The organism is Candidatus Binatia bacterium, from assembly GCA_036493895.1.
GTDB lineage: Bacteria > Desulfobacterota > Binatia > UBA1149 > CAITLU01 > DATNBU01.
This window is the reverse complement of the sequence record DASXOZ010000022.1, coordinates 57672-107500: the sequence shown is the minus strand read 5'-3', so window position 1 is coordinate 107500 and position 49829 is coordinate 57672. Positions and strand designations below refer to the sequence as shown.

The following is a 49829-nucleotide window of genomic DNA, read 5'->3' as shown; positions in this document are numbered from 1 at the left end:
TTCCTGCCCGTTCTTGCCCGTCCTTGCCCGCGCGTCAGCCGCCGCCGTTGCGCGCCTCTTCGTCGGTCACCACCGAGCTCATCGCAACGTCGTGCGCGGCGCTCGGGACCTCTTCGACCATCTGGCACCGGTACGCGACTCCGATCGTGCGCAGCGCCTGCGCGCCGCCGAGCATGCGATCATAAAATCCGGCGCCGCGCCCGAGCCGCCTGCCGCGAAGGTCGAATGCGCGGCCCGGAACGATCACCACTGCACCGGCCGGGATTCCGCCTTCCCCGGGCCGCTGGCGCGGTGCGAGGAAGCGTCCCTTCTCGCGCACCATCTGCGTCCGCGGCGTCCATCGTGCCCACGCAGCGGTGCTGCCGGCGAGCCGCGGAAGCAGGACCTCGAGTCCTGAAGCGACCATCGAGGCCAGAAATGCATCGATGCACACCTCGTCCGGCAGCGCGACATAGCCGAGGACGGCGACCGCCCCAAGCCTGGATACCGCGGCCGAGAGGCGATCGGCAATTGCATCGTCGGCGCGCCGTCGCTCGCTGCGCGACAGCGCTGCGATGCGATCGCGAATCGTCATGCGAAGCTCGGCCTTGGCGCGACGCAGCCCGTCGTCGCCGGTCTGCAGGCTCATGGCTGGGCTCGCCGCGGCAACGAGGGCTGCGGCCGGATCGTTCGTTGCGGGCGCAAGGCCCCGGTCTCAGCGCGGGGTGTCGAGGCAGGCTTCGACGGCCTCCGCGAGGCTCTCGAGCGCCGCGTCGACGTTCTTCCGGGTCCCGAGAAGCTTGTGGTAGTCGTCGGCGATCCGCAGCGCAGCCAGCAGCGCGATGGTCAGCGACGCGATGCCGCGCTGCTGCCCCTTTCCGACCAGCCGCATCTGCTCGTCGATGAAGGTCGCCAGCCCGCGCATGTAGGCCTCGTCCTCGTCGGTGCGGACGTGCAGGCGCTGCCCTGCGATCTCCAGGTCAATCTCCCGCATCCTCGCCCTGCCCGTTCGCCGTTTCGGCGAGGTGATCGACGCGCCGGATGATGGCGTCGAGCTTCTTCCTGGTTTCCATTCTCTCGCTTCGGAAGCGGAAGTTCTGGGACTTCAGCTTCTCGATCTCGTCGCGGCTCTTGGCCAGTGCGGCGGCGAGCTGGGACGTGCGCGTCGAGGAGTGCCCCTGCTGGGCGATGAGCCGGCGCACCGAGTCTTCGAGTCGCCGTAAAGCCTTATCTTCCATATGGTTAGGCCCAAGTTGTCAGACGCAACTTGGAGTCCGGAGTTTAGGTAGCACGCGCCACCGTAGTCAAGTGCTCCGCGTCCGCCCGTGCGTCATGCAGCCTGGGACAGGTCCACCGAAACCATCTTGGAGACGCCGGGCTCCGGCATCGTGACGCCATAGAGCGTATCGCAGATCTCCATCGTCCTCTTGTTGTGGGTGATCAACAGGAACTGCGAGCGGTCGCACATCTCGGCGATGATCCGCGTGAAGCGCCCGATGTTGGCCTCGTCCAGCGGTGCGTCCACCTCGTCGAGCACGCAGAACGGGCTCGGCTTGTGCAGGAACAGCGCGAAGATCAGCGCGATCGCCGTCATCGCCTTCTCGCCGCCCGACAGAAGGTCGAGGTTGCCGAGGCGCTTGCCCGGTGGCTGCACGACGATCTCGACGCCGGTCTCGAGCAGGTTCTCCGGATCGGTGAGCGAGAGCGACGCCTTACCGCCCTGGAACAGCTTGGGGAACGTCGTCTGGAAGATCCGGTTCACTTCGTCGAAGGTCTCGTGGAAGCGCTGGCGCGACAGGCGATTGAGCCTGGCGATCGTCGAGCGCAGGTCTTCGATCGAGTGTTCGAGGTCGTCTCTCTGCTTGCACAGCTCGGCAAGACGCGACTCGATCTCCTCGAGCTCGGCGACGGCACCGAGGTTGACGGTGCCGAGGCGGCGGATCTTCGCGCGCACCTGCTCCAGCTCGGCCGCGAGCGACGCAGGGTCAGCTTCGGCGGGCACTTCGGTGGCGGCAAGGTCTTCCGCCGATACGCCGAGGCGCTCGGCAATGCCCTCGAGCAGCGTCGTCCTTTCGAGATCGTACTGCTTGCGGCGCAGCTCGCAGCGGCCGAATTCCGCGCGGGTCTCGTCGAGGCGCGCCGCCAGCGAATCGAGGTCGCGATCGAGGTGCTCGATCGCTGCGCGTGCCGTCTGGTTCTCGCCGTCGGCCTCGGCCAGGCTCGCTTCGGCCTGCGTGCACGAAGCCTGCAGCCGCTCGACGTCGAGCGTCGGATCGGTGAGCCGCGCCGAAAGGCTCGCGATCTCCAGCCGTGATCTTTCCAGGCGAGCCAGCAGCGCTTCGCGGCGGCCGCAAGCTTCGTCGGCCGCAATCGCGATCGACGAGATCTGCGTGGCCAGCGCCTCGATGCGCTGCCTCGCCTCGGCCTCCGAAACGCGAGCCTGCTCGAGCTCGCCGAGCGCGCCGCGCCTTGCGGCCTCCAGCTCCTTGCCCTGGCCTTCGAGCAACGAGCGTTCCTGCTCGAGACGGGCCACTTCGGCCTCGGTTCGTGCCAATGCCTGTTCGCACTCGCGCTGGCGCACCGCCGCGGCGCTGCGCTCGCGCTGCACGCTCTCGAGCTCGGAAGCCACCGCGCGCTGCCTCTCCCCGGTGCGCACCGAGTTCTGCTCGTGCAGCCTCTTCTCGCCGCTGGCACGCACGCGCTCGACCGCCAGGTGATGTAGCTCACGATCGAGATCGGCCAGCCGGCCATCGACTGCGCTGGAAGCCTCGGCGGCTTCCTTCAGTGCATTCTGGGCCTGGTGCGATCTCGAAAGCGCCGCGTCGAGGCTCTCGCGGATGCGGCGGATCTCCGAGCTTCTCAGCAGCAGGCCTTCGTCGACCGGATTTTCGCTGCCGCCGGTCACGATGCCGCGCAGGCCGACCAGCTCTCCGTCCATCGTCACGTACGAACGATGCGGGTCGCTGTCGTGGCGACGCTGCGCCTCGCCGAGGTCGGCGACGACGACGCATCCGGCCAGGAACGGCGCGATCGCGGCTTCGTAGCCGTCGTGAATCCGGACGTGGCGTGCGAGCGAATCTGCGCCGGCCGAAGCACCGCCCTCGCCGGCGCCGAGAGCGGCCGGCACGAACGTCGCGCGGCCTGCCGAATGCTCGCGCAGGTAAGCGGCTCCGTCGATTCCCGCCGCGGTGTCCGGAACGATGATGTACTGCAGCGCTTCGCCGAGCACGGCGGCCACGGCGCGTTCGAACCCGCTTTCGATCTCGATGACGTCGGCCACGACGGCGCGGGCGCCCGTGCGCTCCTTGCCGCCGTTCGACATGAACGCGCGCACTCCGTCGCCGTATCCTGAAAATCCGCGATGCAGCTCCTCGAGCGACTCGAGGCGCGAGCGCAAGAGCGCGCACTCGTCGCGCCAGCGCTCGGACTCGACTTGCGCAAGCGCGCGGCGCGTCTGCGCGGCGTCGAGCTCGTCGGCCGCGCTGCGCTTGCTGCCTTCGACGACGTCGAGCGTGCGCGCAAGCTCGGCGAGCTTCTCGTCGGCTGCCTCGAGGTCCTCGTGCAGGCGCGATCGTACGGTCGCCAGTGCTTCGTCTTCGGAGACGAGCCGGCTCTCGCGCGCAGAGGCCGCTTCGAGCTGCCTGGCTACCGATGCGCATTCGTTGCGCAGCGCAGCGCTCGCTCCGAGAGCTTCGATCAGTCGCGTGCGCATCGCGTCGGCGTCGCTCGACCACGCGAAGTAGCGCTCGTCGCAGTCGCGAACTCGCGCGGCGACGGTCTCGCAGGTGGCTCGCGCCTCTTCGTAGCGGAGCGCAAGCTCGGTGCGCCGCCGCTCCGCCTCACCCGCTTCGCCTCCGAGCGTGGCAATGCGCTGCTCGAGGCTTCCGAGGTCGGTGCCGGACTCGGCCACCAGCCCTTCGAGCTCGCCGCGCCGCTCGGCGAGGTGGCGCCGTTCCTGCTCGGTCTGGGAAAGCGCGGAACGCGCGGAAAAAACCGCCTGGCGCGCGCTTTCGCGGGTAACCTCGACGCTGCGGCCGCGCTCGCGCAGGCCTTCGCGCTCTTCGTGGGCGCGCGCGATCTCCAGGCGCAGCGCGTGCTCGCGCCCGCTCTGCTCCGCGGCCTGCGATGCGGCTTCGCGCTGCAGCTCCTCGACGCCGCGCAGTCGCACGATGGTCCACGCGCGGTCGAGCGAGTCCTCCTGCGTGCGAAGCTCCTGGTACTGCACGGCACCGCGCGCCTGGCGACGCAGCGAGTTCGCCTGGCGCTCGAGCTCGCGCACGATGTCGCTGACGCGAAGGAGATTGTCGCGCGTGCGCTCGATCTTCCGTTCGGCCGCGACCTTGCGGCTTCGGTACAGCGTCGTGCCCGCCGCTTCCTCGATGAACAGGCGAAGCTCCTCGGGCTTGGCGCCGACGATCTGGCCGACGCGTCCCTGCTCGACGATCGAATACGCCTTCGTCCCGACGCCGGTGCCGAGGAACAACTCGGTGATGTCGCGAAGGCGGCAGGTGCGGTCGTTGATCAGGTATTCGGATTCACCGGAGCGATAGAGGCGGCGCGTGACGCGAAGCTCGGGAGCCTTGCGCAGCGCGCGAACGATCTCGTTGTCTTCTTCGGAGCCCTCGCCCGCGGTTTCCATTCCGCCTTCGTTGTCGAGCAGGATGCTGACTTCGGCCATTCCGAGGGGACCGTAGGTCTGGTTCCCGACGAAGATGACGTCTTCCATGCTCTTGCCGCGAAGGTGGCGCGCGCTCTGCTCGCCGAGCACCCAGCGAAGCGCGTCGACAATGTTCGACTTGCCGCAGCCGTTGGGGCCGACGATCCCCGTGATTCCCTCGGGGAAATCGAGGACGGTCCTGTCCTTGGATGACTTGAAGCCGACGAGCTCGAGCCGCTTGATCCTCACCGACGTCCTCTCCTCATCATCATCCTAGTCAAACGGCCTTGCGGCCTGGGTCAAACGGCCTTGCGGCCTATGCTCAAACGGCCTTGCGGCCTCGGCCCGACCGGCCTTGCGGCCTTGCCGTCGGCTGCCCGATCCGGCCCCCGAGCCCCCGGGGCCGGTGCGACTCCCGTGCCCGGAAATCAGCGCCCCCCGGCGACCGGTCCGGAAAGTATCCCACGCGAACGAAAAGTGAGTCAACTCGCCGGGCGATACGCACAGGTATTCATGGAGAACATCACTCCATGATTGCCACCGCCGCCGGGCGGCTGGGCGATCAGTCGGGATCGAGCTCGACGTTCCAGTAGGCGGTATCGACCGCCCGCAGGAAGGGAACCCATTCGCGGTAGCCGCTCGCGCCGAACTGCTTCTGGACGAACGGGCTCCAGGCCGGCCGCTGGGGACAGCGGATCAGCTTCATCCCGGCCGCCATCGGGTCGCCGCCGCCTTTGCGACGATTGCACTCGATACACGAGCACACGACGTTTTCCCACGTCGTGCGGCCTCCGCGGCAGCGCGGGACGACGTGGTCGAGGTTCAGCTCGCTGCGGGCAAATCGCCTGGCGCAGTACTGGCAGGTGTTCGCGTCGCGCACGAAGATGTTGTGGCGGCTGAAGCGCACGCGGCGCTGGGGAACGCGGTCGAAGGCGACCAGAAGCACCACGCGCGGAATGCGCACGACGCCTTCGACGAGCCCGACGGCGTCGCAGCCGCCGATCGAAAGCTCGGACCAGGACTCGAAATCGAAGGTGCGATACTCGCCGTCGACGGCCTTGGCGACGCCGCGGTAGAGCAACGAGAGGGCCCGCCGGACCGTAGTGACGTGGATCGGCAGAAATGCCCTGTTCAGGACGAGGCTCCTGCCTTGAAGAGGCGGCGCCGAGAGGGCCGCAGCAGCCATCCATCGGAGGCTAGCATCGACGTCCCGGCAGTCAAGGTGAAAGCCCTGCGTTCCCGCATTGATACGAAGGACGTCCGTGGTAGGGTGCCGAACTTTTTCGGTGCTCCCGGCTGCGGAACGGACGTTATTGCGCGTCCGCCGCGGTCCGGATCCGGCGCCTCCGCAGCGCGGCCGCTCATTCTTCGGCCGCCTCGGAAATGAGGAACCGCAAAATTGCGCAAGCAAATCATCATCAACTCGAACCCCAACGAGGTCCGGGTCGCGCTGCTGGAGAACGGCATTCTTGCCGAAGTCCACATCGAGCGCGCGTCCGAGGAAGCCGCGGCGGGCAATATCTACAAGGGCCGGGTGCTGCGCGTGCTACCGGGCATGCAGGCGGCCTTCGTCGACATCGGCCTGGAAAAGGCGGCCTTCCTGCACGCCTCCGACGTCGTGACCGACTCTCCGGCCGCCGTCGGCGACGATGCAGCCGACGACCCGGAGTTCGAGCCGTCCCGCGGCGGCCGCAGCCACGCTCCGATCGAGGAAAAGCTGTCGCGCGGTGACGAGATCATCGTGCAGATCGCCAAGGAGCCTATGGGCACCAAGGGGGCGCGCATCACGATGCACGTCTCGCTGCCGGGCAAGTACCTCGTCTACATGCCGTTCGGCGACCTGATCGGCGTCTCCAAGCGCATCGGCGACGACCGCGAGAGGCGCCGCCTGCGCGACATCATCTCGAGCGCCAAGCCGGCCTCCGGCGGAATCATCGCGCGCACCGCGTGCCAGAACCTCAGCAAGAAGGACGTCGTCGACGATATCCGCAGCCTCGAGCAGATCTGGACGGCGGTCCAGTCCAAGGCCCCGAAAACGGCCCCTCCGGCGCTACTGCACGCCGACCTCGACCTGGTGCTGCGCAGCGTGCGAGACATGCTGTCGCCCGACGTCGACCAGATCGTCGTCGACACCGAGGCCGACTTTCACCGCACCCGAGACTATGTCGGCTCTTTCCTGCCCACGCTGGCCGAGCGCGTCGAGTACTACGACCGGGGCGAGCCGATCCTGGACCGCTTCGGCGTCGAGGAGCAGATCTCGCGGGCGATCGAGCCGAAGGTCTGGCTCAAGTCGGGCGGCTACCTCGTCATCGACCAGGGCGAAGCGCTGACGATGATCGACGTCAACACCGGGCGTTTCGTCGGAAAGCGCAGCCAGGAAGAGACCGTGCTCAAGACGAACCTCGAAGCCGTCGAGGAGATCGTCAGCCAGCTTCGCCTGCGCAACATCGGCGGCATCATCATCCTCGACCTGATCGACATGGAGGATCCGGGCAACCGAAAGCTCGTCTCCGATACGCTCGAAACCGCGCTGGCCCGCGACAAGGCCCGCACGAGCATCCTGCGCATCTCCGAGCTCGGGCTGATCCAGATGACGCGCAAGCGCACGCGCGAGAACCTCGAGCGCCTGCTGTCGTCCCCTTGCCCGTACTGCGACGGGCGCGGCCGCGTCAAATCGGTGCCGACCGTGGCTTCCGAGATCCTGCGCGCGATCCAGCGCGAAGCCGCGCGCTCGCCGTCGTCGCGAACCCGGATGATGGTTCGCGCCAACCGCGACGTGATCACCTACCTGTTCAACGACGAGGAGGATGCGATCCGCGGCCTCCAGGACCGTCTCGGGCGTGGGGTCGTACTGAAGGTTGCCGAGACCTACCACCAGGAACAGTACGACGTCGTCGCCGCGTGAGGACCCGTTTCCTTCCCGCGCCGTCCCTGACGGCTGCGGCTGCCGCCGCAGCGGCCCTGCTGCTACTTGCGGCCTGCCCGCCGGTCCTTGCCGGTACCATCGGCTTTCGCACCGATGCGGAGGTCAAGGCCGGCCCCGGCGTCGATGCCAAGATCACGCTGACCCACACCGGAGACGAGGCCGCCTCGGAGGTCTCGGTGCACGCCGAGCTGGACCGGACGCAGGTCGACGGCGAGACGGTCTCGCAGATCATGCCGAACGAGAGCCACGTCTGGAATATTCATCTTACAGATGCGATTCCTAACGGTATCTACGTAATAACGCTGCGTGTTCGGTACACGGATTCCAATGGCTATCCGTTCGAGATCGTAAGCATTGCCAATGCGAACGTCGGAGTTGCGCCCGCGCCGCGAATCTTCGGCAACATCGACCTTCCGGGTCTCACGACCAGCGGCGAAGCCGTCGCCAAGCTGACGGCCAAGAAGCCGCCCGGCCGCACCGGCAAAGTCGACGTGCGGCTGGTCGCGCCTGCAGGCATCGAGGTGCGTCCGGGGCAGGTCTCGCTCGAGTTCGACGCCGGCGGCAAGGCCGAGGCGATCTTCCACGTGCGCAACCTGAAGCTGCTGGCCGGGACCTCGGTCAACGTGTTCGGCTACGTCACGGCAAGCGACGCCGGCTTCCCGCAGACCGACGTAATTCACGGCGCCGTGAAAATCGGGACGGCGATCCCCAAGATCAAGGCTCCGACGTTCTACGAGCTGGGCGGCGTCCTGATGGCGCTGCTCGCCGTGCTCGAGGCCGTCGTGTGGTTCCGGTCGCGGTCGCGTGCGGAGGAACAGGCGACGTGAAAGCGCGCCGCACCATTCCCGCCGGCATCGAGCTGCTGCTCGTCGTCGCCGCCTCCGCCTTCCTCTGCTGGATCTGGCCGTGGCAGTACGTGCTCGACAAGTCGGTCACGGCCGGCGGCGACACGGCGTCCCACTTCTACCCTGCCCAGATCATGCACGACGTGCTGATCCCCAACCTGCAGTGGACGGGTTGGACGATGGGGAACTACGCCGGCTACCCGATCTTCCACTTCTACTCCACGCTGCCGTTCTTCCTGATCGGCCTGCTCGGCTACGTGATGCCGCTGCAGATCTCGTTCAAGCTCGTCACGCTGCTCGGGCCGACGACACTGCCCCTGGCGGCCGCCTACCTGTTCTGGGCCCTCGGCTACCGCCGCAGCGGACCGGTGCTGGCTGCGGGCTCGGTGCTGCCGTTCCTGTTCCAGCAGGGCAACTCGATGTGGGGCGGCAACATCCCGAGCGTGCTGGCCGGAGAGTTCTGCCATTCGATCGGATTCTCGCTCTCGCTCGTGTTCCTCGGTTACCTGCACCGGCTTTCCAGGGGCATGGGTTCGTGGGTGGTCTGCGGGCTGCTGCTGGCGGCAGTCGCGCTCAGCCATGCCTTCGCGTTCATCGGCGCGCTCTGGCTCGCGCTCTGGTACATCCGGCCGCGCACCGACAGTCCCCTGGCCCTGCCGCGCATCGCCCCGGCTTTCGTGCTGGCAGGGCTGCTGGTCGCGTTCTGGGGCTTCCCGCTGGTTCCGCGCGTCAAGTTCACCACCGAGTGGACGATGATCTGGACGATCAACGACTGGAAGGAGGTCGTGCCCGAGCTGCTGTGGCCGGCATCGATCCTGACCGGCGTCAACGTGCTGCTGATGCTCGCGGGCCTGAAGCGGTATGAGAGCGACCGCCAGGGACTGATGCTGTTCGCGCTGTTCGGCAGTGTCGTGCTGTACGGCGTTTCGCCGATGACCGGCTTCCCCGACATCCGCTTCGTGCCGATCGGCCAGCTCGCCGTGGGGCTGCTGGCCGCCGACCTGCTCGTCTGGCTCGGCACTCGCCTGAATTTCCCGCTCGTCTACGCGGCGGCAGGCCTGAGCATCTGCATGGGCTGGACCTACGCGCACCTCGGTTACCTGCCGTCGTGGCTGGACTGGAACTACTCGGGATACGAGGGCAAGCCGTCGTGGGACCTGTTCCACGCGATCAACGAGCACGTGCACGGCGACATCAATTCGCCGCGCATGGTGTTCGAGCATTCGCAGGGCCACAACCGGTTCGGAAGCTCGCGCGCGTTCGAGAACCTCCCGCTGTTCGCGGGACGCTCGACGCTCGAGGGCGTGTTCCACCAGGTCTCGCCGAACTCTCCGTTCGTCTTCTACATCCAGTCCGAAGTCGGTGAGAAAGCCTCCGGCCCTTTCCACCAGTATTCCTACGCGCGGCTCGACCCCCAGGCCGCCCTTCCCCACCTTCGCGTCTACAACGTCGGCACCATCGTCGCGACGACCGACAAGGCGCGCGCCGCCTACGACGCGAATCCTTCGTTCCACCGCACGTTCAACCAGGGCGGTTACGCGGTCTATGACGTTCCAAGCGGCGTGACCGGCTACGTCGTACCCGCTGCGAACCAGCCGGTGCTGTACACCGGCCCCGACTACCGGACGGCGTTCTATCGCTGGTTCAAGCATCCCGAGCTGCTCGACGTGCCGCTGGTGCCGGCCGAGGTCGCGGGACCTCAGGGCGCGTCGCGCTTCCCGCTGCAGACGGCGTCGGTGCGCGACATTCCGCGGACGCCGCTCGGCGATGACTGCAAGGTGACGAGTCACCTCGAGCAGGAAAGCATCACCTTCGACACGACGTGCCCCGGCCGGCCCCACATCGTCAAGGTCTCGTACTTTCCGCGCTGGAAGACCGTCGACGGCTCGCCGATCGACCTCGTCTCCCCGGGTTTCATGCTGGTGACGCCGCACTCGACGCATTTCGAGATGGTGTACTCGCAGATGCCGCTCGACTGGCTCGCGCTGGCAACCACTTGGCTCGGCCTCCTGTGGGCCGCCGCCGCGGCGCTGAGCGGCCGCGCGCGGCGCGCCACTTCGCTGGTGTTCGTTCGCCTGCTGCGCCCGGTTGGAGCATGGATGACGCCTGCCCGCGTTCGCATCCCGCTGTGCATCGCCCTCGTCGTGGGCTCGGCGCTGGCGGCAGGCGCCGTGCGTTATCGCATCCGCGACGACGATGCGGCGTTCCGTGAGGGGAGCCTCGCCTACCAGCAGCGCCGTTTCGACGACGTGATCCGCATCCTCGGCGAAGAGGTACGCTCGGACAGCGACCGTCCGCGCATCGCAACCGCGCTCATCCAGCTCGGCGATGCGTACGCCGAAACCGGCAAGTCGGAGCTCGCGATCCAGGCGCTCGAGCGGCTGCGTTTCGATTTCCCGAATATCGACTACGGCGCGCAGTCGGGTTTCCACCTGGCCAAGTCTTACGCGGCGATCAAGAGCCTCGACCGCGCCCGCGAATATGCGGCGCAGCTCGAGCGCCAGTACGCGGACTCTTCGTGGACCAAGAGACTGAAGAAGGAGAACCCGGAGCTGTTCCCGGCGGTCGCCACGCCGGACCAGGCCACTGCGCCCGCTGCGCAAGCACCGGCTTCAGTGCCGCCGCCTCCTGCGAAGGCTGCCGCCTCAGTGGCCGGCGGTCACGGCCCCGGGAACTGATTCGAGGTTCTCGGCCGTCCACGTCCTGTCGGGAGCCTTGACGGGCGCCGCGGACGCAGGCCTCGCCACCGACGGGCGAATCACAAGAGCTGCGGGCAATCCCTGCGGGAGCAGGCTTTTCTCATCGGGCGTCAGCACGACGCCGCAGACGTAACGAACCAGCACCTGGGCCTTCTCCATGCTCGTCGTCGACGGCGACCCCAGCGCGGGTCCGATGAGCGACGAATACAGCGAGATCCACGCAGGTCCGCCGCCGCTGCGTCCCGCTGCCGGTCCTCCGACGACGAGAACGGTGCCATCGCTGCCAGCTGCGTCGCGCAGCGACGCGATTTCGGCTTCGACCTGGCTTCGCACCTGCTCGAGCGTCGCGGCAGGAACAGAGTCGGGTGCGAAAATCTCCCCGACGTCCTCGCTCACCGGATCGAAGACGACGACCGGACGGTGCTCGTCGGACGCGAACAGCGCAGCCGATCCGGCCAGGCGCCGTTTTGCCAGCGCCAGCGCGTGAGCGGCAGCGATCGGCCTCAGCTCGCGATCCAGGCCGCGAAGCAATGGCGTGCCGACGAGGTCGTCCCTTCCCGTCACGTACGCCGGCGAGAAGAAGTACGACGTGTCGTTGAAGCGCGCGAACTGGAACTCGGCCTTGGGTGGGTGCGATTTTGCATCCGCATCGGCAGGAGGCTCAACGGGAATCCATTCGCTCCACTGCTCGCGGCGAAGCCCGGCCGCAGCGGAGGAGACCGCATCGGCAGCTCGGTCATACGGCGGGGGAAGCCGGCCCGTCGTGATGTCGGCCGCATCGACGATGGCGCCTCCGCTCGTTCCGACGAAACGATCCGCGTCTCCGGTCTTGCCGGCAAAGGAATCGAAAAGACGCGCTGGAACCGCCAGCGTGCGGACGGGGGGGCTCGGCGCGCTCCACAGCGCGGAAAGGGACGACGAATCGGCGTCGTCCGCATCGAGCGTGAACAGCCGGCGCCAGAACGTGGCGCCGCTCGGCTGCTTGCCCGTGACCGCTGCGGTCGCCGACGATGCGTGGCCACCTGCCTGCAAGTCGGCCTGGCCCAGCCCCGGCAGAGCGAGCACGATCACGTGCGCCGGCGGCGCGGGAGGACGCGCCAGCCACAGCGCGACGGCCACCAGGACCACCGCGAGAATCTTCGACAGTCGCGCGAACGTCACCGAGCAAAGCCCACGAAGCGGCGGGAAGAACGATTCGACATGCGGACCCCTGCTCTCTACACTACGACGACTTGCGCCGCCACCCGGCGCTCGGCCAGCCGATGAGCCTGTCGCGAGAGAATCGACGAAGCGAGCGGCCCCTGCTCTCGATCGTCGTTCCGTGTTTCAACGAGGAAGGGTGCGTCGACGAGATGGCGCGCCGCCTGCACGCCGTGCTCGATCCCCTCGACTGCGACTGGGAAGCCGTGTTCGTCGACGACGGCAGCAGCGACGCCACCGCCGCGCGACTGGAATCACTTGCGGAGGCCGACCCGAGAGTGGGCTACCTTTCGTTCTCGCGCAATTTCGGCCACCAGCTGGCGCTCCTGGCCGGCCTCGCCCGCGCCCGCGGCGATGCCGTCGTGTCCCTCGACGGCGACCTGCAGCATCCTCCCGAGCTGATCCCTACCCTCGTCGAGCACTGGCGCGACGGCTACGACGTCGTCTTCACCGTGCGCGAGGGCAACGAGGGGCACGCGCTCAAGGAATATTTCTCTGCGCGTTTCTACAAGCTGCTGCGACGCCTGACCGGTGTCGACATCCCTACCGGCGGCGCCGACTTCCGCCTGCTCGACCGCGTCGTCACCGATTCGCTGCTGGCCTGCGAGGAACACTTCGTCTTCGTGCGCGGCCTGGTGCCGTGGCTCGGGTTTCGCCGCAAGGCCGTGCCGTACACGGCCGAGGAGCGTTTTGCCGGCGATACCAAGTACGTCGTCACGCGCATGCTGCGTTTCGCGCTGGACGGGGTCTTTTCCTTCTCGACGGTCCCTTTGCGGCTGATCTCGTTCCTCGGCATGGGCACCGTCGCACTCGGCATCCTCTACGGCTTCTACTCGATCGGCGTGTGGCTGTTCACGAATTCGGCGGTGTCGGGCTGGACTTCGCTCGTCGTGCTCGTACTGGTGTTCAGCGGCACCCAGCTTCTCAGCCTCGGCATTCTCAGCGAGTACGTCGGCCGCATCTACGAGGAAGTGAAACGCAGGCCGCGTTACATCGTCGCAGCTTCCCGCGAAGCCCGGCAGGTGCGCGAGAAAGCCCACCTTCATTCCGTATCGGTAAAGGACCACGCATGAGCCCAGCCCGTATATTCTCCGTCCTGCCGGCCCTCGTTGCGGTCGCCGTGGCGGCCGTCGTCGGCTTTTACGGCTGCGGAAGCGGTACGATCTGCCTGACCTGCGGCAACGGCGGCGGCAACAACAACGCCAAGGTCACGGTGACGGGCAACACCGATACCGTCACCGAGAACCCGGTGACCACCGGCGATATCGACGTGTTCGTCTACTCGGTCGACAAGGCCGATTACCAGTGCCCGTGCCCGTTGTTCATCCTGAACCTCTGCCAGGGTGGCACCAAGGACGGCCAGGCCTGTGCCGGCAACACCGACTGCCCCACCGACGGTGTCTGCGCGAACAGCACCTGCCAGAGCGGTGCCAGCAGCGGCGAATCCTGCTCGAGCAATGCCGACTGCCCCGTGGAGGGCGTCTGCGGCGTCAACAGCTCGAACGGCAAGGTTGCGGTCATTTCGAACGGCTCAACGCAGTTTTCGGTCTCGGGGCTGGATCCGGGCCCTCTTCTCATCGTGTTCCTGCAGGACAAGACCGGCAACAACGCCGACGGCACGATCAACGAAGGTGATCCGATCGCCGTGCTCGACGATCCGAACTGCGAGCTCGACAGCGTCGACGGCAACATCACGGTCACGCTGACCGACGTCGATATTGATTTCTCGAATCTCGCCGGTGGCGAGTCCGAAACCGATTGCACCGGTGTATCGAGTCCGCCTGCTCCTGGCCGCGCCCGCGCGCGCCTGATCACCCAGAAGACGTCGCCGAGCACGACGACGACGCTTCCCTGATCCCAGGCCTCATCGCATGTCTTGCATGCCTTGCATGCCTCACATGCCTCACATGCCTCACATGTAGGAACCGCCGGTCACGAGAACGACGTGGCCGGTGACGTAGTCCGCAAGAGGTGAGCTCAGGAACAGCACGGGGCCTGCCGCTTCGCGCGGAGATCCGGGGCGGCCGAGCGGAATGCGTTGGATCGCCGCGTCGCGCATCTGCCCGGGGATGCCGATCTCGACCTCGTTGCCGTCGACGGTCGCCTTCATCGACTTGTCCTTGGCGGCGGTAAGCCGCGTCTCGATGAAACCGTAGGCAACGGCATTGACGCAGACACCGAGGCGGCCCCACTCCTTGGCCAGCGTCTTGGTCATGCCGACGATGCCCATCTTGCCGGCCGCGTAGTTGACCTGTCCCGCGTTGCCGGCGACCCCGCTCGTCGACGAAACGTTGACGACCTTGCGCGGCTTGGCGCGGCCCGACGCGGACTCGGCTTTCGACCACTCGCGCCAGTGCAGCGAAGCTTCGCGCAGGATGCGAAACGGCGCAGTGAGGTGACAGTCGAGCATCGACTGCCACTGCTCGTCGGACATCTTGTGGATCAGCCCATCGTTGGTGTAACCGGCATTGTTGACGATGATGTCGAAGGTCCCGAAGCTGTCGATCGCCGCAGCGATGAGGCGGGAGGGAAACTTCGCGTCGGTGACCGAGCCGGCACAGACCTCGGCCCTGCCGCCGGCCGCGCGGATTGCCGCCGCCGTTTCGGATGCCACCGCCTCGTCGAGATCGTTGACGATGACCGAGGCCCCGTGCTCGGACATCAGCTCGGCGACGGCGCGCCCGATCCCGCGTCCTGCCCCTGTGACGATTGCGACCTTTCCATCGATCAGCTTCATCGCGGTTCCTCCTGAAGTGCGGAAATCACCGGCAGCCTAGCGGGCCTTCGCGCGGATGCCAGAGGCGGGCGGCTGCCGCTGCCTCTTCGTCCGGCCGCGCTTCGACGTCCGATTCCTGGCGCCATTGACTGGCGCGGCCCGCGCCTCTATGCGTTGGACTCGCTGCCGCGTGCGGCAGCGCCTTTTCCCCATCGATGCGAATCCCTGTCCAAGACGCCGAGATCGAAGTCCAGGTCCACGAAGGCAGCGGCCCGTGGATCCTTCTCGTGCACGGGCTGGGTGGCAGCAGCCGCGCCTGGGACAGCCTGGTTCCGTTTCTTTCGTCGCAGGCTCGCGTCGTCGTCCCCGATCTTCGCGGCTGCGGCGCATCGACGCGAGGAACCCGGCCGTACACGCTGGCACTGGTGGCCGAGGACCTGGGCCGCGTCGTGCGTGGCCTCGGCATCGAGCGTTGTATCGCCGTCGGCCATTCGCTCGGTGGTGTCATTGTCCAGGAGTTGCTCGCGAGCGAACCTGAATGGCTCTGCGGCGCGGTGCTGATCTCGACGTCGAGCCGCGTCGGCGAGAAGGCTGCAGAAAACTGGCGCCGCCTCGCCGATACCGTCGAGCAGCGCGGCCTCGGCGATTCTCCGGCAGCAGCAGCGCGCGGCTTTGCCGAACAGTACGCCGAGGCTCATCCTGATGTCGTCGCCGCCTATGCCAGGCTCGGCGCATCGGCGGACCGTCACGTCTACGCCGAGCAGGCCCGCGCGGCGAGCAGCTACGATTATTCGAAGGCCCTCGCCGCCGTGCGCTGCCCGGTGCTGGTGCTGCAGGGACTGGCCGACCGCCTGACACCGCCGGGCGGATCGGTGCTCCTGCATCGCGCCCTGCCCGCGCACGCGCGCCTCGAGATGATCGAGGAAGCGGGCCACAACCTGCCGATCGAGATGCCGGCCCTGGTTGCCAGGCTGATCGTCGAATTCGCCAGGCAGGCAAGCAGCGACTGATTTTCGCGAGACCGCGCCGCGCGCGCACTTCATTGCATCGCTGTCGTTGATGCGATGCCGAGGCGAGGCGACAACCTGCCCGTGACCCTGCTCTCCCGACTGCACCGGCTGAGAAACCTGGCGCAAGTCTGTGCCGCTTGCGGCCGGCGCGGAGACGGCCGTTTCTGCCAGCGCTGCCGCGGCGCCAGTGGCATCGGCGAGATCGCGTGGCGGCTTCAGGAAAGCGAGCCGCAAGGATGTTACGTCGGCGTCTACCGCGTGCACGGCAGCGCGATGCTCTCGCCGGTTGCACGCTGCCTGCATTCGTTCAAGGACCGCGGCGACCGTCAGTCGGGCGCCGTTCTGGCCGCCGTGTTCGCGGAGTGCTGCGCGACCTCGCTCGTGGGCGTCCACGCCGTCGTGCCCGTGCCTGCCGATCCGGTGCGGCTTCGCGAACGCGGCCTCAGCCCTGCGGCCTGGCTCGCCCGCGCGCTCGGCCGCGCCGGCGGGCTTCCGATGATCACGTCTGCCATGGCGAGGGCCGGCCCCGGCCGCGCCCAGCGAGGCCTGGCGGGCGCTGCCCGCCGCACCAACCTGCGCAGCGCTTTTGTCCCCGGCGCCTGCGCCGTCGACGGCCTGTCGCTGCTGCTCGTCGACGATGTCGTCACGACGGGAGCCACGCTCGCGGCGGCCTCGCGTTGCCTCGTCGCTGCAGGTGCGGCACGAGTAACCGCGGCGGTGCTGATCTGCGCCGACGACGAGATCATTCGCAGATGTCGATCGAGGACAGGACCAGATGGGACGCAAGGTACCGCGGCTCCGCCGCGCCCGGCGGAGCCGCGCGCGCATCGGTGCTCGATCTCGCGCGGCCGCCATCCGGTGACTGCCTTGCCCTCGACGTCGCTTGCGGCGCCGGGCGTCACTGCGAGGGATTGACGCGCGCCGGCTGGCAGGTGGTCGCGCTCGACGTCTCGGGCATCGCGCTGCGACACGTCCTCGATCGCTGCGAGCCGGGAACCGTGCTGGCCGTGCAGGGCGACACGGACCAGTGGCCGCTTCGCGAAGAGGCCTTCGACCTCATCGTGCAAGTGGACTTTCTCGAGCGTCGCCTGCTCTCGGTGCTCGAGCGCTCGCTCAAGCCGGGCGGCCTGCTCCTCATCGACACGTTCCTCGACCAGGGACGCGCAAACGAGAGCGGTCCGTCGAGGCCCGAGTTCCTGTTGAAGCCCGGGGAGTTGCCGGCAGTGCTCGGCAGCCTTCACGTCTGCCGCTACGACGAGATGCGCGGGGCTACGGCGCGCGCCTGCTTTGTCGGCCGCAAACCTGTGCGCAAGTCCGCATCGTAACGACGGCGTCGCAGCAGGTGCCGAAGCCGTCGCGACGAAGTAGCCGGAAGTTGCGAAACGCCGTTCGTTGACATCCCTCAGGCCGTCGCTTACTGGCCGCTCATGCCGAAAGCCCGGGGGCTTACGTACCGCAGCGCCGGTGTCGACATCGACGCCGCCGACCACCTCGTCACGAGGATCGCAAAGCTCGCCGCGGCAACCCGCATTCCCGGAGTGCTCGGCGGAGTCGGTCCTTTCGCCGCGTCGTTCGCAGTGCCGCGCGGGCTTCGCGAGCCGGTCATGGTCTCGTCGACCGACGGCGTCGGCACCAAGCTCGCCGTCGCCTGCCTGGCGGGGCGCCACGACACGATCGGCATCGACCTGGTCGCGATGAACGCGAACGATCTCGTCACCACCGGCGCGCGCCCGCTGTTCTTCCTCGATTACTTCGCGACCGGCTCGCTGAGGGGCGTCGACGGCGAGGCCATCGTGCGCGGCATTGCCGACGGTTGCCGCATCGCCGGCATGGCGCTCGTCGGCGGCGAAACGGCAGAGCTCCCAGGCTTCTACAAGCCGGGCGACTACGATCTGGCGGGCTTCTGCGTCGGCATCGCCGAACGGCGCCGCATGATCGACGGCCGCAAGGTACGCGCCGGCGACGTCGTTCTCGGCCTGGATTCGACCGGGCTTCACAGCAACGGCTACAGCCTGGCCCGCCGCGCCCTCGGCGCCACGACACGCCGGGCGCTGGACCGCCGCGTCGATGCGCTGGGCACCACGCTCGGCAAGGCGCTTCTCGAGCCGACGGCAATCTACGTGAAGCCCGTGCTCGCGCTTTGCGCAAAAGTGGACGTGCACGCGATGGCGCACATCACCGGCGGCGGCATCCCCGGCAACCTGGTGCGGGTGCTTCCCGCATCCGTGCGTGCGGCCGTCGAAAGAAAGCGGCTTCGCAGCCTGCCGATTTTCGAGATGATCCGCGAGCGCGGGCGCGTAAGCCGCGCCGAAATGGATCGCACGTTCAACTGCGGAACCGGGTTTGCGGTGGTGCTCGCGGAGGCTTCGGCCGACCGTGCGATCCGCTTCCTTGCGCGCCGCGGGATCGGCAGCCGCGTGATCGGCGCCATCGAAAAGGGCCGTCGCTCGGTCGTCTACCGCGAGGACTGACACGGTCATGGGCCTGCTGTCGATCGGCATCCTCGCATCGGGCAGCGGCACGAATTTCGAGTCGATCGCCAATGCCATCGACCGCGGATCCCTCCCTGCGCGCATTGCCGTCGTCGCCTGCAACCGCGCATCGGCGGCGGTGCTCGACAAGGCGAAGGCGCGCGGCATTGCGACGCTGTTTCTCGATCACCGCGGTTTCGCGTCGCGAACGGAATTCGATTCGGCGCTGGCCGATGCGCTCGAGAGCTGCGCCGTCGATCTCGTCGCGCTCGCCGGCTTCGACCGCATCGTCACGGCTGCTCTCCTGCACCGCTTTCCGCAGCGGGTCGTGAACATCCACCCGGCGCTGTTGCCGGCGTTTCGCGGCAGCCACGCCCAGGAGCAGGCCGCCGGGCACGGCGTCACGATCGCCGGCGCGACAGTCCATTTCGTCGACGAGCACGTCGACCACGGGCCGATCCTGATCCAGGGCGCAGTTGCCGTGGCACCCGGCGAGGACGCCGAGACGCTGAGGCAGCGCATCCTCGCCGTCGAGCACCGTATTTACCCCGAAGCGCTCCGGCTGATCGCCGAAGGGCGCGTGGAGATCGACGGGCGCTTCGTGCGCGTGCACGGGCGCCCCGGTATTGCCGACGAGTGCCTGATCAGCCCACCGATCGAACGCTGAGCCGATCGCAACGTCCGCGCCTGCGCGCGCGACAGGATCGCGCTCTCAGCGCTCGTCGCCGTAGAAGCGTTCCAGCGTTTCGGCGCGCACGCCCGCAAGATAGAGGCTCTTCAACGTCCACATTCGCAGCGTCGTGCCCCACACGCCGCGATTGCGCCAGCGGCGCGACGACGTGACGACGCGACTGCGCGGAATCGCGGGCTGCGAGCGCTCGCGCAGGCGCCTCGCGAGATCGACGTCTTCGAACAGGTGCCTCTCGCGATAGCCGCCGACTACGTCGAACTCGCTGCGTACGACGAAGATCGCCTGGTCGCCGGTCGCGCTGCGCATGATGCGTGAGCGGTTCGAAATCAGGCGCGCGATCAGGCGCAGCAGCGGGCCGCCTTCGTCGAACTCGATGTCGAAATGTCCCCAGCGCACGCCCGCTGCGATCAGCCCTTCGAGCTCGGGCCGAAACCCGCGCGGCAACGTCGTGTCGGCGTGCAGGAAGAGAAGGACGTCGCCGTGGCCTGCTGCCGCGCCGGCGTTCATCTGGCGTCCCCTCCCCCGCTCGCTCGCGACGACGACGGCTCCGGCAGCGGCTGCGAGCGCCGCTGTGCCGTCGCCGCTGCCTCCGTCGACGACCAGCAGTTCGTCGCCGGGCGCCAGCTCGGCTCGGGCCGCACCGGCCGCGGCGGCGATCGCAGCGGCCTCGTTCAGTACCGGCATGACGATGGTCAGTTTCACTGGAGCATCTTCCGGCTCGCAGCCGGTGCTGCGGACGTCTGGATCGGGTCGGCGCCGCTGCTAGCATGCCGCCCATGTCCCACAAGCACTGGTTCGCCATGGCGGCCATCGGCCGCGACCGCCCCGGCATCGTCGCCGACCTTGCCGAATGCGTCTACGGCTGCGGCTGCAATCTCGAGGACGCCAGCATGACGATGCTCGGCAGCGAGTTCGCGACGCTGATGCTCGTCAGCGGAAGCGATGCCGGCATCCGCGAAAAGCTCTACGAGGCGACCAAGCGGGTCGAGTGGGAACGAGGCCTGACGGTGTTCCTGAGGCCGGTCGATCCTCCGGCAGCGCGCTCCGGGGGCACCGGGTATTCGCTGTCGGCAGTCGGCGTCGACAAAGCGGGCATCGTTGCGGGCGTTTCCCGGGTGCTGGCCGATCACGGCGTGCTGATCACCGATCTTCGAGGTGAAGCAAAACCTGTCGCCGAGAGTGGAACCCCCCTGTATACGCTGGCGATTCGCATGATCGTTCCCGAACAGTGCCCGCTGCCGCGCCTGCAGGGCGACCTCGACCGTGCCGGTGCGGGGCTCGGCATCGAGGTCAGCACCAGGCCGCTGCCACCGGTGGCTGGCCTCTGAGCAGCGTCGTCACGCCATCCGGCCCGGCCGGAACAGCACTTTCCCGTCGAGCACGACCAGCTCGTCGCGCACGCACAGCTGCACGGCCTTCGTCAGGACCTTGGCTTCCAGGGCCCTCCCGTTGGCCTTGACGGTCTCGAGCGAGTCCTCGCCTACGCGGATGTGGAAGACGTCCTGGAGGACGATAGGGCCCTTGTCGAGCTCTTCGGTGACGATGTGGGCCGTGCAGCCGCAAACGCGGATGCCGGCCTCGTAGGCCTGCTTGTAGGCGTTGGCGCCCGGGTAATACGGCAGCAGCGACGGGTGGATGTTCAGGACGCGATTGGCCCAGCCGCGGGTCAGCTCGGGCGCAAGAACCTGCATGTACCGGGCGAGGACCACCAGGTCGGGGCCCGCCTTGGCCAGCTCGGCGGCAAGGAACTGCATGTGGGCCGCTTTGTCGGTCGAGGGCATCCAGCGAAACGGAATGCCCTCGGCAACGGCCAGCGGCTCCAGGTCGGGGTGGTTCGACAGCACGACGGGAAAGTCGGCGTCGAGGTCGCCGCTGCGCCGTGCCGCCAGCAGGGCTTCGAGGCAATGCGGCTCCCTGGAGACGAGAATCGCGACGCGCTTGCGCATCCGCTCGCCGTGCAGCCGCACCGTGACGTCCATCGACATCTCGGAGCCGATGCCTTTGAGGTCGAGGATCAGCGTGTCCAGGTTGATGTCGAGGTCGGCCAGGTCGACCAGCATCGACATGATGAAGAGGCCCTCCATCACGTTCTGGTCGATCTTCTCGATGTTGACGCTGTGCTGGGCGAGGTACGTGCAGATGCGGGCGACGACGCCCTTCTGGTCGCGCCCCAGCACCGAGACGACGGCCGGATTGGATGCGGGCATCCGCGAAAGCTAACGGCGCCGGAGCAGTCCCGCAAATGCGCCACCATTACAGCGCTCCGCTGCGTCGTGTCGTCGCGGTCGAGGGACGTGCCGGCGCTCGCCGCGTTCTCGGCCGCTTCGCCCGGCCTCCGACGAGCCACCGGGCGTCGCCCGGCCTCCGAGGATTCACCGGGCTTCGCCCGGCCTCCGAGGATTCGCCGGGCTTTGCCCGGCCTCCGAGAATTCGCCGGACTTCGCCCGGCCTGGGGAGCAACTGCCCGAGCGGCAGGCCGCCGCCCGTGCAGTCGAGGGAGCGGGATTACTTGATGTGGCCGCGCCAGCTGCGGCGGTCGTAGATCCTCTCGCGGCGCAGCTTGCGTCCGCGCAGCGCCGCGCGGCGAAGCAGCGACTGGCACTTCAGGCTGCGCAGGCCGGCGCGGATGTAGTCGGCATCGATCCTCAACGTCTGGCAGATGTTCTCGAATGAAAACGGCCAGTCGGAGTCTTTTTCTGCGACCCAGCGGTCGACCTCGCAGAACCGCTTCCGGCGCTCCGGAACGGGGGAATTGAGGCCGCGCTGGAAAGTCACGAGGGCTTCCTCGAGGACTGCCAGCATCAGCCGGTTCTCCGGCTCCCGCGACGGCTCGACGCCTGGGTGCTCTGCGGCGGCAAACATGACGGCTGGATGACTCATGGTACGACCTCCTCCCGGTTACGGTCTGTTTTCCCTTTTCTGTCCATTTCTCGTGCCCGGCGGATCCGATGTCCTTCCCGGCATTTCCCCGTACTTTGGTGATAGTGGCCACACCCCTGACCCGTCAACGAAGCTGTCAGCCGTCCAGACGATTTTGCGGTTCATGGCGCAACGCGCCGTGAATCCACTGCAATCCCGCTTGCTTCCCCGCGGGTCACGCCAACTCGCGGAGTGCTGCTTCCGCCACCCCACCGGGACGCTCGCCGCTGGAGGAACCTTGCCGGGCGAGCAGTCCGGCTCAGGTCTTGGAATCGCGCTCATGCCCGCCCCCGCTGGCGATTCTCCTGCGCACCCGCATTGTTCGATTTGGTCCGTCGTGTTAACGGCTCGTCACAAGGCAGGCGGCGCAGGTTCACGAAGCGCCGGCCGAGGCGAGCGCATGGGGAGTTTCAGGGGGACGGCAGTTCGGATCGCAGCCGGATGGCTGCTGGCGATTGCGCAGGTGACCGGCGCACTCAGCGCGGTTGCGCTCATGCCTGCGCTCGCGCTGGCGCTGGAAACGGACCCGCAGGTGTCGCAGGCCGAGCGCACGCTTCGATCAGCCGAACTGCGCACCAAACCCGACCCCACCGCACTCGAGCTCTACCGCAAGGCCAGTACGGAGGCTGAATCTGCGCTCAGCCGCAACCCCGATTCGGCCGGGGCCAACTTCGTGTATTTCGCCGCCACAGGTCGTGTCCTTCTCGCCGACGGGGTGGCCAAGAACCTGCTCGCACTGCGCGCCCTCGATCGAAAGTACCTCGACCGCGCGCTATCGCTGGATCCGCGCTACCCCAACGCCCTTGCCGCCAAGGGCGGAGTGCTGCTCGACCTGCCTACGCTGATCGGTGGCGATCCGGCCGCCGGCCTGAAGCTGCTCGAGCGCGCCATCGCGCTCAATCCCGGCGGCCCCGGCACCCGCGTCTCCCTTGCCAGAGCGCTGGCGCGCAACGGCGACGTCGACGAGGCGCGCCGCCAGGTACGGCGCGCAGCCCATCTCGCGTGCATCCAGGGCCGCCGAAAGGTGCTCGACGAAGCCCTCGCGCTGATCGACCAGATCGATCCCGAGTTCGCGAAGGCTTCGGGCCCGTGACCGAACCGCGGCGCACATTTGCCGATCTCGTCGCGATCCTTCACCGGCTGCGTTCGCCCGGCGGCTGTCCGTGGGACGCCGAGCAGACCCACGAGACGCTGCGACCTTACCTCGTCGAGGAAACCTACGAGGTTCTCGAAGCGATCGACGCGGCCGACGACGGCGAGCTTCGCGACGAGCTGGGAGACGTGCTGCTGCAGGTCGTCTTCCACAGCGAGCTTGCCGCCGAGCGTGCTGCGTTCACGATCGACGACGTCGTCGAGAACATCTGCGCCAAGCTCGTGCGGCGTCATCCGCACGTGTTCGGCGACGTCACCGTCACCGGCAGCACCGAAGTCGAGCGCAACTGGACCGCGATCAAGAAAATCGAACGTGACGCGAAGAAATTGCGCGACCGCGGAGCGGGCGCGGCAGGTGGACCCGACCGCGGAGCGGGCGCGGCAGAGGAAAAGAAACAAGACGAATCGTCCGCCATCGACGGAGTTCCGCGTGCGCTTCCCGGCCTGATTCGCGCCCACCGCATCGGCGAGAAGGCCGCCTCCGTCGGTTTCGACTGGACCTGCGCGGGCGATGTGCGGCGCAAAGTGGACGAAGAGTTGGCGGAGATCGATGCCGCGCTCGCGGACGGCGACACGGAAGCGGCCGGCGAAGAAATCGGCGACCTGCTGCTGACGATCGCGAGCTGGGCTCGCCATCTCGACGTGCACGCCGAGCTTACGCTCGAGAAAGCGCTCGCGAAATTCTCTGCAAGGTTCCGGCAGGTGGAGGCCGACTTTCGAAGCCGGGGCAAGGATCCCGCTTCGTGCTCGGCCGACGAGCTCGACGAGGCCTGGGAACTGGCCAAGGCGCGGCTGCGCAAGACGAGCGCCGCTTCATGAAGGCGCCCGGCCGTCGATCCCGCCCGTAGCCGTTGCGCTCGTGCGGAATCTCGCCAGCAGCTCGTCGATCTCGGCGCTGCCGAGGCGCGATGCAACCGCAAGGTAGCTCGCGCAGCCGAGCGTCACCGCGACGCCGACCTTCAGCGCGAGCACGCCGCCGAAGCTCCACTGCGACGACACGCTCATCCATCCTTCGACCGCAATCGCCATCGCGACGCCTGCGGCCGCGTGCACGAGCGTCGATCGTGCGAGAGGGGCCAGGTCGAGCGACGGCAACACGCGGCGCACCACGACGAGCAGGACTGCAGCGTCAACGCTTGCGGAAAGTCCGGTCGCGAGCGAGAGGCCCGCATGGCGCATGTCGACGATGCCGATATGCTGCTGCAGCCATTGGACGGGCGCACCGGCCCACGACGTCACGTCCTGCACCGGCCCCATCAGCGCGACCGACAGAATGCAGCTGAGGACCAGGCTTCCCAGCCCCGCCAGCACCGGGATGCGCGGCTTCTCGAGCGCGAAGAACGCCGCCGACAGCACGCGCACCATGGCGACGCCGAGAAGACCGGGAACGCCGGCCTCGAGCGCCCATGCGGTCATCGCGGAATCGGACGCGGTAAAGCTCCCGCGCTCGAACAGCAGCGTCGTGATGTCGCGGGCGAGAAGCAGCAGCCCGATTGCCGCGGGCAGGCAGAACGCGATCGTCAGCGACATCGAGTGCACGAGAGTCTGGCCCATCGCCTCGAGACGGCGAGACGAAGCCTGGGCGGCAAGACTCGGCAGCGCGGCGGTGCCGACCGCGACGGCTACGATGCCGAGAGGAAACTCGAATACGCGGTCGGCGTACCACAAGTAGGAGACGGTTCGCGCCGGAAGCAGCGATGCGAACACCGTCGCGACGACGACGCTGACCTGGTAGATCGAGCCGCCCGCGACGGCGGCAACCATCAGCCTGGCGCAGCGCGCGACAGCAGGATGCCGGACCGCCAGCAGCATGCGCGGCCGCAGGCCCAGCCGCCGGAGCGACGGCATCTGTACGCAGGCCTGAAGCACGCCGCCGGCCAGCACGCCGCCGACCAGGGCCCACGCCGGCGACGAAAGATGCGGCGCGACGCCGAGCGCCGCGGCGATGATCGCAAGGTTCATCAGCACCGGTCCGGCAGCCGGCAGCGCGAAACGGCGCAGCGTGTGGTGGACTCCCATCTCCCAGGCCGCGGTTCCGACCAGGAACAGGTACGGAAAGGTCCAGCGCGTCAGCGAGACGGTCAGCGCCTGCTTGGACGGGTCGGCCTGGAAGCCGGGCGCAAACAGCGCGGTCAGCGGTCCAGCCAGCGCCATTCCGACGACCGTCAGTACCGCGAGCACGACGATCGCCGTGCCGCCCACGGCGGCCGACGCCGTCATGCAGCCCTCGAGGCCCTCATTGGCGAGACTCTCGGTGAACACCGGGACGAAGGCTGCCGAAGTTGCTCCCTCGGCGACCATCCGGCGCATCAGGTTCGGGATGCGGAACGCGACGAAGAACGCGTCGGCTGCGGCGCTGGTGCCGAATACGGCGCCTACCGAGACATCGCGCAGCAGGCCGGCGACCCGCGACAGCATCGTCATCGCGGCCAGCAGGTGGGCGGCGCGAGAAACCTGCCCCTTCTCGTCCGGGCCGTCCTCCGTTACCGGTGCTTCTTTTGTCGAAGAAACCGCCGCCACTGTCCCCGCTTGGCCCGCCGTTTGACGGTTTTGCCCCTTGTTGCTATCAGACACTGTTTCGCTCGAGCTCAGGAGGTTCCGTGGCCAATCATCCGTCGGCGCTCAAGCGCCACCGCCAGTCCGAAAAAGCCCGTGTCGCCAACCGCGCCGTGCGCGCAAAGCTTCGCACGATGGTGCGCCAGCTTCGCGAGGCCGTCGCCGCCGGCGACAAGGACGCCGCCTCCGCAAGGCTGCGCGACGCCTCGAGCCAGCTCCACAAGGCCGCCGGCAAGGGCGTCTTGCACCGCCGCACTGCCGACCGCCAGACCAGCCGCCTGGCCCGCAGCGTCTCTGCTCTGGGCTGAGCTCTCCCCCTGCCTGCTTCGTCCGCTCCGGTGCTTCGGTACCGGGCGGGCGAGCCGCTCACAGTCCTTCTGTCATCCGCGAATACACGGTCTCGGCGAGGTCTTTCATGACCGCGTCGCGCGCGGCGGCCTTGCGCTCCTCGCCCAGCTGCACGTTGTCGAACTGCTCGAGGGCCTGGGGCTTCGTGACATCGCCGCCCTGGAAGCCGGAGCTCGAAGTGACGACCGCGCCCTGCACAGCAGCCTGCCCGCGCGTCGCGGCGATGCGCTGCGCCGACCACAGCGTCACGTCGTGGCCCTGCGTGAGCTGGGCGTCGACGGCCACCGTCGTCTGGTAGTCGAGCGCCTCGTAGAACTTGTCGAATGCGACGGCCCTCGAGCGGTCGGTCGTGATCGTCAGCAGGAGCTGGGCGTCGGCCGCTTCGGTGTCGACGGGGCGGAAACGTCCGTTCCAGCGAAGCACGCGCCGCACTTCACGCGCCAGCGCATCGGCAAGCAGAGGATCGGTTCGCTCGGGAGCCACGACCTTGACGTAGATCGTGCGCACGTCGCTCGGAATTGCCGTCGTGCGCACGAGCGAGTAGCCGCAGCCCGTCGCAGAGGCTGCCGCCAACGCAGCCGCGACGAGCATGGCCGCCGCAACGCTGCGTGCGACAACATGGTACCGCGATGCTGGCGACGACCACGTCACGACGACGACCTCAGACGACGACGCTGACGAGGCGTCCGCGAACGTAAACGGTTTTGCGCGGCGTGCGTCCGGCCAGCTCGGCGACGATTTTCGCATCGGCCATCGCCGCAGCAACCGCATCGGATTCGCCCGCATCCGCGGCGATCGTGATCCTGCTGCGCACCTTGCCGTTGACCTGGACCGCGACTTCGACGCTGTCGCGCACCAACGCCGCAGGATCGTGCTCGGGCCACGCGATCTGCTCGAGCCCGGGACCTTCGCCGATCGTCGACTCCCACAGCTCGCAGCAAAGGTGCGGCGCGAACGGCAGCAGCAGCCTCAGCACCGTCGCGACGGCGAACGGTACTACCGGATCCGTCTCGCCGCCGGCCTGGCCGCGACGCTCATAAACGGCGTTGACCAGCTCCATGATCGCCGAGACCGCCGTGTTGAAGTGCATGCGCTCGCCGATGTCGCGGGTCACGCGGCGAATCGTGTCGTGAACGGTCGCGCGGAGTTTCTTCGACTCGTCGGCGAGGCCCCGGGGACCGGGATCCTCCCATCGAAAGGGACCGTCGCCGACGGAGAGCACGAGGCGCCACACGCGCGAGAGGAACCGGTGGCTGCCCTCGACGCCGCGCTCACTCCAGTCGAGGTCTTTTTCCGGAGGCGCGGCGAACATCGAGAACAGCCTTGCCGTATCGGCGCCGTACTCCTGGACGAGCTCATCCGGATCGACGACGTTGCCCTTGGACTTGCTCATCTTCGCGCCGTCCTTGATGACCATGCCCTGGGTCAGCAGGTTCGTGAACGGCTCGTCGAGCGCGATCCATCCAAGATCGCGCAGCACGCGCGTGAAGAAGCGCGAATACAGCAGGTGCAGCACCGCGTGCTCCACTCCGCCGATGTACTGGTCGACCGGAAGCCAGCGCTCGAGCTGCTGGCGGTCGAACGGCGCGTCCGAATCTCGCGGCGACGTGTAACGCAGGAAATACCACGACGACTCGACGAACGTGTCCATCGTGTCGGTCTCGCGACGTGCGGCGCCGCCGCAGCGCGGGCAGTCGACGTTCACCCAGGAATCCAACGACGGAAGTGGAGACGCGCCCCCTTCGAGAAGAGGCGCGTCGGCCGGAAGCTCGACGGGAAGGTCCTTCTCGGGCACCGGCACGATGCCGCACGCGCCGCAGTGGATCACCGGGATCGGCGTGCCCCAGTAGCGCTGGCGAGAGATCCCCCAGTCGCGAAGTCGATAGTGGACCTTGCGCGTGCCATTGCCGGCGTTTTCCAGCGTTTCGGCGATGCGCGCGCGGGCCTCCGCGCTGGCCAGGCCCGAGAACGCGCCGCTCGCCGTGAGCACGCCGTCGTCCTCGTATGCGGCCGTCATCGACGCCACGTCCAGATGCCCGCCGGCCGGCTCGACGACCGCTCGCAGCGGCACGCCGTGCTCGCGCGCAAACTCGAAGTCTCGCTGGTCGTGGGCGGGCACCGCCATCACGGCGCCTGTGCCGTACGCCATCAGCACGAAGCTGGCGACGTGGATCGGGACCTTCTCGCCGGTCAGCGGATGAATGGCGTGGCAGCCCGTCGCGACTCCATCCTTGCCCTGGGCGCGTTCTTCGGGCGTGCGGCGGCGCATGCTCGCGACGAACTCGCGCACGGCGGCTGCATTGCCGCCGGCCTCGCCGAGGCGCAGCGCCAGCGGATGCTCGGCCGCAATGCTCGCGAAGGTGACGCCGAACAGGGTGTCGGCCCGCGTCGTGAAGATCGCCAGGTCGTCGCCGGTCTCGGCGACGCGGAACGTCATCTCGACCCCTTCGCTGCGGCCGATCCAGTTGCGCTGCATCGTGCGCACTTTCTCGGGCCAGCCGCCGAGACCGTCCAGCCCGGCCAGAAGCTGGTCGGCGTACGCAGTGATGCGAAGGAACCACGCGTCGATTTCCTTCTGCAGGACGGGCCTGTGTCCTCGCCAGCACTGGTCGTCCTCGACCTGTTCGTTGGCGAGCACGGTGCCGCACTGGTCACACCAGTTGACGACGGCCTTCTTGCGATACGCCAGCCCTTTTTCGAGCATCTGCAGGAAGAACAGCTGCTCCCAGCGGTAATAGCCCGGGTGGCAGGTCGCGATTTCGCGCCACCAGTCGTAGCTGAAACCCATGCGCCGCAGCTGCTGGCGCATGGCTGCGATGTTCTCGTACGTCCACGCGGCAGGCTGCACCCCGCGCTGGATCGCCGCGGTCTCTGCGGGAAGTCCGAACGCATCCCAACCCATCGGATGAAGGACTTCGTGGCCGCGCGCGCGAAGGAAGCGGGCAAGCACGTCGCCGATCGTGTAGTTGCGCACGTGACCCATGTGGATGCGGCCCGACGGGTACGGGAACATTTCGAGCAGATAGAAACAGCGACTGGCTTCGCCTGCGGCGCGCGGCGTGCGGGCCGCTTCCTCCCAGCGGCGCTGCCAGCGTTCTTCGACTGCTTTCGCGTCGTAAACGTCGTCGGGTTTCATCGTCCGACTCCCCGCACACCGGCGATGCGACCGGCGTCGCGCGCCACCCTGTCGAGCACGCCGTTGATGAAGGACGCCGCTTTCTCGTCCGAGAAGCGGTGCGCGATCTCGACAGCCTCGTTGATCACGACCGGGGCGGGCACTTCGGGTGACGCGAGCAGCTCACCGACGGCCAGGCGCAGCAGGTTCAGGTCCACGCGCGAGAAACGGTCGAGGTCCCAGTTGGCTGCTGCGGCATCGATGGCGGCGTCGATCTTCGCTTCGTCGTCGAGCACGTGGCGCACCAGCTGCTCGGCGAATTCGCGAGTACGCTCGTCCTCGCTGGCCTCGGGCCAGGAGCTCCAGTACGCGGCGATCGCTTCGTCTCCGTGGTCGCCCGTGAGGTCGACCTGGTACAGAAGCTGGAGCGCGGCCTCGCGGGCCCGGCGCCGCGACGGTCGGCTCACCGGTGGCTCCCGCCGCTGCGCACCTGCCGGATCGTCGCCAGCGTCTCGACTGCGGTGACGACGGCCTCGTAGCCCTTGTTCCCGACCGAGCCTCCGGCTCTTTCGAGCGCCTGCGTGGTGTCGTCCGTCGTCAGAACTCCGAAGGCGACCGGCTTGCCGGTGTCGATGGCGACCTGCGCGATGCCGGCCGCCGCCTGCTGGCAGACGTACTCGAAATGCGGAGTCTCGCCGCGAATGACGGCGCCGAGACAGACCACCGCGGAGTAGCGTTCGCTGCGCGCGGCCTCGCGCGCGAGCAGAGGAAGCTCGAACGCACCCGGCACCGTATAGACGTCCACGTCGTCGCAGACGACGCCGAGCCTGGTGACGGCTTCGCGCGCGCCCTCGAGAAGATTGTCGGTGACCGCGCGGTTGAAGCGGCTGACGACGATCGCGATGCGATCGGGCGCGGCGCTCATGACTCTCCCTCCGGATCTGCCGGATCTGCCGGATCGGCGCTGCCGGGCTGCACTTCGAGCAGGTGGCCGAGCTTGCGCCGCTTGGTGCGCAGGTACGCGATGTTGTCCTCGTGGGCGGGGATCTCGATCGGGCGCCGCTCGGTGACGGTGATGCCGTAACGCTCGAGGCTCGCGACTTTGCGCGGGTTGTTCGTCAGCAAGCGCACGCGGCGCACGCCGAGGTCCTTGAGGATCTGCGCCGTGATCCCGTAGTCGCGCAGGTCCTCGCCGAAGCCGAGGTCGAGGTTGGCCTGCACCGTGTCGCGGCCGCGGTCCTGCAGCTCGTAGGCCCGCACCTTGTTCGCAAGGCCGATGCCGCGCCCTTCCTGGTGCATGTAGACGATGATGCCGCGGCCTTCGCGCGAGATCGTGTCCATTGCCAGGTGGAGCTGGTCGCCGCAGTCGCAGCGCGTGGATCCGAACACGTCTCCCGTCAGGCATTGCGAGTGCACGCGCACCGTGACCGACTCGTCGCCGGAAAGGTCTCCCGCCACGAGCGCCATGTGCTCGTCGTGATCGAAGTCGTTGCGGTAGACGATCGCGCGAAAACGACCGCCGTAGCCGCTTTCGATCTCGCGCTCGACGATGCGGTCCACGACGAGCTCGGTAGCCAGGCGATGGGCGACGACTGCACCGATCGGCAGCATCACGAAACCGAACTCCGTGGCCAGCTCTCGCAGGGAGTCCGGGCCGGCAAGCTCGCCGTCGGCGTCGAGAACTGCGCAGAGCGCGGCGGAATCGGACTCGCCGGCCAGCGAGCACACGTCCGAGGCTGCGGCCGCCGCGTCGGCACGTACGAGCACTCCTCCGCTTCGGACCTGGATCGGGAACACGTGGCCCGGCATGACCAGGTCCGCCGGGCTCGCGTCCGGTGCGCTGGCGACCTGGATCGTTGCGGCACGGTCGGCGGCCGAGATGCCCGTCGTCACGCCGCGCGAAGCCTCGATCGATGCGCCGAAGGCGTGCCCCTGGCGAAACGGGGTGTCCGCGACCAGCAGCGGAATTCCGAGGCTGCGAAGACGATCCTCGTGCACGGCCAGGCAGATGAGGCCGCCTGCGCGCCCCGCCATCAGGTTGACCATTTCGGCCGTGATGCGACGCGCGCTCGCGCACAGGTAGCCGCCGCTCTCGGGCCGGTTCTCGTCGTAGAGGATGACGCCCCGTCCGCGCGCGATCTCGCGGATCGCAGCGTCGAGGTCGGCCGGGCGACTGCTGGCGGAGCGTTTCACGACGGCTCCCCTTCCCACAGGAAATCCTCGCCGACCGCTGCGAACGCGCGCGTGCGAAGACGCAGCGCAGCGCCGGCGCGGCGCACGCCGAGGGAGGCGATCATCGGTGTGCCGTCGCCGCCGAGGAGTCGAGGCGCCACGAAGATCGAATAGCGGTCGACGACGCCGGCACCGATCGCAGAGGCCGCAACCGACGATCCACCTTCAACGAGAAGCTCCATCACTCCGCGACGGCTTAGCATCCCGAGCAGGCGTTGCCAGCCGCGACGGCCGCGGGAGTCGAGGCTCTCGATTTCGGCCCCGGCTGCTTCGAGGCGCCGGCGCCGCCCGGCCGGCGCCGACGGCGAGCAGACGAGCATGGCGCGACCTTGGCCTCGCAGAAGACGGGCCTGCGGCGGCGTGCGAAGATCGGGGTCGAGGATGACGCGAAGCGGCTGCGCGGCGCCGCGGATCCGGCACGACAGGCGCGGATCGTCGGCCAGCACGGTTCCGATGCCGACCAGCACGGCCTCGGCGCGGAGTCGAAGCTGCTGCACGAGCGCGCGAGCGGGCTCCCCGGTGATCCACTTCGAGTCGCCGCCGGCGGCCGCGATCCGCCCGTCGAGTGTCGCGGCCAGCTTCAGGTGCACGAGCGGACGTCCGCGCGCGATCACGCTCGCATATCCGCGGATGAGCTCCGCGCATTCGCCGCCGAGCACGCCGGTGACAACGTCGATGCCCGCGCGTTTGAGCGTGCGGACGCCGCGCCCGCGAACCTTGGGATTGGGATCGATGCAGCCGACGACGACGCGCGACACACCTGCTGCGATCAGTGCCAGCGTGCACGGAGGCGTGCGGCCGTGGTGGTCGTGAGGCTCGAGTGTGACGTAAGCAGTGGCTCCGCGCGCGCCGGATCCGGCAGCCGCAAGAGCATTCGCTTCGGCGTGGGGACCGCCGCCGCCTGCATAAAATCCGCGTGCGATTTCGCGCCCGCCCCGCACGATCACGCAGCCCACCGCGGGATTTGGAGTGGTGCGCCCGAGCCCCCGCGCCCCTTCCGCCAAGGCCTCGCGCATCCAGCGCTCGTCGTCGACGCGCCCTGCGCCCGCTTTCGTGTCGCGCCTGGTCGCGGCGCCGCCGCTGCGCTTGAGGGGCTTGTCGTGCGCACCGGCGCTCATTTGCCCGATCCGCCTCCGCCGCGACCGCGTTCGCTGACGAGGTTCTCCACGGTGCGCTGGAACTCGGCAATGTCGCGGAAGGAGCGATAGACCGAAGCGAAGCGCACGTAGGCCACTTCGTCGAGAGTCTTCAGGGTCTCCATCACCTGCTCGCCGACCTCGGCGCTGCGAATCTCGCGAAGGCCGCGCTCCTGCACCGATCGTTCGATGGCGCCGACTCCTTCGTCGATCGCTTCGGTGGGCACGGGCCTCTTCTCGCAGGCCTTGTGAAAGCCGGCTTCGAGCTTGGCGCGGTCCCAGGGTTCGCGGCGGCCGTCCTTCTTGACGACCATGGGCATGACGACGTCGACGTGCTCGTACGTCGTGAAGCGGCGCTTGCAGGCCTGGCACTCGCGGCGCCGCCGCGTCACGCTGCCGTCGCCCACCTCGCGGGAGTCGACGACACGGTCGTCACCGTGCTGGCAATAGGGGCATCGCATTGCGCTTACAGCCGGCGCCCCTTGCTATCCGCGCTGCGCAAGGTGTCCGGTTCAGGACGCGAAGGCGCGCGCCGGATAGATCGGGAAGCGCCGGCACAGCTGTTCGACGTCGCGCGCGACGGCCGTCAGCGCAACCGCGTCTTCGGGCGCGGCAAGCGCACGGGCGACGAGGTGCGCGATCTCGCGCATTTGCGGCTGCATCATTCCTCGCGTCGTCACCGCGGGCGTGCCGATGCGGACTCCCGACGTCACGAACGGGGAGCGCGGATCGAACGGCACGGTGTTGCGGTTGGTCGTGATGCGCGCGGCATCGAGGCACTCCTGCGCCTTCTTGCCGGTGATCTCGGTGTCGCGAAGATCGAGCAGCATGAGGTGGTTCTCGGTGCCGCCGGAGACCAGGCGGAATCCCTCCTCCATCAAGCCCGACGCGAGCGCCTGGGCGTTGTCGAGGATGCCCTGCTGGTAGGTGCGGAACTCGGGGCGCAGGGCCTCGAGGAACGCCACGGCTTTTCCTGCGATCACGTGCATCAGCGGGCCGCCCTGGTTGCCGGGGAAGATCGACGAGTCGATTTTCTTCGCGTGGTCTGCCTTGCAGAGGATCAGGCCTCCGCGCGGGCCGCGCAGCGTCTTGTGCGTGGTCGTCGTGACGAAGTCGCAGTACGGGACCGGCGACGGGTGCAGCCCGGCGACGACGAGGCCGGCAACGTGCGCGATGTCGGCCATCAGCAGCGCGCCGACTTCGTCGGCGATGCTGCGGAAGGCGGCGAAATCGAGCTGGCGCGGATAAGCGCTGTGGCCGGCGACGATCATCTTCGGACGGTGCTGGCGCGCCAGCGCGCGAAGCTGGTCGTAGTCGATGCGGTGGTCGCCCTCGCCCACCCCGTAAGGGACGATCTGGAAGAAGCGACCGGAGAAATTGACGGGGCTGCCGTGCGTGAGGTGACCGCCGTGCGAGAGGTTCATCGCAAGGATCGTGTCGCCCGGCGCCAGCGTCGAGAAGTAGACCGCCATGTTGGCCTGGCTTCCCGAATGGGGCTGGACGTTGACGTGGTCGGCGCCGAACAGCTGCTTCGCCCTGGTAATCGCGAGCTCTTCGACGACGTCGACGTACTCGCAGCCGCCGTAATAACGCCTGCCCGGATAGCCTTCGGCGTACTTGTTGGTCAGCACCGACCCGACGGCCTCGAGCACGGCTTCGCTGACGGCGTTCTCGGACGCGATCAGCTCGAGGTTCAGCTCCTGGCGCCGTCCCTCCTGGCGGATCGCGGTCCAGATCTCCGGATCGGTCGTCTCGAGAAAGTTCACGCCTTTGCCCTCATCGCCAACGTCTTTTCTAACGGCGCCCCAGCGCCGGATGCCAGCTGGCGCCGATGCGCCGGATGCGACTGGCGCTCACGCGCCGCTTGCGCCGCGCTGCCGCTCGATGCGGCGGATCTTGTCGATCCGCTGCTGGTGGCGGCCGCCGTCGAACCCGCTGTTTACCCAAGTCCGGACGATCTCGCGAATCAGTCTTTCGCCGAGCATCCCGCCACCGAGGACGAGCACGTTGGCATCGTTGTGCTGGCGCGAAAGGGCGGCACCGGTGACGTCGTGGACGAGGGCGGCGCGGATGCCGTCGACCTTGTTGGCCGCGATCGACATCCCGATGCCCGACCCGCACAGCAGCACGCCGCGGTCGGCCTCTGCGCCGGCGACCTTGCGAGCCAGCGCCTCGGCGTAGTCCGGATAGTCGACGGATTCGCGGCTGTGCGGACCGAGGTCGGCCACAGTGACGCCGCAGGCTCGAAGCTCGTCGAGGACGACGCTCTTCGCCTCGAGGGCTGCGTGGTCGCTGGCGACGAGGAACCTTGTCGCGCCGGAGGCCACCGCGGCCTCTACTTGCGGTTGTCGATGAAGTCGACGATGTCCTGGACGGTACGGATCTTTTCGGCGTCTTCGTCCGAGATCTCCAGGCCGTACTCTTCTTCCAGGGCCATGATGAGCTGGACGATGTCGAGGGAATCGGCGCCGAGGTCCTCGAGGAACGAGGAGTCGGGCGTGACCTGGGACGGGTCGAGAGTCAGCTGGTCGCAGATGATCTCGACGACACGTTCGGTTGCGGACATCGGAACATCTCCCTTCTGCGGTACGGGCGCATCCGGCGCACCGATGGTCGGATGCCTGCGGAAGACTGGCCGAAGCCTCCCGAAGGAAGGGCTCATATAAAGCCCTGTGCCGTCTTGCAAGGCAGCGGCCGTGCAGGAAAAGCGGTGCGGTCGCAGCAGGCGTCCTTTCGCCGCCGTTGCCACGCGACCCGCGCCCGCGCCGGCGTTCAGGCCTCGGCGGTCTCGATGACTCGGCGACCCTTGTAGTGACCGCAGCCACGGCACGCGCGATGCGGCAGCGTGCGCTCGCCGCAATTCGGGCACGCAACGAGCTGGACAGGCGTCAGGAAGTCGTGGGCCCTGCGCTTGTTCTTCTTCGACTTCGACGTCCTTCGCTTCGGGACCGGCATCTCTTCTTCCTCCTCGAGCTTGCGGGCTTGCTTACCCTGCTCGCCTTCTCATCCGTCTCAGCTTTCTCAGCTGTCTCATCTTTCTCATCTTTCTCATCTTTCTCATCGTGCCAGCCGTGCTCGACTTTGCCTCGTCAGAGCTTCTTCAGGCTCTCCATGCCACCGAGCTTTCCCATCGGCCTGGCAGCCTGGCAACGGCACGCTTCGCGATTCAGGTTCGCTCCGCATCCCGCGCAAAGTCCCCGGCACTCCTGCGAGCAAAGCGGCAGGGAATCCAGGGCCAGCAGGGCCTGCTCGCAAACCAGCGGGCCAAGGTCGAGCTCGTCACCGCTGTAGTGATCGACGCCCTCGTCATCTTCCGCATCGTCGTTTGCCGCGGCCCGCGGCAGGATCACGAAGCGGAACTCGCGCTCCAGCGGCCTCTCGAACTCGTCGAGGCAGCGCCCGCAGGTGGCGCGCAGCGAACCCTTGATGCCGCCGTGGAAGTGAACGTTGCGCTCGGAGCGATAAACCTCCGCATCGACGTCCAGGTCCTCGGCAAAATGCTGGTCGCCGGCGCCGGGGCTCGCATTCACCAGGGTGTTCAGCGACGCCGCCGGCTGGCGGAAGCGCAACTGACGGGCCTCTTCCTTGAGGTCGGGGACCCTGATGATCACTGCCTGCTCCGCCGCCTCGCCGCGAACCGGGTCCGATAGCGCGTGCGGGCTGCGGAGGCAACGCACAGCCGGCGTTCAGTCGTGGTCGCGCTCGGCCTGTCTTGGCTCCGCAATCTCCAGCGCTTTTTCGAGCTTTCTCACGCGCCGCAGCAGCTCCGGCAGGCGAAGGAGAGCGGCTGCGGCGCGGCGCCACAGGCCGATGTCAACTGCCGGCAGGCCCGATACCGTGGCGCCCGGCGCGATGTCTCCGATCACGCCGGCCTGGGCCGCGATCCTCGCGTCGTCACCGACCGAGAGGTGCCCGGCAAAACCGGCCTGTCCGCCTGCCATCACCCTCTCGCCGATCGTCGTGCTGCCTGCCATGCCCGACTGCCCTGCCAGCATCGAGCCGGCACCGATGCGACTGCCGTGGCCGACCATCACGAGGTTGTCGAGCTTGACGCCGCGGCCGAGCACGGTCGCGCCGATCGTCGCGCGGTCCACGGTCGTATTGGCGCCGAGCTCCACCGCGTCCTCGAGACGGACGGTCCCGATCTGCGCAATGGAAACGGGAAGGTCTTTTCCCTGCGGCAGGAATCCGAATCCGTCGCCTCCGACGACAGCGCCGGGCTGCAGTACGACGTCGTCGCCGATCTCGACCCCTTCGCGCACGACGCTTCCCGCGTGAGCCGTAAAACGTCGCCCGATTCGTGCGCCAGCGTAGATGACGACGTGCGGATGCAGCACGGCATCGTCGCCGATCGTGGTGTCCTGGCCCACCACGACGAAGGCTCCGATCGATGCACGGGCACCAACCTCGGCACCGTCGCCGATCACCGCCGTCGGATGAATGCCGGGAGCGGGCCGCGGCCTCGAATCGAACAGCGCAACTGCCTTTACGAAAGCCGCGTACGGCTCTTTGGCGCGAAGGGCGGCGCGACCGAACGTATCCTCGCCGATCGCCACGATGACCGCCGAGGCCCCGGTGCTGCGCAGAAGGGGCCTGTAGCGGGGCGCCGCGACGAAGGTCAGGTCACCAGGGGCCGCTTCGTCGATCGGCGCGAGGCCGCGGATTTCGATATCCGGGTCCCCGTCCAGCGCGAGATCGAGGCGGTGCGCGATCTCGCCAAGGCGCATGATCGCGGATTTTTGCCTTTCGGCTCCCTCTGCGCAACTATGACCGATTCGCCCCGCCTCGGCGCCGATACGGCGCAGGCAGCCCGCCTCTGGCGGGCCGCGCGGGAGCCGGCATCGAGCCGCACACGAAAGCGGCCGTTTCGCGCAAAGGAATCCGAAGTGAACGTTCTCAAGCTCGGCCTTCCCAAGGGCAGCCTCGAACAGACGACGATCGACCTGATGAAGAAATCGGGCTGGCGCGTCACGACCAGCTCCCGAAGCTATTTTCCGAACATCGACGACGGCGAGCTGGCGTGCTCGCTCGTGCGGGCCCAGGAAATGGCCCGTTACGTCGAAGTGGGCTCCCTCGATTGCGGAATCACGGGGAAGGACTGGATCGCCGAGAACTCGTCCGACGTCGAGGTGATCTGCGACCTCGTCTACTCCAAGGCCTCGTTCCGCCCGACACGCTGGGTGCTGGCGGTCCCCGCCGATTCGAAGATCCGCAGTCCCGAGGATCTCGCAGGAAAACGGATCTCGACCGAGCTGGTCGGTTTCACGAAGCGTTACTTCGCGTCGCGCGGCGTGCCGGTCGACGTCGAATTCTCATGGGGTGCAACGGAGGCGAAGGTCGCGGCGGGTCTTTGCGATGCCATCGTCGAGGTCACCGAGACGGGCAGCACGCTGCGCGCAAACGGTCTCGTGATCATCGCCGACCTGATGGAATCCAATCCCCAGCTGATCGCCAACCGCAGCGCCGTCAAGGATCCGTTCAAGCGCGGCAAGATCGACCAGATCTCGATGCTGCTGCAGGGAGCGCTCAAGGCCGAGGCGCAGGTTGGCCTCAAGATGAACGTGCCGCAGGGCCGCGTCTCGGACGTCATCGCGATCCTGCCGTCGATCACGGCACCGACGGTCGCGAACCTTCACCAGAAGGACTGGGTATCGATCGAAGTCGTGATCGCCGAGTCGGTGGTGCGCGACCTCATTCCGCGGCTGGTCGGCTGCGGGGCCGAAGGCATCATCGAGTATCCGCTGAACAAGGTGCTCTGAAGCGGGCCGCCCCTACTCGATCGAGCGCACGGCCCTGGCGGAATAAGCGGTCGTTTTGAGGTCGTTGGACACCTGTCCGGTCAGGAACTCGACGAAGTGGGCGCCTGTCGGCGACCCCGCGCGTGTCGAGTTGGACCAGTAGCGGCCCGAGCGGTTCGGCAGAAATGCCGCGTCCAGGACGCACGGAGCGGAGCTGCAGCCCGGCGAGAGCTTCGTGATGCTCTTGAGCTCGTCGATCGTCGGGATCCGCCAGTCGCAGTGGTTCGCGTAGCAACCCGACGTCGTCGTCGTCATCGTGTCGGTCACGCCGTTGAGCGCCGTCAGGAAGACGGTGTACATCGTCCCCGTCATCGTCGTGTTGGTGCTCGCGCCGCTGGCGGCCCACGTGTACGTGTTGTCGACGTCGTGGACGTCGGTGTTGCTGGCGCTGCCGTCCGAGCCGTCCTTCTTTTCCCATTCCAGCCCGTTAATGTGATCGACGACGGTGAGCCCCGTGTCCTCGAACTGGGTTGCATGACAGTCGGACGTGTCGAAGGTACAGCCCGGGCCGCAGCGCAGGTTGCCGCCGCCGGGGAACCCCTCGCTCTGGCACGTCTGGCCGCTCAACTGGCCGACGTCGCACTGCTCTCCCGATTCCAGCGTTCCGTTGCCGCACTGGGCGCTCGGGATCGTGCCGCCGGCCAGCAGCGTCGCAATCGTCTGCTCGTAGTCGTCGGTGCGCGCGCGGATGTCGCCGAGGTCGTTGTTGCTCGGGCAGACTCCGGCTCCGGCCTGCTCTTCGAGCTTCGGGAACTTCGAATCGATCTTGCTCACACAGTTCGAGTAATCTGGCGAAAGGCTCTTCACCAGGCCCAGGGCGTCGGCCTTGAGGCGGCACGAGGCGTAGCTCGCCGTGGTCTTGAGCTTGCCGGTTTCGCAGCGCACGTCAGGAGAAAGCCCGGCCGCCGCGGGAAGAGCCGGCAGCAAGAGCAGCAAACTCCCGAGGAAGAGGGTGACGCGACGAACGGTCGTGAACTGGGTCATGGTCGTAGCTCCGCGGTCCGTGCCGTCCCGCTTTCCTGCCAGCGGGAACGGGCGTCCTGCTCGGAGCTGGACGGGGACCTCGGCACAAGCCTACGAGGCCGTGACGGGGCTGACAAGACCGCTTTTCCCCCCGCGGGGCACAAACCCACCGCCTGCGCTCGGTTTACGGGCGTTCAGGAGCCGTGACGCTTGCGAAAGCTCTCCCACGTCCGGGTGAGTCCGTCGTGAAAATCGACGAGGACGCGATATCCAAGGCGCGAGCGCGCCGGCTCGATGTCGGCAAGGCTGGTCCGCACGTCGCCGGTCCTGGCTCCGGCGTGGATGCGCTCGAGGGGACGGCCGAGCGCCTTTTCGAGCGCATCGGCAATGTCGACCAGCGTGTAGCTGGCGCCGCACGCGATGTTGAAGACTTCCCCGTCGACCCCCTCGGCCGTTGCGGCCAGCAGGTTGGCGGAGACGACGTTGTCGACGTACGTGAAGTCGCGCGACTGCAGCCCGTCGCCGTGGATCTCCAGCGGCTTTCCCTCGAGCGCCAGGCGCATGAACTTCGGGATCACCGCCGCATACGCCGAGTCCGGCCTCTGGTTCTCGCCGAACACGTTGAAGTAGCGCAGCGAAACCGTCGCGAGCCCGTAGATGCGCGAGAACACGCTGGTGTAGCTCTCGGCAGCCTGCTTCGTGACGGCGTACGGCGAAACCGGCGCCGTGGCCATTCCCACGCGTTTCGGAATTTCGGTGTTCGCTCCGTAGACGGACGACGACGACGAGAACACGACGCGCCGGGCGCCTGCATCGCGCGCCGCCACGAGAACGTACAGCGTGCCGGTGACGTTGACGTCGTTGCTGGTGACCGGGTCCTCGACCGAACGCGGCACGGAGCCGAGCGCTCCGAGGTGCAGCACGTGCGTTGCGCCGCGCATCGCCGAAGCGACGGCGCCTGCGTCACGCAGGTCGCCGCGTACGACCTCGACAGCCGAGCCGAGCGGCTCCAGGTTGGCCTCCAGTCCGGTCGCGAAGTTGTCGAGCACGCGCACGGCTTCCCCTCGCCGCACGAGCTCGGCGACGATGTGGGACCCGATGAAGCCGGCGCCGCCGGTGACGAGCCAGAGCTTGTTCAGAGGCTTTTCCTGTCCGCGCCCTGCGTATGCGCCTTTTGCCCGGCCGCGTGCGCGCGCCCGGGATCGAGGGCCACCCAGTGCGCTTCGCTCGGCTGCACGCGCGCCGACGCCGGCATGCGGTCGATGACGTTGAACTTGAAGATGAACCACAGCGCCGCCACGCCGTCGCGCCACGTGATCTTCTTGCCGGCGTCGTAATCGCGGCCCCAGTAGGAGATCGGAACCTCGAAGATGCGGCAGCGCATCTGCGAAACCCGCGCCGTCACTTCCGGCTCGAAGCCGAAGCGGTCGGCCGTAAGGCGCATCGCCTGGATGACCTCGCGGCGGAACAGCTTGTACCCCGTTTCCATGTCGGTGAGATTGAGGTTCGTCATCACGTTCGACAGCAGCGTCAGCAGCTGGTTGCCGAGCTGGTGCCAGAAGAACAGCACGCGGTGAGGCCCGCCGAGGAAGCGCGAGCCGTAGACGACGTCGGCGACCCCCTGGAGGATCGGCTCCAGCAGGGCCGGGTACTCCATCGGGTCGTACTCCATGTCGGCGTCCTGCACGACGACGACGTCGCCGGTAGCCTGCGCCAGCGCGGTGCGGATCGCCGCGCCCTTGCCGCGATTGATCTCGTGGAAATGGATCTTCAGCGACGGATCGTCGATCGCGAGCTTTTTCAGCAGCTCGCGGGTCCCGTCACGCGAGCAATCATCGACGAGGATGATCTCGGTGCGCACCGGCACGGCGCGCACGCGCGCGATCACGTTCTCCACCGTGTCCAGCTCGTTGTAACACGGGATCAGCACCGAAACGGTGAAGTCGCTCTCGCCCATTGCCTTGTCCTTCTCCTTCTCGCGCGCCCTGCCCGTTCCGGTGCCGCGGCCGCCGCTTTCAAACTGCCACGGGCGCGGCCGCGCGCTGCGCGAGCCTCTTCGGCTCGGACGGCGGGTCCTGCCAGCGCCCGGCAAAGCGCCACAATCCTGCCAGGAACCCCGCGGCCCACGACTGGTGGATCAGCACCAGGGCCAGCCACATCCGCAGCCCGGCCGCCGTGCCCTCGGCCTCCCGGGCCGCCACGGCGGCGAGCAAACCCGCGTACAATGCCATGGCGCCGAGCCCGGTCCAGAGCGCCGGCCTCCAGACCAGACCGGCAACGACGAGCAGCAGGGACCCGGCCTGGAACAGCGGCGGCACGAAATGGCGCACGCTCATCTGCCGCGGGTGCTTCTGAAGCACGCGAACCTTCCACTGGCCGTACTGGAAGAACTGGCGGGCCAGCGCCTTCCAGGACTCGCGGTTCTGGTACAGCGAGCGCATGAGCGGAGAGACGACGATGCGCCCCCCGGCCTTGCGGATGCGGTAGCTCAGCTCGTCGTCCTGGTTGCGGACGAACTCCTCGTCAAACAGGCCGACGCGCTCGAACACTTCGCGCGGCCACATCCCCATGTACACCGTGTCGCAGTCGCGCTCCTCGTTTGCGTAATGGAACGCCGCTCCGATGCCGAACCGCGATGCCATGGCCGCCGCGATGGCCGTGGCGATCGGACCTCCGCCCCGGCAGACCATCGGGCCGCCGACGTTGCTCGCGCCGGTGCGCTCGAGCAGCTCGATGCCGCGCCTCAGGTAATCCCTCTCGATCACCGTATGCGCATCGATGCGCGCGATCACTTCCCCGCGCGCTGCCGCAATCGCCAGGTTGAGGCCCGTCGGAACGATCAACCCGGGGTTGTCGATGCGGCGCACGCGCGGATCTCGCGCTGCCAGTGCATCGAGAAGACGCGGCGACTCGTCGCTCGACATTCCGTCGGCCACCAGCACTTCCATGCGATCGCGCGGCCAGTCCTGCGCGAGCACGCTGCCGAGGCAGCGCTCGATCCAGTCCTGCTCGTTGCGCATCGGAATGATGACGCTGATGAAAGTCCCGTTCATGCCAGCGCCGCCTCGTAGACCGTCGCGGTCGCATCGACCATCGCGCGGATCGAAAAACTCTCCGAGGCCGCGCGCGCCGCGCCCGCGCCCATGCGCCTTGCCGCGCCCGCATCCGCTGCCAGCTCGAGGGCCGCGGCCGCCACCGCCTCGGCATCGCCGGCCTCGACGAGGCGGCCCGTGTGTCGGTCGTCGATCACTTCGGGAGTGCCGCCGACCCTGGTCGCGACGACGGGCAGCGCCGCGGCCATCGCCTCGAGCACGACGTTGGGAGTGCCTTCCCAGTCCGACGTGAGCCAGAACTGGTCGAGGCCCGCGAAAAACTCCGGAATGTCGCTGCGCACGCCCGGGAGGCGGACGCTGGCGGCCAGGCCGCGCCGCTCGACCTCGGCCTGGTAGTGCTCGCGCAGCGAGCCGTCGCCGACGATCTCGAAGCTCGCATCCGGTCTTTCGGCCAGCACCCGCGCGGCCGCGTCGAGGAAAACGTCGAGGTTCTTCTGTGTCTCGATGCGACCGACGGTTCCGATCCTCAGCCCCGCATGGGGCCGGCGCGCAGCGGTGAACCGCGTCGTGTCGACGCCGTTCCAGACGACGACGGTACGCGAGCGCGGGGCCCCGTAGTACTCGGCGGCATAGCGCGCCATCTCGCGCGAATTGCAGATCACGCGCGCCGACGACCGGAAGGCAGCGCGCATCACGAGCCATCGCACGCGGCTCGGCTCCGGTTTGCAGTTTCTCGCGGAAGTCACCAGCGGCACTCCGCGCATGCCCCGGGTCGCCAGGTACGCATAGCTGCTGGCGAGGAACAGGAACGAATGCACCAGCTCGATGCGGTCTTCGCGAAGCGCGCGTCGCAGAGCCCGCACGCGTCCGAGATCGAAGCTGCCGCGCGACGGCAGCACGCGAAGAGGAACGCCAGCCTCGCGGATGCGCGTGCCATAAGGCTCCGCGCTCTCCGACAGGCAATAGACGAACGGCTCGGCAAAGGCGGCAAGACCGCGCGCGAGCTCGAACAGCTGACCCTCGGCACCGCCGTAGGTGAGCTGCCCGATCACGAGCGCGATGCGCCGCGACGGCGGCACGCCGGCACCGCGCGCCGCTTCAGACGCGGAGGATATGGTCCCCGTCGATGCCACGGAATGCATTGCGCGTGTCGATCAGCAGGCGGGCGGCGGCGGCGATTTTCGGACGATCGAAGGCCGTGTGGTCGGTAAGCAGCACGACCGCGTCGGCTGCCGCGATGCGTTCGGGATCGGGCGCGACGCTGCGCAGCTTGCGGCCGCGCACCTCGACCTCGGAGACGAACGGGTCCGAGAACGCGATCTCGGCGCCCTTGTCGATGAGCAGCGCCATCACGTCGAGGGCCGGCGACTCGCGCACGTCGTCGACGTCGCGCTTGTACGCGACGCCGAGCGCGAGGATGCGCGAGCCCTTCAGCGATTTCTCCCGGTCGTTGAGCGCGTCCATGATCTTGGAGGCGACGAACTCCGGCTTGGCTGCGTTGATCTGCCCGGCCAGCTCGATGAATCGCGGCTCGAAGCCTTCGGCCCGGGCTTTCCACGTAAGGTACAGCGGATCGACGGGGATGCAGTGGCCGCCGAGACCCGGCCCGGGGTAGAACGGCATGAACCCGAAGGGCTTGGTGGCGGCTGCGTCGATCACTTCCCAGACATCGATGCCGAGGTGGTCGCACATCATCGCCATCTCGTTGGCCAGCGCGATGTTGACGCTGCGGAACGTGTTCTCGAGCAGCTTGACCATTTCGGCGACGCGCGGAGAGCTGACCATGACGACGCGGTCGATGCAGCGCCCGTACAGTGCCTTGGCGGCCGAGCTCGCGACCGGCGTGCAACCGCCGACGACTTTCGGGATGCGGCGCGTGTCGAACAGCTTGTTGCCGGGGTCGGTACGCTCGGGTGAGAACGCGACCTCGACGTCGCGGCCGGGCTCGAGGCCCGCCGCGCGCAGCCGTGGCAGCACGATCTCGTCGGTGGTGCCGGGGTACGTCGTGCTCTCGAGGATCAGCAGCTGGCCCGGCCTCATGTGCGGAATCAGCGAGTCGATCGCGCCGATCACGTAGGAAAGGTCGGGCTCGCGTGTCTTGCGCAGCGGCGTCGGCACGCAGATGTTGATGGTGTCGAGGTCCGCGACCGCGGCGAAATCGGTCGTCGCATCGAGGAGCTTCCTTGCGACAAGGTCCGAAACGCGCCCGGAGGCCACGTCGAGAATGTACGAGCGGCCGGCGCGGATCGCGTCCACTTTCGGCTGCGACACGTCCAGCCCCGTCACCTTGAGGCCGGAGGCCGCCAGCTCGACTGCCAGCGGCAGGCCGACGTAGCCGAGTCCCACGACTCCTGCATGGGCCCGTCCGTCGGCGATTTTCTTTTCCAGGTCGCTCGTCATCGGTCACTCCGTATCGGCATCGTCCTCGTCCCCACCGTTTCCTCCCGGTCCCGGCGCCTGTCTTGCAGCCTCGACGTCGGCGGCGCGGATCTGGCGCCGCGGCTCGAAGTCGTAGAGCACGTGGTAGGCTCCCACTTCGGCGCGCTTGTAGTGGACCCCCTTCCCGTCGAGCAGCGCCATCATCGCCAGGTGCTGCCTCTTGTCGGCCTGGTCGTCGCGGAACACGTAGCAGATCGAATCGGTAGCCTCGACGACGGCGTCATAAGGGGGATATCGATCCTTCTGCAGCGGCGAGATCACGACCTTCTCGCCCCCGGCGAACACGACGTGGTACAGCGGGGAGGCGCTATAACAGGCACGGATCGCGCGGTCATCCAGCCATTCCACGAGGCGCTGGCCCCGCTCCTCGTCCGCGGACGAGGACGTGGTCGCCGCGTCCACCCACCCTGCCACGTTGAACACCAGTACGGCCACCAGCGCAGCGATCATCCAGCGCCGCCGCCGGCCGGCGATTCTCACCACCAGCGCAGCCGCCAGCAGCGCGGCCAGAGGGTAGGCCGGCAGCATGTAGCGCGGACTGACGTAGCCGACTGCGAAAGTCACGAGGAAGAACAGGGCGAGAAGCTGGTCGGAACCCACGGCCGACCATCCTCCGGGTCCGCGCCGCGGCCGGGCCGAGAGGAGAGCGACTCCGAAGGCGATGAGCGGAACGAAGAACGACGCACGGCGAAGCGGCCCGAGGGCCCCGCCTTCGCGCGCTTCCTCACTCATACCGAGCCGGGCGACACCGAGACCCGGTGGCACGCCGAAGACGATGCCGAGCTTGTCGAGCCCGTCGCCGAGCGCGGCGACGCGCTGGTCGAACCCCTTGCGCGCCCACTGCTGGTCCCTTTCGGCGACCGCCACGCGGTTCATCACGAGAGCCTTGCGCGCCAGCGAGCGCGGCGTGGCCAGCGGATGAACGACGTTGTAGCCGATCAACAGGCCGGCACCGAGAATCAGGCCCGCCGCCGCAACGCCCCACCCTCGCCGATCCTCGCGATCGAGGAGCAGCAGGCCGGCCATCACCGCCAGGTAGGCGCCGACGAGCTGGTTCACCCACAGCGCGATTCCCGAGACGAGGCCGAGCGCGAACGCCGTGGCGCGATCGCGCTGCCGGTACAGGTAGAACGACCAGAACAGCAGCATCACCACGACGAGCAGCACGACGTGCTCGACGAAGCCGCCGCGGGCCTTCAGGTTCCACTGCAGGAAGTACATCGGCGCGACGGCTACGAGAGCCGTCGCCCAGCGTGCGACGGCTACCGAATAATAACGGTAGCCGAAACGGTACACCGCGATGCCGAGCAGGATCGAAAACAGGAACGGAACCGCGCGTAGCGGCATCCATCCGACGCCGAACACCGCGAACATCGCGGCCGCGCAGTACGCTTCGAGGGCGCCGAGGTAGGATTGGCCGTAAAAGAAAACCGGCAGCGCATGATGCTCGAGGATGTGCTTGCCCATCAGTCCGACGATGCCTTCGTCGGCCAGGTACACGTCGACGTCGCCGCCGTTGACCAGCGTATTGTGGGTCAGCATCCAGGTACGCACGGCGATCCCGAGGCCGACGAGCGTGTAGAAGACGAAACGGCTCACCGGCGTCAGTTGAGATAGCCGAGCGACTTGAGCTGCTCTGCGGTTTTGGCGTCGAGGACGACCTTGCTCACGCCCTCGGTGCGCAGCTGGCGGTCGAAATGATGCCAGCCGCCGTCGAGCCAGTCGCGAAGGCTGCCGACCATCGGCACGGCGCTCGCCGAGGTGGGCGCCAGCGACCGCTGCTCGCCGGCATCGGCGTCGAGGTCGAACGTCTCCAGCCGCCGGCGCTGGAACTGGTGGATCACTTTGCGGCGCGAATCGAGCTCGGCCACCTCGACCGTCCGAATGCCGGTCCGGTAAAGCTCGGCGTGCACGGGGGCCGGTCCGGGAACGGCTGCGCCGGTGTAAAGGCCGGAAAAATCCCTGCCCTCCATAGCTTGCGGTCCCGACGGCGCAGCGACACCGGCCAGCGCCATCAGCGTCGGCCCCACGTCGATGATGCTGACTTCCTGTTCCACGTCGCGCCGCGCCGGCTCGACGCCCGGCACGTCGAGCAGGAACGGCGTGTGCAGCACTTCCTCGTAGAGCGTGCGGTGGTGGCCCTTGTTGCCGTGCTCGAAGAACTCGTCGCCGTGGTCGCCGACGATCGCGATCATCGTGCGTCCGGCGACCCCGAGCGTTGCCAGCTCGCTGCGAAGCCTTGCGATGTGGTCGTCGACCAGCCGGATCTCGCCGTCGTACAGTGCGACGAGGTGGTCGAGGTCGCGCTGGTCCATGCCTGCGTGGATGGCCGGGTCGAAGTAGTAGTTCGTCCCCGTCATCGTGCCTTTGTAGTCAGGGTCGAACATCGTCTCGTACGGCGGCCCCGGCGCGTAGTCGTAGTGGACGTCCCAGAAATGCAGAAACAGGAAGAACGGCCTGTCGCGCTTCTGCTCGAGGAATTCATCCGTCGCGGCGAGCAGCTTGGGCGCGGTGACGCTGTGGTAGGATTCCTCGTTCGTCTCGAAATGGATCGTCCTGTCGTCGTAGTCCTCGAAGCCTTTTGCGAAACCGTAGCGGGAGCCGAGGTAAGGCGCCGAGACGATCGCGTGCGTCTGGTAACCTGCCTTCTGGAACGCTTCGGCCACGGTGCCGATGCTGGCGGGAAGGCTGCGGTCGTCGGAGACGACGCCGTGGCCGAGCAGGGAGCGGCCGGTCAGCAGCGACATGTGGGCCGGAAGCGTCCACGACGTCGTGCTCGAATGGTGGCGAAACACCACGCCTTCGCGTGCGATCGCGTCCATCGCCGGCGATGTCGCGCGCTTGTAGCCGTAGACGCCGAGATGGTCGGCTCTCAGGCTGTCGACGGAGATCAGGATGACGTTGTAGCGCGAGGCCGGGGACGGCGGTGCGGTTGTCGCGGCGGCATTTCGCGACGCCGACGCGACGTCGGTGCCTGACAGCAGGTTCGCGGACACCAGCACGACGGCGGCAGCGGCCACAGCCGTCCTCGTGATGCGGGTGGCCAACGCCAGCCGTGTCGCCGCCGCGGAGACGAAGAGCACACCGATCGCGAGCCCCGCGCCTCCTTCCATCAGGTCGCGCGCGATCGCGCGCACCAGCTTGAACGCCGTGACGTATTGCGGAGCCTGGAACTCGGCCGCCCAGACCGCGAGGTGCACGACGAGGCACGTCGCGACGACGACGGTGAGCGCGCGACGAGCACTGTCCTTCGCGCCCGCCTTGCCGACTCCGAGAAGTCCCGCCACGGGTGCGAGCAGCAACGCGACCGCGAGGCCCGCCGCGGCGTTGATCGCGACGAGCTGGGGCGCGAGCGCGAGCTTGGCAAGGAGTCCCTGGCCGACGAAGTCCTGCAGCATGAGCGGAAGCGGCAAGCGATCGGCAGCGAGGAAATACAGCTTGGCGAATGCGTCGTACTGGTGCGTCGGAAAGAAACGGTAGGGAGCCAGCAGCAGACTCCGGTTGAGCCACGCCAGCACGCCTGTCTCGACCACGGCCTGCACCGTACCGAGCAGGAAGGCCGCAACCGCAAGGTCGGCAAGGCGCCTCTTCAACGCAGCGCCTCCGCGCGTTCCGAGCCGCTCGCGAGGCCCACTTTCTCGCGTACGACGTAGTGCGGCCGCCTTTTGACCTCCTCGAAGATGCGTCCGACGTATTCGCCGATCACACCGAGAGACAGAAGCTGGATGCCGCCGAGGAACAGCAGGATCACGACCGTGGAGGTCCAGCCCTGGATCGGCGTGCCGCCGAACAGGCGTGCGATCAGCAGGTAGGCCATGTACGCGAGCGCCGTCATCGACACGAGAAATCCGACATTACTGACGAGGCGAAGCGGTACGTACGAGTAAGAGACGAGGCCGTCGAACGCGAGCTTCATCAGCTGCGCCAGGCTGTACTTGGACTGCCCCGCAAAACGCGCTTCGCGAGCATACTCGTAGCCGATCTGGCGGAATCCCGCCCAGGTGCGCAGACCCCGCACGAAACGGTTGCGCTCGGGCATCGAGCGCAGGATGTCGATCACGCGCCGGTCGATCAGCGAGAAGTCGCCCGAGTCCAGCGGAATGTCGAGATAGGACACGCGGCGCAGCAGCCAGTAGAACGCCTTGTACGCGGTGCGCTTGAGAACGCCTTCCTTGCGCTTCTGGCGCACCGCGTAGACCACTTCGTAACCCTGGCGCCAGAGCCGGAGGAGATCGGGAAGCACTTCGGGCGGATCCTGAAGGTCGCCGTCCATCGCGACCACGGCCTGCCCGTGCGCATGGTCGAGCCCGCAGGTGATCGCGGTCTGGTGACCGAAGTTGCGCGAGAAGTGGATCGACTTGAAGCGGGGATCGCGCGCGTGGAATTCGCGAAGAATCCTTTCCGAGGCGTCGCGGCTGCCGTCGTTGACGAAGACGACTTCGAAGCTCTCGCCGGTGGCCGCAAGCGCGGCCGACAGCCTCTCGTAGAGCTTCTCGAGAGTTTCTTCCTCGTTGAAGATCGGGATGACGACCGACAGCGTCGGCGCCTGCTCGTCGGCCGTCACGAAACGACTCCCCGCGCGCCGCAAGAGCAGCGGCGTGCCGCAACGCCGCGCCCGGATCCGCACCGCCACCGCTTCCCCATCGATCTGGTCCTTCTCACGATTCTCACTGCGATTCCGTTTCGCCGCTGCGGCCGCCGGCCTCCCGCAAGCCGTCGTACACCGCCTCGATCCGCGGCAGCACGGCCTGCCACGTCATTCCTGCGAGAAAGCGCCGCCGCGCCGCTTCTCCAAGCGCCTTTCGCCGTCGCGGGTCTTCCCGAAGCGCTACGAGCGCCGCCGCGAAAGCCTGCGCATCGTCGTCTTCGACGACGACGGCATCGACCCCGTCCGTGAGCACCTTGGATCCGCAGCCCGCCGAGA

The 49829-nt window shown here is 67.8% G+C and carries 49 protein-coding genes (1 of these 49 only partly in view); 15 read left to right on the top strand and 34 right to left on the bottom strand.

Annotated elements, in window-relative coordinates; all coding sequences use genetic code 11:
* Positions 1–34 precede the first annotated feature (34 nt).
* The 5 genes from VGK20_06270 to VGK20_06250 form a co-directional block, all read right to left on the bottom strand.
* Positions 35–628 carry a 5-formyltetrahydrofolate cyclo-ligase gene (locus VGK20_06270; protein HEY2773643.1) on the bottom strand — a complete coding sequence of 198 codons (594 nt, stop codon included), beginning with the start codon at positions 626–628 and terminating at the stop codon, positions 35–37.
* Between the two features lie 66 nt (positions 629–694).
* Positions 695–973: a cell division protein ZapA gene (locus VGK20_06265; GenBank protein ID HEY2773642.1), complete on the bottom strand. Its 279-nt coding sequence runs from the start codon at positions 971–973 to the stop codon at positions 695–697.
* Positions 960–1181: a hypothetical protein gene (locus tag VGK20_06260; GenBank protein HEY2773641.1), complete on the bottom strand. Its 222-nt coding sequence runs from the start codon at positions 1179–1181 to the stop codon at positions 960–962. Before VGK20_06260 ends, VGK20_06265 begins: the two co-directional genes overlap by 14 nt.
* A 128-nt stretch (positions 1182–1309) precedes the next feature.
* Complete coding sequence (gene smc, locus VGK20_06255) at positions 1310–4885, bottom strand: chromosome segregation protein SMC (GenBank protein ID HEY2773640.1); 3576 nt, start codon at positions 4883–4885, stop codon at positions 1310–1312.
* Positions 4886–5198: 313 nt separating this feature from the next.
* Positions 5199–5822 carry an HNH endonuclease gene (locus VGK20_06250; protein ID HEY2773639.1) on the bottom strand — a complete coding sequence of 208 codons (624 nt, stop codon included), beginning with the start codon at positions 5820–5822 and terminating at the stop codon, positions 5199–5201.
* A gap of 213 nt (positions 5823–6035) precedes the next feature.
* Between VGK20_06250 and VGK20_06245 the strand changes: the two genes are divergently transcribed.
* From VGK20_06245 to VGK20_06235, 3 genes are read left to right on the top strand one after another with little or no spacing between them, the layout of a single operon-like run.
* Complete coding sequence (locus VGK20_06245) at positions 6036–7541, top strand: Rne/Rng family ribonuclease (protein HEY2773638.1); 1506 nt, start codon at positions 6036–6038, stop codon at positions 7539–7541.
* Complete coding sequence (locus tag VGK20_06240; protein HEY2773637.1) at positions 7538–8389, top strand: hypothetical protein; 852 nt, start codon at positions 7538–7540, stop codon at positions 8387–8389. The genes VGK20_06245 and VGK20_06240 overlap by 4 nt, the downstream gene beginning before the upstream one ends.
* Positions 8386–11085: a 6-pyruvoyl-tetrahydropterin synthase-related protein gene (locus VGK20_06235; GenBank protein ID HEY2773636.1), complete on the top strand. Its 2700-nt coding sequence runs from the start codon at positions 8386–8388 to the stop codon at positions 11083–11085. Before VGK20_06240 ends, VGK20_06235 begins: the two co-directional genes overlap by 4 nt.
* Here VGK20_06235 and VGK20_06230 read toward each other — a convergent pair.
* Positions 11053–12267 (bottom strand): hypothetical protein, encoded by a 1215-nt coding sequence (locus tag VGK20_06230; GenBank protein ID HEY2773635.1) that lies wholly within the window; start codon positions 12265–12267, stop codon positions 11053–11055. The two genes, VGK20_06235 and VGK20_06230, sit on opposite strands and share 33 nt — an antisense overlap.
* A 101-nt stretch (positions 12268–12368) precedes the next feature.
* Between VGK20_06230 and VGK20_06225 the strand changes: the two genes are divergently transcribed.
* Entirely contained in the window at positions 12369–13379 is a 1011-nt protein-coding gene (locus VGK20_06225) for a glycosyltransferase family 2 protein (protein HEY2773634.1), read from the top strand.
* Positions 13376–14161: a hypothetical protein gene (locus tag VGK20_06220; GenBank protein HEY2773633.1), complete on the top strand. Its 786-nt coding sequence runs from the start codon at positions 13376–13378 to the stop codon at positions 14159–14161. Before VGK20_06225 ends, VGK20_06220 begins: the two co-directional genes overlap by 4 nt.
* Before the next feature lie 57 nt (positions 14162–14218).
* Here VGK20_06220 and VGK20_06215 read toward each other — a convergent pair whose 3' ends face one another.
* Positions 14219–15043, bottom strand: coding sequence for an SDR family oxidoreductase (locus VGK20_06215; protein HEY2773632.1), 825 nt, complete (start codon positions 15041–15043; stop codon positions 14219–14221).
* 194 nt (positions 15044–15237) lie between these two features.
* On the opposite strand from VGK20_06215, the gene VGK20_06210 reads away from it, so the two are divergent.
* From VGK20_06210 to purN, 5 genes are all read left to right on the top strand, one after another.
* Positions 15238–16032, top strand: coding sequence for an alpha/beta hydrolase (locus tag VGK20_06210; protein ID HEY2773631.1), 795 nt, complete (start codon positions 15238–15240; stop codon positions 16030–16032).
* 81 nt (positions 16033–16113) lie between these two features.
* Positions 16114–16947, top strand: a complete 834-nt coding sequence (locus VGK20_06205; protein ID HEY2773630.1) for a phosphoribosyltransferase family protein — start codon at positions 16114–16116, stop codon at positions 16945–16947.
* The gene (locus VGK20_06200) at positions 16944–17357 is read left to right on the top strand and encodes a methyltransferase domain-containing protein (GenBank protein HEY2773629.1); all 414 of its coding nucleotides are present in this window, start codon (positions 16944–16946) and stop codon (positions 17355–17357) included. Before VGK20_06205 ends, VGK20_06200 begins: the two co-directional genes overlap by 4 nt.
* Before the next feature lie 102 nt (positions 17358–17459).
* Entirely contained in the window at positions 17460–18503 is a 1044-nt protein-coding gene (gene purM, locus VGK20_06195; GenBank protein ID HEY2773628.1) for a phosphoribosylformylglycinamidine cyclo-ligase, read from the top strand.
* A gap of 7 nt (positions 18504–18510) precedes the next feature.
* Positions 18511–19170: a phosphoribosylglycinamide formyltransferase gene (purN, locus tag VGK20_06190; protein ID HEY2773627.1), complete on the top strand. Its 660-nt coding sequence runs from the start codon at positions 18511–18513 to the stop codon at positions 19168–19170.
* 45 nt (positions 19171–19215) lie between these two features.
* On the opposite strand, the gene VGK20_06185 is transcribed toward purN, so the two are convergent.
* Positions 19216–19896: a TIGR04283 family arsenosugar biosynthesis glycosyltransferase gene (locus tag VGK20_06185; GenBank protein ID HEY2773626.1), complete on the bottom strand. Its 681-nt coding sequence runs from the start codon at positions 19894–19896 to the stop codon at positions 19216–19218.
* Positions 19897–19970: 74 nt separating this feature from the next.
* Here VGK20_06185 and VGK20_06180 point away from each other — a divergent pair, with 74 nt between their 5' ends.
* Positions 19971–20522: an ACT domain-containing protein gene (locus VGK20_06180; protein ID HEY2773625.1), complete on the top strand. Its 552-nt coding sequence runs from the start codon at positions 19971–19973 to the stop codon at positions 20520–20522.
* 9 nt (positions 20523–20531) lie between these two features.
* Here the strand turns inward: VGK20_06180 and VGK20_06175 are convergent, their stop codons facing one another.
* On the bottom strand, positions 20532–21401 hold the full coding sequence (locus tag VGK20_06175; GenBank protein HEY2773624.1) for a formyltetrahydrofolate deformylase: 870 nt from the start codon (positions 21399–21401) through the stop codon (positions 20532–20534).
* Positions 21402–21699: 298 nt separating this feature from the next.
* Positions 21700–22074, bottom strand: coding sequence for a hypothetical protein (locus VGK20_06170; GenBank protein ID HEY2773623.1), 375 nt, complete (start codon positions 22072–22074; stop codon positions 21700–21702).
* A 439-nt stretch (positions 22075–22513) separates the two neighbouring features.
* Here VGK20_06170 and VGK20_06165 point away from each other — a divergent pair, with 439 nt between their 5' ends.
* Both VGK20_06165 and mazG read left to right on the top strand, forming a co-directional pair.
* Positions 22514–23206, top strand: a complete 693-nt coding sequence (locus VGK20_06165) for a tetratricopeptide repeat protein (GenBank protein ID HEY2773622.1) — start codon at positions 22514–22516, stop codon at positions 23204–23206.
* Positions 23203–24084 carry a nucleoside triphosphate pyrophosphohydrolase gene (mazG, locus tag VGK20_06160; protein HEY2773621.1) on the top strand — a complete coding sequence of 294 codons (882 nt, stop codon included), beginning with the start codon at positions 23203–23205 and terminating at the stop codon, positions 24082–24084. Before VGK20_06165 ends, mazG begins: the two co-directional genes overlap by 4 nt.
* Here the strand turns inward: mazG and murJ are convergent.
* Positions 24079–25785 (bottom strand): murein biosynthesis integral membrane protein MurJ, encoded by a 1707-nt coding sequence (gene murJ, locus VGK20_06155; protein ID HEY2773620.1) that lies wholly within the window; start codon positions 25783–25785, stop codon positions 24079–24081. The genes mazG and murJ overlap by 6 nt on opposite strands.
* An 80-nt stretch (positions 25786–25865) precedes the next feature.
* Between murJ and rpsT the strand changes: the two genes are divergently transcribed.
* Complete coding sequence (gene rpsT, locus VGK20_06150) at positions 25866–26129, top strand: 30S ribosomal protein S20 (GenBank protein ID HEY2773619.1); 264 nt, start codon at positions 25866–25868, stop codon at positions 26127–26129.
* 58 nt (positions 26130–26187) lie between these two features.
* Here the strand turns inward: rpsT and lptE are convergent, their stop codons facing one another.
* From lptE to lpxD, 13 genes are all read right to left on the bottom strand, one after another.
* Complete coding sequence (lptE, locus tag VGK20_06145; protein HEY2773618.1) at positions 26188–26820, bottom strand: LPS assembly lipoprotein LptE; 633 nt, start codon at positions 26818–26820, stop codon at positions 26188–26190.
* Positions 26821–26830: 10 nt separating this feature from the next.
* Positions 26831–29305, bottom strand: coding sequence for a leucine--tRNA ligase (leuS, locus tag VGK20_06140; GenBank protein ID HEY2773617.1), 2475 nt, complete (start codon positions 29303–29305; stop codon positions 26831–26833).
* Positions 29302–29751: a transcription antitermination factor NusB gene (nusB, locus tag VGK20_06135; protein ID HEY2773616.1), complete on the bottom strand. Its 450-nt coding sequence runs from the start codon at positions 29749–29751 to the stop codon at positions 29302–29304. The genes leuS and nusB overlap by 4 nt, the downstream gene beginning before the upstream one ends.
* A complete protein-coding gene (gene ribH, locus VGK20_06130) occupies positions 29748–30209 on the bottom strand; it encodes a 6,7-dimethyl-8-ribityllumazine synthase (protein ID HEY2773615.1) in 462 nt (153 codons plus the stop codon). The genes nusB and ribH overlap by 4 nt, the downstream gene beginning before the upstream one ends.
* Positions 30206–31477: a GTP cyclohydrolase II gene (ribA, locus tag VGK20_06125; GenBank protein ID HEY2773614.1), complete on the bottom strand. Its 1272-nt coding sequence runs from the start codon at positions 31475–31477 to the stop codon at positions 30206–30208. The genes ribH and ribA overlap by 4 nt, the downstream gene beginning before the upstream one ends.
* Complete coding sequence (gene ribD, locus VGK20_06120) at positions 31474–32634, bottom strand: bifunctional diaminohydroxyphosphoribosylaminopyrimidine deaminase/5-amino-6-(5-phosphoribosylamino)uracil reductase RibD (protein HEY2773613.1); 1161 nt, start codon at positions 32632–32634, stop codon at positions 31474–31476. Before ribD ends, ribA begins: the two co-directional genes overlap by 4 nt.
* The gene (gene nrdR / locus VGK20_06115; GenBank protein HEY2773612.1) at positions 32631–33113 is read right to left on the bottom strand and encodes a transcriptional regulator NrdR; all 483 of its coding nucleotides are present in this window, start codon (positions 33111–33113) and stop codon (positions 32631–32633) included. The genes ribD and nrdR overlap by 4 nt, the downstream gene beginning before the upstream one ends.
* 51 nt (positions 33114–33164) lie before the next feature.
* On the bottom strand, positions 33165–34418 hold the full coding sequence (gene glyA, locus VGK20_06110; protein HEY2773611.1) for a serine hydroxymethyltransferase: 1254 nt from the start codon (positions 34416–34418) through the stop codon (positions 33165–33167).
* 87 nt (positions 34419–34505) lie between these two features.
* Positions 34506–34979 (bottom strand): ribose 5-phosphate isomerase B, encoded by a 474-nt coding sequence (gene rpiB / locus VGK20_06105; GenBank protein ID HEY2773610.1) that lies wholly within the window; start codon positions 34977–34979, stop codon positions 34506–34508.
* An 8-nt stretch (positions 34980–34987) separates the two neighbouring features.
* Complete coding sequence (gene acpP / locus VGK20_06100) at positions 34988–35218, bottom strand: acyl carrier protein (GenBank protein ID HEY2773609.1); 231 nt, start codon at positions 35216–35218, stop codon at positions 34988–34990.
* A gap of 206 nt (positions 35219–35424) precedes the next feature.
* Entirely contained in the window at positions 35425–35607 is a 183-nt protein-coding gene (rpmF, locus tag VGK20_06095) for a 50S ribosomal protein L32 (protein ID HEY2773608.1), read from the bottom strand.
* A 134-nt stretch (positions 35608–35741) separates the two neighbouring features.
* A complete protein-coding gene (locus tag VGK20_06090) occupies positions 35742–36263 on the bottom strand; it encodes a DUF177 domain-containing protein (protein HEY2773607.1) in 522 nt (173 codons plus the stop codon).
* A gap of 75 nt (positions 36264–36338) precedes the next feature.
* Positions 36339–37379, bottom strand: coding sequence for a UDP-3-O-(3-hydroxymyristoyl)glucosamine N-acyltransferase (gene lpxD / locus VGK20_06085; protein HEY2773606.1), 1041 nt, complete (start codon positions 37377–37379; stop codon positions 36339–36341).
* A gap of 159 nt (positions 37380–37538) precedes the next feature.
* On the opposite strand from lpxD, the gene hisG reads away from it, so the two are divergent.
* Positions 37539–38411, top strand: a complete 873-nt coding sequence (gene hisG / locus VGK20_06080; protein ID HEY2773605.1) for an ATP phosphoribosyltransferase — start codon at positions 37539–37541, stop codon at positions 38409–38411.
* 12 nt (positions 38412–38423) lie between these two features.
* Here the strand turns inward: hisG and VGK20_06075 are convergent, their stop codons facing one another.
* The 10 genes from VGK20_06075 to VGK20_06030 form a co-directional block, all read right to left on the bottom strand.
* Positions 38424–39434, bottom strand: a complete 1011-nt coding sequence (locus VGK20_06075) for a DUF1566 domain-containing protein (protein ID HEY2773604.1) — start codon at positions 39432–39434, stop codon at positions 38424–38426.
* Positions 39435–39607: 173 nt separating this feature from the next.
* Positions 39608–40486 (bottom strand): NAD-dependent epimerase/dehydratase family protein, encoded by an 879-nt coding sequence (locus tag VGK20_06070; GenBank protein HEY2773603.1) that lies wholly within the window; start codon positions 40484–40486, stop codon positions 39608–39610.
* Between the two features lie 62 nt (positions 40487–40548).
* Positions 40549–41370, bottom strand: coding sequence for a glycosyltransferase family 2 protein (locus VGK20_06065; GenBank protein ID HEY2773602.1), 822 nt, complete (start codon positions 41368–41370; stop codon positions 40549–40551).
* 58 nt (positions 41371–41428) lie between these two features.
* Positions 41429–42466: a glycosyltransferase family 2 protein gene (locus VGK20_06060; GenBank protein ID HEY2773601.1), complete on the bottom strand. Its 1038-nt coding sequence runs from the start codon at positions 42464–42466 to the stop codon at positions 41429–41431.
* Entirely contained in the window at positions 42463–43545 is a 1083-nt protein-coding gene (locus VGK20_06055; protein ID HEY2773600.1) for a glycosyltransferase, read from the bottom strand. The genes VGK20_06060 and VGK20_06055 overlap by 4 nt, the downstream gene beginning before the upstream one ends.
* Before the next feature lie 19 nt (positions 43546–43564).
* On the bottom strand, positions 43565–44866 hold the full coding sequence (locus VGK20_06050; protein ID HEY2773599.1) for a nucleotide sugar dehydrogenase: 1302 nt from the start codon (positions 44864–44866) through the stop codon (positions 43565–43567).
* A 3-nt stretch (positions 44867–44869) separates the two neighbouring features.
* A complete protein-coding gene (locus tag VGK20_06045; GenBank protein ID HEY2773598.1) occupies positions 44870–46504 on the bottom strand; it encodes a hypothetical protein in 1635 nt (544 codons plus the stop codon).
* Between the two features lie 5 nt (positions 46505–46509).
* On the bottom strand, positions 46510–48498 hold the full coding sequence (locus VGK20_06040) for a sulfatase (protein HEY2773597.1): 1989 nt from the start codon (positions 48496–48498) through the stop codon (positions 46510–46512).
* Positions 48495–49469, bottom strand: a complete 975-nt coding sequence (locus VGK20_06035) for a glycosyltransferase family 2 protein (GenBank protein HEY2773596.1) — start codon at positions 49467–49469, stop codon at positions 48495–48497. The genes VGK20_06040 and VGK20_06035 overlap by 4 nt, the downstream gene beginning before the upstream one ends.
* Before the next feature lie 103 nt (positions 49470–49572).
* Positions 49573–49829: the final stretch of a glycosyltransferase family 4 protein gene (locus tag VGK20_06030; protein ID HEY2773595.1), read on the bottom strand. It continues 1054 nt past the right edge of the window; only the last 257 of its 1311 coding nucleotides appear in the window; the start codon falls outside the window, past its right edge; its stop codon occupies positions 49573–49575.

Coding starts and splice junctions, on each gene's coding strand:
- VGK20_06265 (HEY2773642.1), bottom strand. CDS start 973: ATGCGGGAGATTGACCTGGAGATCGCAGGGCAGCGCCTGCACGTCCGC.
- VGK20_06210 (HEY2773631.1), top strand. CDS start 15,238: ATGCGAATCCCTGTCCAAGACGCCGAGATCGAAGTCCAGGTCCACGAA.
- ribD (HEY2773613.1), bottom strand. CDS start 32,634: ATGAGCGCCGGTGCGCACGACAAGCCCCTCAAGCGCAGCGGCGGCGCC.
- acpP (HEY2773609.1), bottom strand. CDS start 35,218: ATGTCCGCAACCGAACGTGTCGTCGAGATCATCTGCGACCAGCTGACT.
- VGK20_06165 (HEY2773622.1), top strand. CDS start 22,514: ATGGGGAGTTTCAGGGGGACGGCAGTTCGGATCGCAGCCGGATGGCTG.
- purM (HEY2773628.1), top strand. CDS start 17,460: ATGCCGAAAGCCCGGGGGCTTACGTACCGCAGCGCCGGTGTCGACATC.
- purN (HEY2773627.1), top strand. CDS start 18,511: ATGGGCCTGCTGTCGATCGGCATCCTCGCATCGGGCAGCGGCACGAAT.
- leuS (HEY2773617.1), bottom strand. CDS start 29,305: ATGAAACCCGACGACGTTTACGACGCGAAAGCAGTCGAAGAACGCTGG.
- lpxD (HEY2773606.1), bottom strand. CDS start 37,379: ATGCGCCTTGGCGAGATCGCGCACCGCCTCGATCTCGCGCTGGACGGG.
- VGK20_06220 (HEY2773633.1), top strand. CDS start 13,376: ATGAGCCCAGCCCGTATATTCTCCGTCCTGCCGGCCCTCGTTGCGGTC.
- VGK20_06065 (HEY2773602.1), bottom strand. CDS start 41,370: ATGGGCGAGAGCGACTTCACCGTTTCGGTGCTGATCCCGTGTTACAAC.
- VGK20_06270 (HEY2773643.1), bottom strand. CDS start 628: ATGAGCCTGCAGACCGGCGACGACGGGCTGCGTCGCGCCAAGGCCGAG.
- VGK20_06170 (HEY2773623.1), bottom strand. CDS start 22,074: ATGAGTCATCCAGCCGTCATGTTTGCCGCCGCAGAGCACCCAGGCGTC.
- VGK20_06060 (HEY2773601.1), bottom strand. CDS start 42,466: ATGAACGGGACTTTCATCAGCGTCATCATTCCGATGCGCAACGAGCAG.
- ribH (HEY2773615.1), bottom strand. CDS start 30,209: ATGAGCGCCGCGCCCGATCGCATCGCGATCGTCGTCAGCCGCTTCAAC.
- VGK20_06075 (HEY2773604.1), bottom strand. CDS start 39,434: ATGACCCAGTTCACGACCGTTCGTCGCGTCACCCTCTTCCTCGGGAGT.
- VGK20_06215 (HEY2773632.1), bottom strand. CDS start 15,043: ATGAAGCTGATCGATGGAAAGGTCGCAATCGTCACAGGGGCAGGACGC.
- VGK20_06050 (HEY2773599.1), bottom strand. CDS start 44,866: ATGACGAGCGACCTGGAAAAGAAAATCGCCGACGGACGGGCCCATGCA.
- VGK20_06180 (HEY2773625.1), top strand. CDS start 19,971: ATGTCCCACAAGCACTGGTTCGCCATGGCGGCCATCGGCCGCGACCGC.
- nrdR (HEY2773612.1), bottom strand. CDS start 33,113: ATGCGATGCCCCTATTGCCAGCACGGTGACGACCGTGTCGTCGACTCC.
- VGK20_06225 (HEY2773634.1), top strand. CDS start 12,369: ATGAGCCTGTCGCGAGAGAATCGACGAAGCGAGCGGCCCCTGCTCTCG.
- VGK20_06175 (HEY2773624.1), bottom strand. CDS start 21,401: ATGCCCGCATCCAATCCGGCCGTCGTCTCGGTGCTGGGGCGCGACCAG.
- rpmF (HEY2773608.1), bottom strand. CDS start 35,607: ATGCCGGTCCCGAAGCGAAGGACGTCGAAGTCGAAGAAGAACAAGCGC.
- VGK20_06250 (HEY2773639.1), bottom strand. CDS start 5,822: ATGGCTGCTGCGGCCCTCTCGGCGCCGCCTCTTCAAGGCAGGAGCCTC.